Below are 41,638 nucleotides of genomic sequence, written 5' to 3'. Positions count from 1 at the left end.
GAGCGACCGCTGCCTCGCTTTCAAGGACCCTGAGGTGCGGGCGGCAGCTGCGGCAATATTGAAGCGACGCAATATAGGTGCCCTGGTTGTCATCGGAGGTGACGGGTCGTTGACCGGGGCTCACCTGCTGGAGCAGGAAACCGGCGTCGCCGTCATCGGCCTGCCGGGCACCATCGATAACGATATATTCGGCACCGATGACACTATTGGCTTCGACACCGCGGTTAATACCGCACTGGAGGCGATAGACCGCATACGCGATACCGCCACCTCTCACGAGCGTCATTTTCTGGTCGAAGTGATGGGACGGGCCTCCGGATCCATCGCGATTAATGTCGGCATGGCGGCAGGCGCAGAGATGATTCTGGTGCCGGAACAGGCGTTCGATGTGGCAACGATCAGTGAGGAACTGGCCACAAGCCGACGTGCCGGTACCGGCTCCAGCGGTATCATTGTGGTTGCCGAGGGTCCCGAGCCCGGGTTGACCTCCCGCCTGGCCGCCCAGTTGAAGGAGAGAGGCCAGGATCCCCGGGTCTGCATACTGGGTCATATCCAGAGAGGCGGCAGCCCCACCGGTCACGACCGCGTGCTTGCCACCTGCATGGGCGCCATGGCGGTTCGCTACCTGTGCGCCGGATACTCCGATATTATGGTTGGGGTTAAGGATGGCAGTATCGTCGATGTACCTCTTGAGGATGTCATCCGCTTCCGCAAGGGGCTTGAGCCCAGCCTGTTGGATCTTGCCCTGCAGGTACACCGCTGACAGAGGAGGCAACAATGAAGTTGCTGATACGTTTTTTCTTCCAGGGACTTTTGGTACTTCTGCCGGCTATTCTGACCATCTACCTGGTCTGGCTGATCGCGCACACACTCAACGATCTGATATTTTCCATGATCGGTCACTTTCTCGAATCAGTGATCGGACTGGAGCTGCCAGGCTGGCTCGCCTCCATACTCGGTTTTCTGCTGGTGATCAGTCTGATTACCGCCACCGGCATACTGGCCTCCATGTATCTGGGTCGGTTCATGCTGGAATGGTTCGACCAGCTACTGCAGCGGATCCCGCTGGTACGCCTGTTGTACACCTCTCTCAGCGACCTGTTTAAGGCGCTGCTGGGCGATCATCGCGGTTTTGACCGCCCGGTGCTGGTGCAGCTGACCGCAGACCCGGGGGTCCGCGTGGCGGGCTTTGTTACGCGGGACGATCTGTCCCTGTTGGGACTAAACGATGATGTGGCGGTCTACCTGCCCCAGTCATACAACTTTGCCGGCAACCTGATTATCGTCCCTACCGACCGGATAACCCCTATAGACGCCAAGGCCAGCCAGGTCACCACCTTTATTGTCAGCGGCGGCGTGTCCACCAGCAGCGAGCGCAAGCAAAACGGTGTTGTCAGCCCCGATGGTCCGCCACAAACGGATTAGTCCTGCGCTCTTCGCCAAAGGTAGACATGGGACCATGACCGGGAATAAAGCGAACCTCATCGCCCAGCGGGAATAACTTCTCGCGAATCGACCGGATCAGCGTGGCATGGTCACCTCGGGGAAAGTCCGTGCGCCCGATTGAGCCCTGGAACAGCACGTCCCCCACCTGTGCCAGCTGACTGTTGCGGTGGAAAAACACCAGGTGGCCCGGTGTATGGCCCGGACAGAACAGCACTTCCAGCTGTTCCTTACCTACAGTCAGGGTGTCGCCTTCGTCCAGCCAGCGATCCGGCGTAAAGCCCTCAACCTTGCCGAAGCCAAACATGGCACTCTGCTGATCCAGACCATCGATCCAGAAAGCGTCCTCTTTATGCGGCCCGAGGATGGGAACACCCGCCTCACGTGCCAACGGCGCCGTGCCACCCACATGATCCAGGTGTCCGTGAGTCAGCAGGACCTGCGTAAGTTTGACCCCTTCTTCCTCAATCACAGCCTGAATGCGCTCGATATCACCACCGGGATCGATAACGGCCGCCTCCAGTGTCTGTTCACACCAGATCAGGGTGCAGTTCTGCTGGAAAGGAGTCACCGGAATGATGCGGAATTTCATAGCCTGCCCATGGAGAAAGTGAATGAACGCCCCAGTATACGCGGGGCGTTTTTCAAACCCAATCAGACCTTGAAGCGGGAGATCTGCTGCTCAAGGTCATCGGCCAGGCCACGCAGCTGTTCACCCTGAGCGGCTACGCTGTTGGCAGCGGCCACAGTGGCTTCGGATGCCTGGGTGATTGAGAGCAGGTTGTTGTTCATCTCTTCAGAAACCGTGCTCTGCTCTTCTGCCGCGGAAGCCACCTGCAGCCCCATGTCGCGCACAGAGGACATATCTTCAACAATGCGCTTGAGCTCCTGGCCGGCCAGCATCGCTTTTTCGACACTCTCCTTCGCGCGGTCACGGGAGCGGTCCATCACCTCCACGGCACGGGACGCGACCTTGCCAAGACGCGCGTTCATATCGCGAATCTCTTCGGTGGACGCCCTTGTGCGCTGCGCCAGCTGCCGAACTTCGTCAGCCACAACCGCGAAGCCGCGACCCGATTCGCCGGCACGAGCGGCCTCGATGGCGGCGTTGAGTGCCAGCAGGTTGGTCTGTTCGGAGATCGCCTCGATCTGCTCAAGCACTTCACCGATCTGTACGGTATCTCCCTGAAGCTGTCGGATGACACTTGCTGCTTCCTGCACCTCGCCGGCCAGTTCCTGAATCCGGGCCACCGTTTCATCGACATCGTGGCTACCCTCATCAGCCTCATGGTCCGCGTGATCGATGGCAGTAGCCGTTTCTCCGGCACTGCGGGCGACCTCATGAATACTGGCCGCCATCTCATTCATTGCAGTGGAGAGCAGCTCCGACTCCTGCGCCTGACGATCCAGCGAGCGACTGGTCTCTTCAGCGCTGGCAGCCAGCTCCACAGCACTACCTGTCAGCTGAGTGGTGCTGGCGGCAATACTCTGGATCAGCCCCTGGAATCCTTCCAGTGTCTTGTCGATCTGTTTGCCAACCCGACCCAGCTCATCCCGGCTCTGGAGACCGGTACGTGCCGTCAGATCGCCGTCAGCCACCTTGACCATCACCTGACTCACCACATCGAGGGGACCACAGATCGCTCGCGCGACCTGCCAGGCCACGGCAGCCAGAATCACCAGTACGATCAGCAGTTGAACGACAACGTGCAGAATATCGTTGATAAAAGCATCGTTAATATCCTCTACATACAGGCCTGTTGCGATGACCCAGCCCCAGGCCGGAACAGCGCTGGCATAGCTGAGCTTCGCCTGGGGTTCGGGTTCTCCGCTCCTGGGCCACTCATACTCGAAAAAGGCATTGGGCTGACTGCTGTTCAGCAGACCGGCCATCTGCTGGAAAACCGGGACGCCATCGGTGGTGCGGGTCTGTGCCAGCGAGGTGCCGACCAGTGAGCTGTCTGCACCGTGAACCAGAACCCTGGCTTTGGCATCCAGGATGAAGAAATAACCGTCTTCGCCGTAATGCATCCCTTCGATCAACGCTTTGGCGTTCTGCTGCGCCTGGTCGAGACTGATCTCGCCCCGTGTCACCAGCCGCTGCTCTACGTTGAGCAGGGTGCTGACATTTTCAACAACCGCATGCAGCTGCTGCTGACGCTCCGCATAGAGCGAGGCGCGCATATCCAGAAGAGATAAAATCGAGGTTACGCCGAGCGCTATGCCGGCAAGCAGAATAATGGCCCAGAGCTTGGCGCGAACGCCTATGTCAGCCAGTTTCATGGCGAGTTCCTTTCCCCCTGGCAGAGCATGCCAGTTAATATTTGTGTTATGTACCCAAACTACGACGCTGCCAATCTAGCACCAATGGGATTTTCGCACCAAGCGTTTGCCCAGCGCTTTCGCGCTCTTGCCGTGGAACAGATGCTTACCCTCCCTGACTGACTTTGCATGCAGGCGGGCACGCTCGGTGTCGATCTGCGTCCTGACCCTGACCAGCTCATCGAGCCAGAAGTAACGGCGTTGATACTCAAGTCGCTCCGCGAGCATATCCAGATCGTGCAGGTCGCCTAGGTAATCACTCAATTGCTTCAATCTGCGCAGATCGCCGGCTTTTTTATCAGAGCTAAGCAGCAACGACTGGTAATAGACCCGTTTGACCAGCTTGCGCCACTCGTGAAGCACCTCCTCAGAGCCATCACTCCTGGCGTCCTGCCACATCTGGATACACTGGCGAAAGCTTTTCCGTACGGTTTTTTCCAGCTCACGGCACTCCATCCCCGAGCGCAGATCGGCATGGAGCTGCTGTTTAAGGGCGTTGAGCCGCACTTCGATCTCCTGCCAGTCCGGCGGGCGACTGAAGCTGGTAGCCGCTGAGGCATGCAACAGTGAGCTTAACCTCTCGATCAGCCCTTTTTCCCCGGGCACCAGCGCCTGCAGGGTTTCCAGCGCCACATCCGCATCCCGCTGCCCCGACAGATCCGCGGCCAGATCACGGCAGCGGCTGTTGAGTTCCCGGTAGCTCTCCTCCGCAAGCGCCGCACGGACCAGACGCAGAAAGGCGCGTAGCCTTTTCGTGCCCACGCGAACCTGATGAATGGTTTCTGCCGAGCCCAGGGTGTCACGCTGCTCCAGCGCCTGTACCGAGACATCCAAAATATCTTCTGCGGCTTGCGCCACCCGGCGATCCAATGCCGTGCCTTTGCCTTCGCCCTCGCTCACGTCCTTTTTCTTACTCATGATTTCCTGCTCATCCGGCGTATATCCGGCTAACCGCCTTCACGTTCGACACTGACCTCGGGAGCGCCACCCTGAGGTACGCTGACACTCACCACCATCGGCGCACAGCACACCGGACAGTCTTCCGTATATTCCTGCTCAGGTTCAATGCACTCGATCAACAGCCCAATGGTTTCGCCACACCAGGGACACTGGGTATCTATACTTTCCTGCGGGTTCATGGCACCTCCCGGATCTTTTTATGAGTCTGGCAGCGCTGCCGCGCATACCTGGGGGCCATAGGAATTTATAGCAGAAGGCCACAACTTTGCTGCTCATCCTGTAGACAGCCTGTTTATGGGGCCCTAGACTAGCGCTACTTTTATCTTGGTCGGGGTGCCCGGATTCGATTTCTCACGGAATCGCATCACAGGGGCTGAGATTAAACCCGCAGAACCTGATCCGGCTCGAACCGGCGTAGGAAATCGAGATACACCTATGCAACACATCCAGGCTTGGTGTCAGGCCGGCTGTGCGGTTCGTCCGTCACAGAGGAGCCTGACATGACAGATTCAACACCCATCGCCCTCACGATTGCCGGCTCTGACAGCGGCGGCGGTGCCGGTATTCAGGCTGACCTGAAAGCCTTCTCCGCACTCGGCGTTTATGGTGCCTCGGTCATCACCGCACTTACCGCCCAGAACACCCGCGAAGTGCGCGCTATCCACGACGTGCCAGCGGCGTTTATCGCCGACCAGTTGAACACCGTGTTCGACGACCTGGCGGTCAACGCCATCAAGATCGGCATGCTCAGCCGCCCGGAAACCATCCAGACCATCGCCTGTATCCTGAAAGAACGCGCCCTGTCCAATATCGTCCTCGACCCGGTCATGGTGGCGAAAAGCGGCGACAAGCTGCTCGCCGACGAATCGGTCGATGCCCTGCGCAGCGAACTGCTGCCGCTGGCAACTTTGATCACGCCCAACCTGCCGGAAGCCTCGGTACTGCTTGATCTCCCGGAAGCGCAAAATGAACAGCAGATGCGCGAGCAAGCCGGTGCCCTGCTGCGCTTCGGCCCGAGTGCCGTGCTGATCAAGGGCGGTCATCTGGCCGGATCCGCCAGCAACGAGAGCGCAGACCTGCTGCTCGATGCGGCTGCAGAGCGCTGGCTTCCTGCCAGGCGGATCAGCACCCGCAATACCCACGGCACCGGCTGCACCCTGTCATCGGCGATTGCAGCAGGTCTCGCCAAAGGCCTGGCAGTCGGTCAGGCGGTGGATGAAGCCAAGGCCTACATCACCGATGCGATCAAGGCGGCCGACCGCCTGCAGATAGGAAGCGGGCACGGCCCGACCCATCACTTCCACCGTTGGTGGTAAACCGTGGATATCCAGGTAAGCAACGCCAGCCTGCACTGGCAGCATCACTGCGTCTTCAGTCAGCTGAATCTGAGGCTGCCCGGCGGCCAATGGACCAGTATTCTTGGCCAGTCAGGGGTCGGTAAAAGCTCGCTGATCCAGCTGCTCTGCGGCATCGCCGACGAAGCCGATGTACAGGGAGAGATCCGCTGTAGCGATGGCCAGCCATTGACTGGTCGTGTGGCCTGGATGGCACAGGACGATCTGCTGCTGCCCTGGCTGTCGGTACTCGATAACGTGTTGCTCGGTGCCCGGCTGACACAGCGGCGCAGGCCGAAGCCAGAGCAGCTTGAGCGTGCCCGCTACCTGCTGGCCCAGGTGGGTTTGAGCGAGCGCGCCAATGCACTGCCGGCGCAGCTATCCGGCGGACAGCGCCAGCGCGTCGCTTTGGCCCGCACCCTGTTCCAGGACTGCCCGCTGGTCTGCATGGATGAGCCGTTCTCCGCGCTGGATGCGATCAACCGCCTCAAGCTGCAGGATCTCGCCGCCCGCCTGCTATACGACCGTACCGTATTGATGATTACCCACGATCCATTGGAAGCGCTGCGCCTGTCGGATCGGATTCTGGTACTGCGCGGATCGCCGGCAAAACTTTCCACACCGATCACCCCGTCCGGACAGGCACCACGCCAGGTCAGCGACACCGAGGTGCTTAGGCTCCAGGGCGAGCTGCTGGAGATGCTGGCGGGAGAAACCTCATGATCCCCCTGCTGCGGCCGATGATCATCGCACTGGGTCTTACATTGCTCTGGCAATCTATTGTCTGGATCACCGGCGCCCCCAAATTTATCCTGCCCGGCCCCATGCAGGTATTCAGTACCCTGATAGAGCAGGCACCACTGCTGGCCAAGCATGCCAGCATCACCCTGGCCGAGATACTGCTGGGGCTGGTGTTCGGCGTCCTGCTTGGCCTGCTGAGCGCCCTGTCTCTGGCCACCTGGGGTCCATTACGTCGCTGGCTGATGCCGGTACTGGTGATCAGTCAGGCAATTCCCGTGTTCGCCCTGGCGCCGGTGTTGATGCTCTGGCTCGGCTACGGCATGGCCTCAAAGGTCGCCATGGCCACCCTGATCATCTATTTTCCGGTCACCGCCGCCTGCTTCGATGGCCTGCGCCAGACACCCACCGGCTATCTGAAACTGGCACGTACGCTGGGCGCCAGCAAAACTGCCCAACTGCTGCAGATCCAGCTGCCCGCCGCGCTGCCCGCCTTTGCTTCCGGTCTGCGGGTGGCAGCTTCGGTGGCACCGATCGGCGCCGTGGTCGGTGAGTGGGTCGGTTCCTCCACGGGTCTTGGCTACCTTATGCTCAACGCCAACGCCCGCATGCAGGTGGACCTGATGTTTGCCGCCCTGCTGGTACTGGCCCTGATCGCTGTAAGTCTCTATTTCCTGATCGATTTTCTCGCCCGCCGCCTGATGCCCTGGCAGGCGGACTCCCTGAACAAAGCAAACGCCAGCACCGCCGGCTCTCGATAGAGAGCCCCCAATAAATAGTAATGAATAAAAAGAGGACAACATGAAACGTCTGACCACATTGATCGCCGCCTCACTGCTGTCGGCACAGGCCATGGCCGCCGACAAGGTCGAGCTGTTGCTGGACTGGTTCATCAACCCGGACCACGCCCCGCTGATCGTGGCCCAGCAGCAGGGCTACTTCGCCGAACAGGATCTCGAGGTTTCCATGGTGGAACCGGCCGACCCTTCCATGCCGCCCAAGCTGGTTGCCGCCGGCAAGGCCGACCTGGCGCTGACCTACCAGCCGCAGCTGCACGTTATGGTCGATGAAGAGCTGCCGCTGACTCGTATCGGTACGCTGATCGCCACGCCGCTGAACTCTCTGGTGGTACTGGAGGATGGGCCGGTGAAAAGCATCGCCGATCTGAAGGGCCGCAAGGTGGGTTACTCCGTCGGCGGTTATGAGGAAGCACTGATGCGCGCCATGCTCGCCCCGCACGGGTTGTCGCTGGACGATATCGAGATGGTCAACGTGAACTGGTCACTGTCTCCTTCGCTGATCGCCGGCAAGGTGGATGCGGTGATCGGCGCCTACCGTAACTTCGAGCTGAACCAGATGGATCTTGAAGACCACCCGGGCCGGGCCTTCTATATCGAAGAGGAAGGCGTACCGGCCTACGACGAGCTGGTCCTGGTGATCAACAACAAGGATCGCGGCGATGACCGTTTCGCCCGCTTTGTTGCCGCGCTGGAAAAAGCGACCCAGTACATCGTCAATCACCCCGACGACGCCTGGAAATCCTTCGTCAGCTACAAATCGGATGAGCTCGACACCGAGCTGAACCGTCGCGCCTGGGCCGATACCCTGAGCCGCTTCGCGCTACGACCGGCCGCCCTGGATGAGGCCCGTTACCAGCGCGTTGGCGCCTTTATGCAGGAACAGGGGCTCACCAAGAGCAACCCGCCGGTTTCCAGCTACGCGATTGTTCCTTAACCAGGGTCCCCTAAGGAAGCGATATGACCTTTTACGATTACCGGCAGCAAAACCCGGATCAGCCGCTTAGCGAGCAGCTGCGCGACTATGCCTGCGACGACTGGCAGCAGGCAGTCAGACACCCGTTTACCGAGGCGTTGGGCGATGATCGCCTCGATGACGCCGTTTACGCCCGCTACCTGGTGCAGGACTACGCCTTTATCGACACCCTGGTGAACCTGGTGGCGCGTACGATCGCCAATGCACCGGCGATGCCGCCGAAAACGGTGCTGGCCGGCTTCCTCGCGGCACTGACCAGTGACGAAAACACCTACTTCCTGCGCTCGTTCGAGGCACTGGGGCTTTCTGAAGAACGCTATCTGAATCCTGAACTCCATCCGGTTAGCCAGGCGATCATCGATACCCTGAAAGCCTCGGAGCAGAGCTATGAAACCGCGATCATCTGCCTCTGCGTCGCCGAGTGGTCCTACCTGAGTTGGTCCCAAACCCAGGCCGAAAAGCCCCGCGGCAGCCGGTTTTACCTGCAGGAGTGGGTCGATATCCACGTACTGCCCGAGTTTGAGCAGTTCGTCGCCTGGCTACGCGGCCAGGTGGACAGCTTCGCCGACCGCGACAGCGAAACACTGGAGCAGCTTGCTGAGCTGTTCTGCGCCATGGCCAGGCTGGAACACCAGTTCTTCAGCGCCAGCCTGGACCCTGCATCCGTGACCACCGAGGAGGTGCCCCGTGTCTCTGTTTGAATCCCTCAAGGCGAGCTGCAACGAGGAGTGGCGTCAATATATCGAGCACGACTTCGTGCGCCAGCTGGGTAAGGGCACATTGCCCAGGGAATGTTTCCAGCACTACCTGAAGCAGGATTACCTGTTTCTGATCCAGTTCAGCCGCGCCTGGGGCCTGGCAATCTACAAAAGCGACGACCTGGATTCCATGCGTTACGCCCAGGCGGGCCTGAACGCCATGCTCGATACCGAGATCGGCATGCATGTGCAGTATTGCCGTGACTGGGGCATCGATGAGCAAGCGCTGAATCACCTGCCGGAAGCCGCCGCCACCGTCGCCTATACCCGCTACGTGCTCGATACCGGTATGGCCGGTGACCTGCTCGACCTGCATGTGACGCTGGCACCCTGCATTCTCGGCTATGCCGAAATCGCCCAGTGGCTGGCAGCGCAGCCGGACACGGTGCGCGAGGGCAACCCCTACAACGACTGGATCGAAATGTACCTGAGCGAGGAGTACCGCCAGGCGGCGCAAACCGAACTGGAGCTGCTTGAAAAACTCGGTGCCGACCTGCCGGAGCCGCGTCTGCACCAGCTGCAAAACCGCTTCCGTACCGCCACCCGGATGGAGGTCAGCTTCTGGCAGATGGGCCTGGACCTGACCGAGTGACTCCCTGACAACGCCAAGCACTGCGAATAAGGACAACAACGTGACCCAACCGCTTAACTCTCAGCCACTCAATCAAAGCGCCCGCGTCGACGCCGACTCGGTGCAGCCGTTCCCGAAGTCCCGCAAGGTGTATATCGAAGGCAGCCGCCCCGATATCCGCGTGCCGATGCGGGAAATCAGCCTGGATGATACCCCCACCGCCTTTGGCGGCGAGAAGAACGAACCGTTGTATGTCTACGACACCTCCGGCGCCTACACCGACCCGGCCGCAGAGATCGATGTACGCAGGGGACTTGAGCCGCTGCGCGAGCAGTGGATTCTGGAGCGCGACGATACCGAGCTGCTGGACGGCCTGACCAGCGAGTACGGCCGTGCCCGTGCTACCGATCTGCGCCTCGACGAGTTGCGCTTCGAGCTGACCCGCAAACCGCGCCGCGCCCAAAACGGTAAGAATGTGACCCAGCTGCACTACGCACGCCAGGGGATCATCACGCCGGAGATGGAGTTCATCGCCATCCGCGAGAACATGAAGCTGGCCAAGGCACAGGCCGAAGGCAGTATCGCCCAGCAGCATCCTGGCCATAACTTCGGTGCCAACCTGCCGTCCGAGATCACGCCGGAGTTCGTCCGTGACGAGGTCGCCGCCGGCCGTGCCATCATCCCCTGCAACATCAACCACCCGGAACTGGAACCGATGATCATCGGCCGCAACTTCCTGGTGAAGATCAACGGCAATATCGGTAACTCGGCGCTCTCCTCCTCCATCGAAGAGGAAGTGGAGAAGATGACCTGGGGAACCCGCTGGGGCGCCGATACCATCATGGATCTCTCCACCGGCAAGAACATCCATGAAACCCGTGAATGGATCCTGAGGAATTCACCGGTACCGATCGGCACCGTGCCGATCTACCAGGCGCTGGAGAAGGTTAACGGCGTCGCCGAGGATCTGAACTGGGAGGTGTTCCGCGATACCCTGATCGAGCAGGCGGAACAGGGTGTGGACTACTTCACCATCCACGCCGGTGTCCTACTGCGCTACGTACCGCTCACCGCCAAGCGGATGACCGGCATCGTCTCCCGCGGTGGTTCCATCATGGCGAAGTGGTGTCTGGCGCATCACGAGGAGAATTTCCTCTACACCCACTTCGAAGAGATCTGCGAGATCTGCAAAGCCTACGACGTAGCCTTCTCCCTCGGTGACGGCCTGCGTCCGGGATCGGTTTACGATGCCAACGACGAAGCCCAGTTCGCCGAACTGGAAACCCTCGGTGAATTGACCAAGATCGCCTGGAAGCACGATGTGCAGGTGATGATCGAAGGCCCCGGCCACGTGCCGATGCAGATGATCAAGGAAAACATGGACAAGCAGCTCAAGGAGTGTGATGAAGCGCCGTTCTACACCCTGGGCCCGCTGACCACCGATATCGCACCGGGTTACGACCACATCACCTCCGGCATCGGTGCGGCGATGATCGGCTGGTACGGCTGCGCCATGCTCTGTTACGTCACGCCGAAAGAGCACCTGGGCCTGCCCAACAAGGATGACGTCAAGACTGGCATCATCACCTACAAGATCGCCGCCCACGCCGCCGACCTGGCAAAAGGCCATCCGGGTGCGCAGATCCGCGATAACGCCATGTCCAAGGCGCGCTTCGAGTTCCGCTGGGATGACCAGTTCAATATCGGTCTCGACCCGGACACCGCCCGCGCCTACCACGACGAAACCCTGCCGAAGGAGTCCGCCAAGGTGGCGCACTTCTGCTCCATGTGTGGGCCCAAGTTCTGCTCGATGAAAATCTCCCAGGAGGTGCGCGAACTGGACGAAACCCAGGTTGCGGCAATTAACGCCCAGGCCGAACAGGGGATGCAGGAGAAGTCGGAGGAGTTTCGCGACGCGGGGGCGCAGCTCTACTCGAAAGTCTGACGTCCCAAGCTGCAGGCTTTAAAGAACGCATTAAAAATGCCCCGGCCTTTCGGTCCGGGGCATTTTTTTATTTGCGTCTGTGCGGATTAGTGATTTTTTTCCGCCAGCAGGGTTCGGCGTCCCGCCTTGTTCTTGTCGCGCTCATAACGGGCCGCGGACCTGGGTACATCGCCGCCATCGCCGGTTTCCAGCCAGCGCTTGACCCGTACTGCATCGCCCAGGTGCGAGCGTTTGCCAAAGGAGTCCAGGAACACCATGGCGATATCCTCACCCTCGATATGACTGACCATCACCAGACAGCGCCCGGCGGCATCGTTATAGCCGGTCTTGCTGAGCTCGATATCCCAGTCATCGTTGTTGACCAGTCGGTTGGTGTTATAGAACGCCAGCACATGGCGCGGACGACGGAAACGTGCATCCATCTTCGAACTGGTGGTCATTTTGCGGATTGCCGGATACTTACGTGCCGCACGGATCAGCTTCACCAGATCACTGGCGGTGGAGACATTGAAATAGGAGAGTCCGGTGGGTTCGACAAAGCGAGTGCTGTTCATACCCAGCTCCTCCGCTTTCAGGTTCATCGCCCGTACAAAGGCGAAATAACCACCGGGATAAGCGTGTGCCAGCGCGGTAGCGGCGCGGTTTTCCGACGCCATGATCGCCAGCTGGAGCACATCCTCCCGGGGCAGCTCGCTGCCGATGCGGACCCGCGAGATCACGTTCTGCATCTGGATGGAGTCGCGCACCTGGATCGGAATACGCTCATCCATCGGCAGATCAGCCTCCAGCGTTACCAGCGCTGTCATCAGCTTGCTGACCGAGGCGATCGGCACCACTGCGTCAGGATTTTTCTGGTATAGCACCCGCTCGTTATCCAGATCCACCACCAGCGCGTTAACCGACGCCAGTTGCAGATGTGAGGGGTCCGAAGCCTGCCGGGCAAAGACTAGTCCGGAAAACAGGAAAAGGATTAGCGTCAGTGTCAGTCGGATCGAATACAACATGGTTCCGTCTTGCCTACTGGGTCAGCCCTGTGCCTGGGGTTCCTGCCAGCAAACAGGAGCCCACGTATCGCACGAAAGTATAAAGCAAGCCATCACTATCGGACACTCCCCTCGCTGTCGTCCCTGGGCTATGCTTTAAAAAGCTTTACCTCTCAAATGGTTAGCTACGGCCTGATATTGTTGGGCCTGATCTGGCAGCCTTGATATACTCTTAAGCAAAGCCACCTCTGATCCGGCGGGGAAACACATTGAACTCCTTCAATCTGCTTAAATCGATCGCTGACGCGCGCTCCAAACTGCGAAAATCGGAGCAGAAAGTGGCGGATTACGTTCTGGCCAACCCCAATGAAGTGATCCATATGCGCATCGTCGACCTGGCCTCTGAAGCCAGCGTCAGCGAGCCGACCGTCGTACGCTTTTGCCGCGCGCTGAATTACGATGGCTTTCAGGATTTCAAGCTGACCCTGGCACAGGGGCTCGCCAGCAACACCAGTTTCGAGCAGTTCGCGCTCAACTCCACCGATACCGTGATCGAATTCAAGCAGAAGATCTTCGATTCGATGATCGGTAACCTGATCAATATCCGCGAGCAGCTGGACCCGACTACGCTGGAAGAGGCGATCGACGCCCTGGCGAAAGCCCAGCGGGTGGAGTTTTACGGTTTCGGCGCATCGGCCCCCGTCTGTGCCGATGCCCAGCATAAGTTTTATCGCCTGATGGTGTCCGCGGCGGCCTATAACGACCCGCATATGCAGACCATCTCCGCGGTTACCCTCGGCGAGGGCGACGTGGTGGTCGCCATCTCCCAGACCGGGCGCACCAAGGACCTGCTGCACACGGTGAAGCTGGTGCGCGACACCGGCGCCACCGTTATCTCCCTCTGTCCCGGCAACACGCCGCTGGCAGACCTGGCCACCATCCCTATCCATATCGATGTGGAAGAGGACAAGGACCTGAGTACGCTGATGTCATCGCGGATCGTCCACCTGGTGGTGATCGACGTACTCGCCGTGGGCGTGGCGATGAAACTGGGCCCGGGACTGTTCGATCATCTGAAGACGATCAAGCGCAGCCTGCGTAGCCTACGCCAGAACGACAAGCGCCTGCCGATCCGCCGACCGGGCGAATCTGATACCGACTGACAGGGCCCTCCCGCCCTGTCACCTCCCTGCAATACCTGCCCGATAGCATTCCACTGCCCAGCCACTCTGTTTGAAATTTACTCAGGGTTGGGGTAAAACGAGAATGTCGTTTGTCTTCGCGGTTACCAGCGGGGCACTAAACGCCCGGAAGGGAATCCCCTGTTGGTCGCCGCTCGGACTGGTTGATCGGAGCAGGTATTATGCTGAAAGAGCAGGAACTGAACGAAATTCAGACCGAAGTGTTCGATATCCTTGTCAGCTACGATGTCGAGGAGAAAAACCGCCGTAAACAGCACGCATCCAAGCGTCTCCTTGAAGCCCGGCGCGCCATAGAACGCCGCCGCGAGGAGAAGGAACTCTCGCCGTTTATTGATGACGAGTCCTGGTTCGACGACGAAGAAGAGTAGCCGGATACAGAAAGGCCAGCATGTGGATGCTGGCCTTTCGCGTTTTCAGGCCGTCGTCCGACCTGAGTTAAAGACTCAGTCGTCCGGATAGAGGATATTGAGCGGCACAGAGCTGCCGCCATCGACCACCATCGCCGCATGCTCGCGGCGCAGCTGGCGTGGCTCCGCCACACCACAGGAGTGGGCGATTGTCTCGACCTCATGCACCAGGTTGTGGTGGAAGTGGGCAACCCGCTCCGACTTCACCTCGGGCACCAGTCCCTGCTGTAGCTTGGGATCATGGGTCGTCACGCCGGTCGGGCAGGTGTTTTTGTTGCACTGGAGCGCCTGAATGCAGCCCAGTGCGAACATAAAGCCCCGCGCCGTCACGACAAAGTCCGCACCCATGCAGATCGCCGCCGCCACGTCGGTGGGGTTGATCAGTTTGCCCGAGGCGATAATCCGGATGCGATTGCGCAGGCCGTACTGGGTCAGCTTGTTCACCAGCACCGGCAGGCTCTCCTTCAGGGGCAGGCCGACACTGTCGATCAATGGCTGAGGCGCCGCGCCGGTGCCGCCATCGGCACTGTCCAGCGTAATAAAGTCCGGTGCATGGTCACTGCCACGCTTATTGACCGCCTCGCAGAAGTTGTCCAGCCAACTGGTGGTACCCAGTACCATCTTGAAGCCAACCGGCTTGCCCGACACCTCCCGCACGTGATGGATGAAATCCAGCAGATCATCGATGGAGGCGATCTCCGGGTGGCGATTGGGACTGATCGAGGCTTTGCCCTCGGGGATACCGCGAATCTCCGCGATCTCCTTATTGACCTTGTCGCCCGGCAGAATCCCACCCTTGCCTGGCTTGGCACCCTGACTCAGTTTGATCTCGAACATTCTCACCTGGGGAATCGCCGCCGCGCGGATCAACCTGGCATCATCAAGCCCGCCATGTTCATCGCGCAGACCATACTTGGCGGTACCGATCTGGTAGACAATGTCGCAGCCCCCTTCCAGATGGTAAGGCGACAAACCGCCCTCGCCGGTATTCATCCAGCAGCCCGCCTTTTTGGCACCGTTGGACAGCGCCTTTACCGCCGGCCGCGACAGAGCGCCAAAACTCATACCGGAGATATTGAGGAACGAGGGTGCATCGTAGGGTTCACGGCAGTAGGGACCGATACGCATCGACTGGGTCGGCGCCGCATCCTCGGTCAGGGTCGGAAACGGACAGTTGAGAAAGTAGTAGGTACCGGGGCGGCGCAGATCACGACTGGATCCAAAGGCCACGGTGTTGTCGATGTTCTTGGCTGCCCGGTAGACCCAGGAGCGCTGCGCCCGGTTGAACGGCATCTCTTCGCGATCCATGGCGAAGAAATACTGCCTGAAGAACTCGCCCAGCTCCTCGAACAGGTAGCGGAAGCGCCCCAGCAACGGGTAGTTGCGGCGAATGGTATGCACCGTCTGACGCTTGTCGATCTGGTACATTACCACGGCCGTAATCACAGCGCCGAGAATCAGCAGTAGCAGCAGAAGCCCTATGACAGCGATAAAGTCGATCGCCAAAAGCGATATGGTTTCGTTCATAACGTGGATTCCATTCAACCGGTGGGACTCATCCTACCTGATCAGCGCAACCTAGGCACCGACGACAAAACAGAAGAAAACTGATTAAGGCTGAACGCGATGTTTCGCGGCGATAAAGTCCATATGGGGCACATGAATCAGGTCGGCGATGCGGCGAATCACGTGCTCTTCCACATCATGCAGCTCGCCATCTGAGTACGCCACGCGCCAGAGGCTTTCGATCAGGCGGACTTTCTCATCCTGGGAGCAGATCCGGTTGATTTCTGAGGTGAAGCGGAAATAGTCGGTGGACTGCTGATGCTTTTTTTCCGCCCTCTCCAGCAACGCTTCCGCCGCTGCCGGGTCCAGGCCGAAGCTGTCGCGAACCACGGCCAGCAGGGCCTCTCGCTCTTCCGGCTTGCGTTCGTAGTCGGCAGCGATCACCTCCACCATCAGCGCCGCAGCGGTGAGGGCGAGGGTCTCCTGACTATCCTCCGCGCCAGCCGCCATATCTGTATCAAACAGATCCTCCAGCGCAGCTTTGATTTTGCTAAACATACCTAACCTCCAAGTCGCACAAGGTAGACCCGGTTTTGCGACGGAAAGTTCAGAGATCGATGCTGGTCCAGAGAATCAGCCCGTCGCGCTTACACTTTTCCGTCATGAGTCACGTCCCGTTACAGCGACAGGTCGGATTAACCCGGATCAGGCGAGAGTACCCCGCTGCTGTTAAGAGCAGATAAAGAAGAGGCCAGCTCCCCGCCGGCACGACCAACCGGCGGGGAACTGGAGGGTATACCGGCCGACAGAGTGCTATTCGACCGTGACAGACTTGGCCAGGTTACGCGGCTGATCCACATCGGTGCCCTTAAGCACCGCCACATGGTAGGAGAGCAGCTGCAGGGGCAATGTATAGGCGATCGGCTCTAGCAGCGTAGGGATCGACGGCAGACGGATCACCGAAATGCCGTCCTGCTGCTTGATGCTCTGATCCTCACCGGCAAAGACGAACAGCTCGCCACCGCGGGCGCGCACCTCCTGCAGGTTGGCCTTGAGCTTATCCAGCATGGCGTTGTTCGGCGCCACGGTGACCACCGGCATATCCTTATCCACCAGCGCCAGCGGACCGTGCTTGAGCTCACCGGCCGGATAGGCCTCGGCATGGATATAGGAGATCTCCTTCAGCTTCAGCGCGCCCTCCATCGCCACCGGATAGAGGGTGCCACGGCCCAGGAACAGGGCGTTATTTTTCTCGGCAAACGCCGCGGACATCGCTTCGATCTCCGAATCCAGCGCCAGCAGCTGCTGCAGCAACTCGGGCAGCTGCTGCAGTTCCGCCAGAATCTGCTGCTCCTTCTCCGGCGCGAGGCCAGCTCGCCGCCCCAATGCCAGGGTGGTCAGCATCAGCGCCACCAGCTGGGAGGTAAACGCCTTGGTGGATGCCACGCCGATCTCGGGACCTGCATTGGTCATCAGGGACAGATCGGATTCACGTACCAGCGAGCTGCCCGGCACGTTACAGATCGCCAGGGTACCCGCCACCCGGTCTTTCACTTCACGCAGGGCCGCCAGGGTGTCGGCGGTCTCACCGGACTGGGAAAGGGTCAGCAGCAGTGTGCCTTCCGGCATCACCACCGGGCGGTAACGGAACTCACTGGCCACCTCGACGCGGCAGGGAATACCTACCAGCTGTTCGATCCAGTAGCTGGCGATCATGCCGGCGTGGTAGCTCGTACCACAGGCGATAATCTGTACCTGCCGGATCTGGTCGAACAGCGCGCCAGCCTCGCTGCCGAACGCCTGCTCCAGCAGGTGCCCCTTGTTGATACGCCCTTCAAGCACCGCCTTCATTACGGCCGGCTGCTCGTAGATCTCCTTGAGCATGAAATGCTTGAACTCACCCTTCTCGGCACTGCCGGCACCATGTTCAAAACGGCTTACCGGGCGTTCCACCGGCTGGTTGTCGCAATCCCAGACGCTGATTTTCTCCGGCGTCAGGCAGGCGATATCGCCATCCTCCAGGAACATGAAACGGTCGGTGACCGGCAGCAGCGCCAGCTGATCCGAGGCGATAAAGTTCTCACCGATACCGACACCGATCACCAGCGGGCTGCCCTTGCGGGCGGTCAGCAGCTGATCGGGATCATCTTTATGGATAACACCCAGAGCGAAGGCGCCTTCAAGCCGGCCCATAGCGCTGCGCATGGCATCGAGAAGAGCCGCGCCGGAACGCACCTCACGGTCGATCAGGTGCGCCACCACTTCGGTATCGGTTTCGGAACTGAACTGGTAGCCACTCGCGATCAGTTCATCCTTCAGAGTTTCGAAGTTTTCAATAATGCCGTTATGCACCACCGCCAACCGCTCACCGGACATATGCGGATGAGCGTTATGCTCGGCCGGCGCACCGTGGGTGGCCCAGCGGGTATGAGCGATACCCAGGGTGCCCTTCAGCGGATGCTGCTCCAGCCCATCCGCCAGCGCCTGCACCTTGCCGATACGGCGCACCCGCCCGATCTGCCCCTGGTCCCACACCGCCATACCGGCGGAGTCGTAACCGCGATACTCAAGACGCCGCAGTCCTTCCAGCAGAATACCCGATACCTGACGCGCAGCGACGGCGCCGACGATTCCACACATATACTCTGCTCCTCAGCTGCGCTTCTGCGGGCGTTTCCAGCCCTGAATGTTCTTCTGTTTGCTACGGGCCACGGCCAGCTCTTCGTCATCAACGGCCCGGGTAACGGTAGAGCCTGCGGCCACAGTAGCGCCCTGGCCCACGCTGACAGGCGCCACCAGTGCGGTATTCGAGCCGATAAAGGCGCCATCACCGATTTCGGTCAGGGATTTGTTAACGCCATCGTAGTTACAGGTAATCGTGCCCGCCCCCACGTTAACGTCCCTGCCGAGGTGGGCATCGCCGACGTAGCTCAGGTGGTTGATCTTGCTGCCCTCACCCACTATCGCTTTCTTGGTCTCGACAAAATTGCCGACCTTGGTGCGCTCGGCCAGCTCGGTGCCGGGACGCAGACGGGCAAAGGGCCCCACCGTTGCCTCAGCGCTGACAATGGCGCCCTCGACTATGGAGTTGGCCTCGATGCGGGTTCCGGGGCCGATGCGACTGTCGATAATCACGCAGTTGGGACCGATCTGAACATTCTCGGCCAGCTCTACCTCGCCCTGAAACAGGGTATTGATATCGATAAAACAGTCCTGCCCCACGCTCAGTGAGCCGCGGATATCGATACGGGCCGGATCCGCCAGCGTAGCGCCGGCCGCCATCAGCGTCTCAGCCTGAGCCGACTGGTACCAGCGCTCAAGCACCGCCAGCTGAGAGCGGTTGTTGACGCCCTGCACCTCCTGCTCGTGAGCGGGCTGGATCGCATCGATCCGCACGCCGCTCTCCGCCGCCATAGCGATCACGTCGGTCAGGTAATACTCGCCCTGGGCGTTATCGGAGGAGAGCTGCGGCAGCCACTCGTGCAGGTAGCGCGCCGGCAGAGACAGGATACCGGTGTTCACTTCACGCACCGCGCGCTGCGCTTCGCTGGCGTCTTTTTGTTCGACGATGGCGGTAACTTCACCTACGTCATTGCGCAGGATGCGGCCGTAGCCGGTGGGATCGTCCAGCGTTACCGTCAGCAGACCAAGATGGCCACGGGCAGCTATATGGCTCAGCTCGTTCAGGGTCTCGGTGGCGATCAGCGGCACATCGCCGTAAAGCACCAGCACCTGGCTGTCTTCAGCGATATTCGGCATCGCCTGGGCCACCGCATGGCCGGTGCCTAGCTGTTCGGCCTGGAGCGCGAAATTCAGCGCCTGACCAGCAAGCGCTTCACGCACCTTTTCTGCACCGTGACCGATCACCACATGATGCTGCACATCGCCCTCCAGCGCGCGGGCGGCGTCGATCACGTGCTGAACCATCGGTTTGCCACCCAGGGGGTGCATCACCTTCGGCAGGGTGGATTTCATTCGACTGCCCTGGCCCGCTGCCAGAATCACAACATCAATTTTCATTTCGTTTCCTGTGTCATCGGGCCTTGTCCATATGTTTCGGCCCTGTCATCTCGGTTTGACCGCAATTTACAGAATGCTCAGAATCGATCAATAGCTTTTGTCATAGGAAAATTGACAAAATGGATCAGGAAATCTTTGCCCAGCTCGGGCTCGACCCACGTTCCGTTGCCATCTACCGCGCCCTGCTGGCCCTCGGACCCAGTGCCATACGTACTATAGCCGAGCGTGCCGGCGTCAACCGGGGCACCACCTACGAGTGCCTGAAAGCGATGCAACAGCAGGGCGTTGTCACTTACCTGCCGAAAGGCCGGCGGCGCTATTTCAGTGCCCGCGAACCGGAGGTGCTGCTGCAACTTGCCGAGGATAAACAGAAACGGCTGGAACTGGCGATGGGACAGCTCAAGAACCGGATCATTCCCGACCTGCATCACCTTAAGCCGGATTTCAGCGCTGCCAACGTGCAGTTTTTCGAGGGTGATGCCGGTATCGAGCAGGTGCTGCGCGATATTCTCAACCGTGTCGGCGCACAACAGGATCCGGTCTACTCGGTGTTCTCGTCAAAGCCGATCCGTGCGCACCTCTACCGCCCCTTTCCCACGTTTACCGCTCAGCGTATCGCCCGAGGCATCCGTGTGCGCGCTATCGCCATCGGCGATGGTGGTGAAAGTGCTGAGCTTTCAGAGCGTAAATGGATCCGCACCGAAGGCCCGGTGGACGCCGCGTACATCGCCATCTATCCGCCCCGCTGTGCAATCATTTCGCTGGCATCCGATAACTACCCGACAGCAGTGGTGATCGACTCCCGCGAGGTAGCCGCGGCGCAGCAGATTATCTTCGACACTCTCTGGCGGCTGCTCTGAAAAACCTTAAATGGCGTGACGTAGCGATGTAAGCCAAGCACTGGTTTTCGCTCCCAGCACCAGCATGCAGGGGGTCAGCAGCAGCGTCAGGAAGGTCGCAAAAGCGAGCCCGCCGGCGATAGCGCTGGAGAGCTGGGTCCACCACTGGGTTGATGGCGCCCCTATGCCAAGACTGGGCTCCAGCAGGTTCACGTTTACACCCAGTACCATCGGCATCAGTCCCAGCACCGTGGTCAGAGCGGTCAGCAGCACCGGCCTCAGGCGCAGGCAGCCGGTTTCCAGCGCCGCCTCAAACGGCGCATAACCCTCTTTAAGGTGCTGGTTGTAGGTATCGATCAGCACGATGTTGTTATTCACTACGATCCCCGCCAGGGCGATCACGCCCATCCCTACCATGACGATGCCGAAAGACTGCTGGTTCACCAGCAGCCCGATCAATACGCCTGCGGTGGAGAACACGATCGCCGACAGCACCAGCAGGGTCTGGTAAAAGCTGTTGAACTGCACCACCAGGATCAGCGTCATCAGCAGTAGCGCCACCAGGAAGGCAGCAACGAGAAAGGTGGCCGCCTCCTGCTGATCTTCCTGCTCACCTGCCACGTCCAGCTCTACCCCTTGCGGCAGGCCCTCTACGGCTTCCGCCAGGGCCGCAAGACGTTCATCCAGTTGGTAGCCCTCGGCCAGATCCGCCTCCAGGGTCAGCGTACGGGAACCATCGCGATGATTGATCACGCCGGTTTTCTGTGCCGTTTCCATCTGCACAAACAGCGACATCGGCACCTGCCCCCGGCTGGTATTCAGGGTCAGCTGCCGCAGCTGATCCAGGGTGCGTTTATCGCGCGGCAGACGCACGCGAATATCCACCTCGTCATCCGCATCCGCCGGCCTGTAGGTGGTCAGCAGCAGGCCCTGGGTCACCAGCTGGATGGCGTTACCGATACTGGCCACATCGGCGCCGAAGCGTGCCGCCGCCTCCCTATCCACGTTCAGGCGCCACTCGATACCCGGCAGGGTACGGTCATCCTCGATATCGACAAAGCCACCCAGCTGCTGCATCGTCGCGCGCACCTGGTCGACGGCGCGGGAGCTGGCGGCGCTGTCATTGGAGACGAAGTGCAGTTGCACCGGTTTGCCCTCGGTGGGCCCGTTCTCCTGCTTGCGGAACTCCAGTTTGAGACCGGCCAGATCCGCCGTTCTGCGCTGCATATCCTGCAATATGAGATTGGCGGGACGACGCTGTTCCCAGTCGATAAACTGGAACTGCAGCACACCGATCACATCCTCCTGCTGCTGGCTGTCGGCACTGACCTGGGAGCGGGCATAGAGCGCTTCAATCTCCGGCATCCCGGTCAGCCGCTGCTCCACACGCTGCACCAGTTGATCCCGTTCATAGACCGACAGGTCACCGCGGGCGTGTACCAGTACCAATGCGGATTCCGGCTCGGTGTCCGGGAAGAACTCAACACCCTGGTTAAAGCGGGCATAGGTGATGTAGACCAGCGTCATCACCACCAGGCTGGCCAGCAGTGTCAGCGCAGGCCGCTTCAACAGTGCGGCCAGAAACGCTCGATAACGGCGTGACAGGCTATTCTGCCGGGGCGGCCGTGTGGCCCCTGCACCTCCGGCGATACTGCCTAACACCGGCAGGAACACCAGTGCCATCGCCAGCGATGCCAGCAGACAGACGATCACCGTGGCCGGCAGGTATTTCATGAATTCACCGACGATACCGGGCCAGAACAGCAGCGGCAGGAACACCATCAGCGTAGTCGCGGTGGACGCGATAACCGGCCAGGACATACGAATCGCCGCGCGACTCCAGGCGTCAGGCGGATTCAGCCCCTGCTCACGATTGCGATCGGCGAGCTCCGACACCACGATAGCGCCATCCACCAGCATCCCCGCCACCAGGATCAGTGAGAACAGCACGATGATATTCAGCGTGAAGCCAAGCAGCTGGATCATCAGCAGACCGGCCAGAAAGGCGCCGGGGATGGTCAGGCCCACCAGCAACGCGGGCCTGGGCCCCATCGCCAGCAGCATCACCAGCAGCACCAGGATTACCGCTGTCAGCACGTTGTTGAGCAGGTCGGTAAGCAGGTTCTGCACCTCGATCGACTGATCGGTGATGATGGTGATCTCCAGCCCCGGTGGCAGCAAGGGTTGCGCCTCGGCCAACAGCGCTTTGACCTGATCGATAGTCTCAACGATATTGGCCCCGGCCCGTTTCGACACCTCCAGTACCAGTGCCGGCTGGCCGTTAAGCCGGGCGAAACCGGTGGGATCCTTGAAAGTGCGGCGCACACTGGCCACCTCATTGAAGGTCACCACCGAATCGCCATCCACCTTGACCGGCATGCTCATCAGGTCATCCAGATCGCTGATCACCCCGGGCACCTTCAACGTCAGGCGGCCGGAGCCGGTATCGATACTGCCAGCCGCCACCAGGCGGTTGTTACTGCTGACCAGAGAATAGAGAGTGGAGTAATCCACGCCGTAACCGGCCAGCACCTGTGGATCCACGGTAATCTCCAGCAGGTCTTCCCGGTCGCCGCCGATATCCACCTCCAGCACCTCGGGGATAGCCTCGATCCGGTCACGCATCTCGCGGGCGATATAGACCATCCGCTGCGGTGCAATCGGTCCCGACAGCCCCAGGGTCAGGACCGGAAATTCGGAAATGTTGATCTCGTCGACGCTGGGCTCATCCGCTTCGGTGGGTAGGTCGCTTTTCACCGTATCCACCTTGTCGCGCACATCCTGCAGCGCCAGATCAGGGTCAAAGCCGGCATCGAACTCCAGCAGCACCGAGGCATGCCCCTCGGCGGAAAAGGAGGTCATCTCCTTGATCCCCTCAAGCGAGCGCAGCTCCTGCTCCAGCGGTCTCACCAGCAGGCGCTCGGCATCCTCGGGGCTGACCCCATCGAGTGTCACGGAGACATAGATATAGGGAATAGTAACGTCGGGGTTAGCTTCCCGGGGCAGGGTCTGAAACGCCACCAGACCGCCGGCGACAATCAGTATCAGCAGCAGGATCGATGCCCTTGCCCGGTGTATGGCCGCTTCGATCAGCGCTTTCATCGCTCACTACCTGGCTCAAGCTCGACCCCGGAGTCGTCCACCTCAACCGGCCTGACCTCCTGCCCCTCGGCCGCAAAGCCCGCACCCAGCGTAATCAGACGCACCTGCTCATCCAGCCCGGCCACCCATGCCTGGGACATGCCGCCACTGAGCAGGGTCACGGGGCGAAAGTGGACGCGATTGTCGCCATCCAGCACCCGTACTCCCACCTGATTATGATCGTTCAGCGTCAACAGCGCCGCGGAGAGGCGGTGCGCCCGAATGCTGCCGGTTTCAATCGTCATCGATGCGCTGGCACCGGCGATGCGGCGCGCCTCGGGGTTTTTCACGATCGCTTCGATCTGGTAGCTGCGGGTCTCTTCATCGGCGCTGAAAGCGATAAAACTCAGCTCGCCCTCAAGCCGGGTGCCATCGAGCAGACGCACCCTGACCGGCTGGCCAAGGGAAAGCGCCGCCACATCCTGCTGCGCCACCCAGGCCCGCACCTTGAGGGTATCGATATCAACCAGGCGGCCCCAGCTATCAGCGAGGCTCAGGTAATCACCGGGATCCACATCGAGACGGTCGATAACGCCGTCAAAAGGCGCTTCGGGCCGGGTACGGGACAGCCCCAGGCGCGCCTCCTCAACGGCCAGACGCGCATCGGCCACCTCGCTGCCAAGCCTGAGTACGTCGCGGCGTGTACTGCCGCCCGCAGCGATCAGGCGCCGGTTGGCTTCAAGATCCTGCTGTTTGTAATGAAGATCCGCTTCAGCCTGAGCCAGCTGCGCCTTGCGCGCGTCCTGGTCCAGCTCAAGCAGCAACTGGCCTTTTGTAACCCGCTGCCCCTTGGCAACCGGCACTGCCAGCACGCGAGCAGCCACCTCGGCACGAAGATCCACCGAATAGTGCGGCTCAACCTGGCCCTGGATCTCCAATGTTTGGGTATAGGGAAGCGCCTGACTTTGCATGATCTGCACAGATATCAGGTCGGCGGGTTCGGCCTCGGGCTGCGGCGGCGGCATCTCGCGAGCGGCTTTAATATCGAAGCGAAGGACCCACACCAGTGCGGCGATCGCGATAATGGCGTAGGTGAGTAATCTGAGCAGTTTCCCTTTGGCTGGCACGGCGACAATTCCCTGACCCGGTAACGAACGGAGAGCTTCAGGTGCAGATTACCTCAACTGGGTAATCCCTTTCATGTGCAGGGGAAACTTTAAAGGGAGGGAAATATAAAAAAGGCAGCCGAAGCTGCCTTTCCTGGTCGCTGCAAGGGGCTTATTTGCCGGTCTTGCGACGAATCTGCTGCAGTGTGCGGAGCTGCGCGGCAGCTTCCGCCAGCTGAGCGGCGGCCCGGGAGTATTCGAACTCGCCGGACTTGTCAGCCATTGCATGCTCTGCGTGTTTCTTGGCCTCGATAGCGGAAGCCTCACTCAGATCAGCGGCGTGGGCAGCAGTATCTGCCAGTACCGTAATCTTGTGCGGCTGCACTTCAAGGAAACCACCGGACACGTAGAACACGTCTTCTTCACCGCCCTGCTTGCGCAGCTCGACAGGGCCTGGTTTCAGTTCCGTCAGAAGCGGAGCGTGACCCGGGAAAATACCCAGGTCACCCAGGCTACCTGTTGCGGAGACGAATTCGATCAGACCAGAGAAGATCTCTTCCTCGGCACTCACGATATCGCAATGAACAGTCATAGCCATCTTGGTTACCTCTTAAAGGTTTCTGCCGGAACCGCTTACAGGCTCTTAGCTTTCTCTACCGCTTCGTCGATAGTACCGACCATGTAGAACGCCTGCTCCGGCAGCTCGTCGTACTGACCTTCGAGGATGCCCTTGAAGCCGGTAATGGTGTCTTTCAGCGATACGTATTTACCCGGAGAACCGGTGAATACTTCTGCTACGAAGAACGGCTGAGACAGGAAGCGCTGGATCTTACGCGCACGGGATACGATCTGCTTGTCTTCTTCAGACAGCTCGTCCATACCCAGGATCGCGATGATATCCTTCAGCTCCTTGTAGCGCTGCAGGGTAGACTGCACGCCACGAGCGATCTCGTAGTGTTCCTGACCGATAACCAGCGGATCCAACTGACGAGAGGTGGAATCCAGCGGGTCGATCGCCGGGTAGATACCCAGCTCCGCGATCTGACGAGACAGTACAACGGTCGCGTCAAGGTGGGAGAAGGTGGTCGCCGGAGACGGGTCGGTCAAGTCATCCGCCGGTACGTATACCGCCTGGATAGACGTGATGGAACCGGTCTTGGTGGAGGTGATACGCTCCTGCAGAACGCCCATCTCTTCCGCCAGGGTCGGCTGGTAACCTACCGCAGAAGGCATACGACCCAGCAGTGCAGATACCTCGGTACCCGCCAGGGTGTAACGGTAGATGTTGTCGACGAACAGCAGTACGTCACGACCTTCATCACGGAACTTCTCAGCCATGGTCAGGCCGGTCAGGGCTACACGCAGACGGTTGCCAGGCGGCTCGTTCATCTGACCGTAGACCATCGCTACCTTGGACTGATCGAACTGCTCGACGTTAACAACGCCGGCTTCCTGCATCTCGTGGTAGAAGTCGTTACCCTCACGAGTACGCTCACCTACACCTGCGAATACAGACAGACCGGAGTGCTGACGGGCGATGTTGTTGATCAGCTCCATCATGTTTACGGTCTTACCTACACCGGCACCACCGAACAGACCAACCTTACCACCCTTGGCGAACGGGCAAACCAGGTCGATAACCTTGATGCCGGTTTCCAGCAGTTCGTTGGAAGAAGCCTGATCAGCGTAAGACGGCGCTTTACGGTGAATAGGATAACGCTCCTGTTCACCGATCGGGCCACACTCGTCGATCGGGTTACCCAGTACGTCCATGATACGGCCCAGAGTTTCGGTACCTACGGGTACGGAAACCGGTGCGCCAGTATTGGACACTTCCAGACCACGGGCTACGCCCTCGGTCTGACCCATTGCAATGCCTCGTACGACACCGTCGCCCAGCTGCTGCTGAACTTCCAGTGTCAGGCCGGTTTTATCGACGACCAGTGCGTCGTAAACCTTCGGTACATTGTCACGCGGGAATTCCACGTCGACGACCGCACCGATAATCTGAACAATACGTCCGCTACTCATGTTCGGATCCTCTTAACATTTAAACCTGTTCACTGCATCAAACAGCAGCAGCACCACCGACGATCTCGGAGATTTCCTGAGTGATCGCCGCCTGACGGGCTTTGTTGTAAACCAATTGCAGCTCATCGATCAGGTTGCCGGCGTTATCTGTTGCGTTCTTCATCGCCAGCATACGTGCTGCCTGTTCACAGGCGTTATTCTCAACCACTGCCTGGTAAACCAGAGACTCGATATAGCGCTTGAGCAGGCCATTCAGCAGCTCTTTCGCTTCCGGTTCATACAGATAGTCCCAGTGGTGGCTGAGCTTCTCTTCGTCTTCACCTGCCTGAAGCGGCAACAGCTGCTCGACAGCGGGCTTCTGGGTCATCGTGTTCACGAAATCATTCGACACGACGTACAGCTTATCCAGCTTGCCTTCGTCAAAACTGTCCAGCATCACCTTCACGGAGCCCAGCAGCTGGCCCAGCTCGGGTGCATCACCCAGGCCGCCTTTCGCCGCCACGACGTTGCCGCCGTAGTTCCGGAAGAAGCTGATTGCCTTGGAGCCCAGTGCGCAGATATCGATCTCGACGTTCTGCTCTTTGAACTCCTTCATCTTTGCAATGGCTGCCTTGAACATGTTGACGTTCAGGCCGCCACAGAGGCCGCGGTCAGAAGCGACGATAATGAAACCGACGCGCTTGACCTCACGCTCCTGCATGTAGAGGTGACGGTATTCAGGATTGGCCTTGGCCAGATGCTGAACCACACCACGGATGCTTTGGGCGTACGGACGTGAAGACTGCATGCGATCCTGGGCCTTGCGCATTTTCGACGCAGCAACCATTTCCATGGCGCTGGTGATCTTGCGCGTGCTGCCGATGCTCGCGATTTGCGTCTTAATCTCTTTTCCGACTGCCATAGTTCCGCCTATTAAACTTGTCTTAGTTCAGGCCGGTCAGAGACCGGCCCCGGCTCACAAAGGAGCACTTACCAAGTTTGGGTAGACTTGAACTTTTCGATGCCGGCTTTGAAGGACGCAGCGATTTCGTCGTTGTAATCGCCCTTCTCGTTGACCTTCGCCATCAGATCAGCGTGTTCGCTGTTGAAGTAGGAGATCAGAGCCGCTTCGAAAGCACCGATTTTGTCCAGTTCCACGTCTTTCAGGAAACCTTCGTTCGCCGCGTACAGGCTCAGGCCCATCTCAGCGACGGACATCGGCGAGTACTGCTTCTGCTTCATCAGCTCGGTAACAGCCTGACCGTGCTCGAGCTGAGCGCGGGTAGCTTCATCGAGGTCGGAAGCGAACTGAGCGAAGGCTGCCAGTTCACGGTACTGTGCCAGTGCCAGACGTACACCACCACCAAGCTTCTTGATGATCTTGGTCTGGGCGGAACCACCAACTCGGGATACGGAGAGACCCGCGTTGATCGCCGGACGCACACCGGAGTTGAACAGGCTGGTTTCCAGGAAGATCTGACCATCGGTAATGGAGATTACGTTGGTCGGAACGAACGCGGAAACGTCACCACCCTGGGTTTCGATGATCGGCAGCGCGGTCAGAGAACCGGTCTTGCCTTTCACTTCACCCTTGGTGAACTCTTCTACGTAGTCGGCGTTAACACGCGCGGCACGCTCGAGCAGACGGGAGTGCAGGTAGAAAACGTCACCCGGGTAGGCTTCACGGCCCGGCGGACGACGCAGCAGCAGGGAGATCTGACGATACGCCCAGGCCTGCTTGGTCAGGTCATCATAGATGATCAGAGCATCTTCACCGCGGTCACGGAAGTATTCACCCATGGTCGCACCGGCGTACGGAGCCAGATACTGCATCGCTGCAGGATCAGCCGCACCAGCTGCGATCACGATGGTGTGGTCCATGGCGCCATGTTCTTCGAGCTTGCGCACGACGTTGGCGATAGTGGACTGCTTCTGACCGATGGCAACGTAGATACACTTGATGCCAGTGTTTTTCTGGTTGATGATCGCGTCAATCGCGATCGCGGTCTTACCGATCTGACGGTCACCGATGATCAGCTCACGCTGACCACGGCCAACCGGGACCATGGCGTCGATCGCTTTCAGACCGATCTGGACCGGCTGATCAACCGACTGACGGGCGATAACGCCCGGTGCTACTTTTTCTACAGCGTCGGTCAACTGTGTTTCGACCGGACCCTTGCCGTCGATCGGGTTACCCAGCGCGTCAACGACGCGACCGAGCAGTTCCGGACCAACCGGTACTTCAAGGATACGACCGGTACAACGGGCAGTCATGCCCTCGACCAGAGTCTGGTAGTCGCCCAGTACTACGGCGCCAACAGAGTCACGCTCCAGGTTCAGTGCCATACCGTAGACACCGCCCGGGAATTCGATCATTTCACCGTACATTACGTCGGCGAGACCGTGGATCAGGATGATACCGTCGGAAACGCTGACGATTGTGCCCTCGTTACGGGCTTCAGAAGACACATCAAGCTTCTCGATGCGCTTCTTGAGAATCTCGCTGATCTCAGATGGATTCAGTTGCTGCATTGTTATTCCTCACACTCAGGAATTCATCGCTTCGGCCAGTTTCGCCAGTCGTGCACGAACAGAACCGTCGATCACAAGGTCATCAGAGCGAATGACTACGCCGCCAAGGATGGACTTGTCCACCTGGGAGGTCAGTTTCACTTCGCGACCCAACTTGGTGCTGAGCGCCTGAGCCAGTTTCTGCTGCTGAGCGTCGTCCAGCGCGAAGGCGGTGGTCAGGTCGACATCGACCGACTTTTCCTGTGCCGCCTTGAGCTGTTCAAACTGCAGAGAAATCTCCGGTAGCAGCGCGAGACGCTGATTTTCCGCCAGCAGGAACGCGAAGTTCTTGCCGGCGTCATCCATCTGCTCTTCGCAGACGGAGATCAGCACCTCGGCTTTCTGACCGGATGTCAGCGCCGGGTTGTTCAGCACCTGGGCCATGGCGCTGTCCTTGACCACCAGAGCGGCGGTGGACAGCATCGTAGACCACTGATCGAGGCTACCCTTGTCGCGCGCGTACTCGAACGCGGCTTTGGTGTAGGGCCGAGCGACTGTATTGAGTTCAGCCATCGTTAACCTCGCTTAAAGCTCCGCGGCCAGTTTCTCAACCAGCTGTGCGTGCGCTTTCTCGTCAACAGAGGCTTCCAGGATCTTTTCAGCACCGGCAATTGCCAGCGTAGCCACCTGAGCGCGGAGTGCTTCCTTCGCCCGGTTAACTTCCTGATCGATTTCAGCCTGGGCAGACGCTTTTACGCGATCAGCTTCTTCGCGTGCCTGCTCTTTGGCTTCTTCGACGATCTGGTTAGCCCGCTTGTTGGCCTGTTCAATGATGGCGGCTGCCTCTTCCTTGCTTTTACGCATGTCTGCGGCGGCTTTTTCTTGAGCCAGTCGCAGGTCGCGCTCTGCACGGTCGGCCGCATCAAGACCTTCGGCAATCTTCTTCTTACGCTCTGCCAGGGCGCCGGTAATCGGCGGCCAGACGTATTTCATGCAAAATACGACGAAGAGGAAGAATGCAATGGCCTGACCAATGATGGTGAGATTGATATTCACGCCATTACCTCTCGCGGTTGTTATGTAAGTAGTAGGTACCCGACATTGGGTAAAACGCCATTTCTACTTAATTAAGCAACAGCGAACAGGACGTACAGACCCAGACCAACACCGATCATCGGGATCGCGTCGACCAGACCCATTACGATGAAGAACTGGGTGCGCAGCAGCGGTACCAGCTCCGGCTGACGCGCAGCGCCTTCCAGGAACTTACCACCGAGGATACCGATGCCAATAGCAGCACCGATTGCAGCCAGACCCATCATCAGAGCAGCAGCGATATACAGCAGTTCAGCCATTTTTTTTCTCCAGCAATTTTCAAGGTTTAAGTTGAAGTTTAAGGTTTAAAACGAACTCGGTTTCTATCTATCCGTCACTACGCTTAGTGATGATCGTGGGCCATCGCCAGGTACACGATTGTCAGTACCATGAAAATGAACGCCTGCAGCGTAATAACCAGGATGTGGAAGATCGCCCAGGGCACGGACAGGATCCACTGCGCCCAGAAAGGCAGCAGAGCGATCAGGATGAAGATCATTTCGCCGGCGTACATGTTACCGAACAGTCGCAGGGCGAGAGAGACCGGCTTGGCCAGCAGGCCTACCAGCTCAAGGAACAGGTTGAACGGCGCGAAGATCTTCGGCAGCGGCTGGAACGCCAGCTCACCGATGAAGCCGCCGATGCCCTTCATTTTGATGCTGTAGTAAACGATCAGGAACAGCACGCTGATCGCCATGCCGCCGGTGGCATTTACGTCGGTGGTCGGAACCACTTTCATGTAGCTGATACCCATTTCAGCGGCCACGAACGGAATCCAGTCGACCGGCACCAGGTCCATCAGGTTCATCAGGAAGACCCAGACGAAGATGGTCAGCGCCAGCGGTGCGATCACGGCATTTTTATGGTTAAAAATGCTTTTCACGTTGTCGTCGACGAACTCGATGATCGATTCAACAAAGTTCTGCGCGCCACCCGGCACGTCAGAGGTTACCTGTTTGGCAACCTTGTTGAAGAACCATACGAAAAGCACACCCAGCGCCACGGACCAAAACATGGTATCCACGTTGATCGCCCAGAAGCCCATTTCTGCAGCTTCGGCAGCACCGTGTGCGAATCCCCAACCGTTCTCCGGGTGGTTACCGAAGGTCAGGTTGGTCAAATGGTGCGATATATATTCTGAGGATGTAACTGTTCCACTCGCCATTCTCAGTCTCTCATAGTCAAAGTTTCAGGAAACGGTTATTCAGCCTCCACTGCAGCATCCACCCAGATAGTTGCAGCAGTATGAAGGTGAGAAATAGGGAAAATGGGCTCAGCGGATCGATCAGCACGAAGGTCGCGCTGAACAGGCCTGCGGCCAAAACCATTTTCCCTATTTCACTGGCATAGAGACTGATCACGACCTGCTGAGCAGTCTCGGCCGGTCGCTTGCTATAGAGAACCCGCCAGGTGAAATAGAGATTGGGCAGCAGGTACAGCATACCACCAAGCAACGCCGAGTAAGCCTCGACCGGGCCCTTGATGAGACAGGCTGCTGCCACCGCGACGAGCAAACCGCTCTGGATCAGATAAACCTTGAGAAACGCCTGCCTACTGCGTTTTTGCAACCGTCCGCTGCGTACCGCCGGCTGGATATCCGGTTGCCCCTTCGGCTCTGATCTGTTCAAAAGCCACCCTATTTCGGACGCAAAGTCCCCTTCAAATAGCGGCAAGATTATAGGGTTTAAGGGGGCAGCACTCAATAAAAGCTTGGAGTTTTTGCACTAATGTCTTAACGAACGGCACTAAAGCGGGGCGCCGGGCCAGTCAGACCCGGCTTAAATGACCGCTTATCGCAACAGATTGAGGATCGCGTCGAGCTCTTCCTCGGAGGTGAAACTCAGGCTGATCTTGCCCTTGCCCTTGTCATTGGATTTGACCTCAACGGGTACGGCAAAGCGCCGGGACAACTCGCTGGAGAGGGATTTGCAGCGCTCGCTCGGTTCAGGTTTCGGCCGCGGCAGGTTGCGACCTTCGAGGATCTTGCGCACAAGTGCCTCGGTTTGGCGCACAGACAGCCCCTTACCGACGACTTCCTTACCTGCTTCGATCTGGTGTTCTTCGCTCAGTGGCAGCAGGGCTCGGGCGTGGCCCATCTCAAGATCGCCGTGCTCTAGCAGGGTCTTCACCTCTGCGGTGAGATTCATCAGGCGCAGCAGGTTGGTGATGGTGGAGCGGGATTTGCCGACCGCATCGGCCACCTGCTGCTGGGTCAGTTCGAACTCGGTCTGCAGACGGTGCAGTGCGATCGCCTCTTCCATCGGGTTGAGATTTTCCCGCTGGATATTCTCGATCAGGGCCATGGCGATGGCCGCTTCGTCCGGCACATCACGGATCACGACCGGAATAGTGTCGAGCCCGGCCATCTGGGCCGCGCGCCAGCGACGCTCACCGGCGATAATCTCATACATCTCGCTATCCACGGGACGGATAACGATCGGTTGCATGACGCCCTGCAGCTTGATGGATGCCGCCAAATCTTCAAGCGCTTCGGGATCGAGGTCACGACGGGGCTGATAACGACCGCGCTGAATACGGTCAACCGGCATCGCCATCAATTCGCCGGGGACAGCTTCCTGACCGGAGGCGGCAGACTCTGCCACCTGATCAACGGATACCTGTTCCGCTTCCGGGCTTACACTCGACAGCAGGGCATCCAGACCACGCCCCAGTCCACGCTTTTTGACAGCCATGTTCAGTCTTCCTGTTCAGTCGCCACGCTCTCGGTGGGCTGCTCCTGCTCGGTACGGCGGATCAGCTCACCGGCCAGTGCCAGGTAAGCCAGAGCTCCGCGTGAATTCTTGTCATACTGCAGTGCCGGCATACCGTGGCTCGGCGCCTCGGCCAGCCGCACATTGCGCGGGATGACGGTGCGGTAAACCTTTTCGCCGAAGTACTCGACCAGATGATCGGAGACGTCCTTGGTCAGACTCATGCGCGGGTCGAACATGGTGCGCAATATGCCTTCGATCTTCAGCTTGGGGTTGAGCCGCTGGTTGATCTTGTCGATGGTGCCGACCAGTGCACTGATCCCTTCCAGTGCGTAGTACTCGCACTGCATCGGAATGATCACACCGTCGGATGCCGCCAGGGCATTGACCGTCAGCAGGTTCAGCGATGGCGGGTTGTCGATCAGAATGAAATCGTAACGCTCCATCACCGGCATCAGCGCCATCTTCAGGCGAAATTCACGCCGCGGCAGTTGCAGCAGCTCTACCTCGGCTGCGGTCAGATCGCCGTTGGCACCAATGAGATCGTATTTTACCGGCAGACCGGAAAGGATCGCCTCTTCGGCGCTGGCCTGGTCGGTCAGCAGCTCGTAAACCGAAGTTTCGAGCTGATGCTTGTCGGCACCGCTCCCCATGGTCGCGTTGCCCTGGGGATCCAGGTCGATCATCAGCACACGCTTGCGGGTTGCCGCCAGCGATGCGGCCAGATTAACCGCCGTCGTCGTCTTGCCGACACCACCTTTCTGGTTGGTGATCGTGAGGATCTTCGCCACGCTCAGGCTCTCCCTAGTTCATCAGGGGCAGCAGTGTTGACCGAAGATTCGGGAATGCCCCCCAGGATCAGCAGATGCCGCTCGCCATCCGTAGCCGGCAGGTTGAGCCTGTGGCTGGACTTCAACTGGAAACCCGGCGGCAGCTGTTCAAGTTCCGCTTCAGGATACAGTCCTTTCATGGCAAGAAAAACACCCTGCTCCGAACGCAGATGTGCGGTCCACTTGAGCATATCGGAGAGCGATGCGAAAGCACGGGAGACGATCTGATCGTAAGGCCCCTCTTCACACTGCTCCACCCGTCCATGAATAACGTGCAGATTGCTGATGCCCAGCTCCATCTTCACCTGGTTCTGAAAACGGGTTTTCTTGCCGTTGCTGTCCAGCGTGGTGACATCGAGTTCGGGACGCATGATCGCCAGCGGTATCCCTGGCAGCCCAGGTCCACTGCCCACATCGATCAGTCGCCCGCCGCGGATCCAGGGCAGGATACTGAGACTGTCGGTCAGGTGTCGGGTGATCATCTCGCGGGGATCACGCACAGCGGTCAGGTTATAGGCCTTGTTCCACTTCACCAGTAGCGCCAGGTAGGCAAGCAAAAGGTCAACCTGAGCATCGGTGGCGGTAACACCGATCGCTTTAAGCTGGGATTCAAGCGTGGCTCTGTATTCCTGCATCAACCGGCTACCTTCTGCTGTAACTGACGTTTTTTCAGATAAACCAGCAGCAGCGATATTGCCGCCGGTGTCATGCCCTGAATCCTTGATGCCTGAGCCAGGGTTTCCGGCTGATGCTGTTTCAGCTTGTCTTTCAGTTCGTTGGAGAGACCTCCTACGACGTCGTAGTCAAAGTCCGCCGGCAGCGGGGTGTTTTCCTGTCGCTGCATCTGGGCGATCTCATCCTTCTGGCGATCGATATAACCGGAATACTTCAGCTGGATCTCCACCTGTTCGGCGGCCTGCTCATGATCCACCGGTGTTCCCTTGAGATCGGCCACATCGGCATAGCCCATTTCCGGGCGCTTGATCAGATCCGCCAGGCTGTATTCGCGGTTCATCGGCGAGGTGAGCTTATCGGCGATTCGATCCGCTTCCGCACTGCCCGGCTGAATCCAGGTTTCTTTCAAACGCTGGGCTTCCTGCTCGATCGCTTCGCGCTTGTTGCAGAATGCAGCCCAGCGCTCTTCACCGACGATACCCAGCTTGCGGCCCTGCTCGGTCAGGCGCAGATCCGCGTTGTCTTCACGCAGCAGCAGGCGATATTCCGCCCGGCTGGTGAACATGCGGTAGGGTTCGGAGGTTCCATGGGTGATCAGATCGTCAATCATGACGCCGATGTAGGCTTCATCGCGACGCGGATACCAGCCCTCCTGCCCCAGCGCCTGTGCGGCCGCATTGATACCTGCAAGCAGTCCCTGTGCACCCGCTTCCTCGTAGCCGGTGGTGCCATTGATCTGGCCGGCGAAGAACAAGCCGCTGATCGCTTTGGTTTCCAGCGTGTGCTTCAGATCCTGAGGGTTGAAGTAATCGTACTCGATGGCGTAACCCGGACGGGTGATGTGCGCATTTTCAAAACCACGCATGGAGCGCACCAGCTCAAGCTGGATATCAAACGGCAGACTGGTGGAGATACCGTTTGGGTAAAGCTCGTGTGTGGTCAGGCCTTCCGGCTCGACAAAAATCTGGTGCTGGTCCTTGTCCGCAAAGCGGTGGATCTTGTCTTCGATGGAGGGGCAGTACCTTGGCCCCACACCACCGATCACACCGGTAAACATGGGCGAGCGATCAAGCCCCGAACGGATAATGTCATGGGTTTGCGCATTGGTATGGGTGATGTAGCAGTTGATCTGCTGCGGATGCTCATCACGGCTGCCCATGAACGACATGACCGGTGTCGGTGTATCGCCCGGCTGCACCTGCATCACCGAAAAATCGACGCTGCGGGCATCGATACGTGGCGGGGTGCCGGTTTTCAGGCGTTCAACCCTCAAAGGCAGCTCCCGTAAACGTTCAGCCAGACGCAGCGCTGGTGGATCACCGGCGCGACCACCGGAGTGCTGTTCCATACCGATATGGATTACGCCACCCAGAAAGGTACCGGCGGTCAGGATCACCTGGCTGGAACGGAAGCGGATACCACTTTGCGTGACCACACCGCCAACCCTGTCGCTATCGATAATCAGGTCATCAGCGGCCTGCTGAAAGATCTGCAGGTTAGGCTGGTTTTCCAGGATGTCACGGATCGCCGCTTTATAGAGTACCCGGTCAGCCTGTGCCCGTGTGGCCCGTACCGCAGGCCCCTTGCGTGCATTCAATACGCGAAACTGGATACCACCGCGGTCAGTTGCCCGTGCCATGGCTCCATCCAGTGCATCTATCTCCTTGACCAGATGGCTCTTCCCTATTCCCCCAATGGCCGGGTTACAGGACATCTGTCCCAGGGTTTCGATGTTATGGGTCAGCAACAGGGTACGTGCCCCTTTGCGTGCAGAGGCCAGAGCGGCTTCTGTACCGGCATGTCCGCCGCCAATAACGATCACGTCAAAGTGGTCGGGATAGTCCACTTCAGCACCTCACAGGATTTGGGGTTACACAGCTCAAGAGAGTGAGCCGCGAGAAAAGGAGCGGAATTATAGCGGTTTAAGACTGAGGAAGGAATGATCAAAAATTGTACAGCGTGTTTTCGAGCCGTTTCTCTTTAGGTATTTAAAGAAATATATCTTTTAAATAAAGAGAAGATTGTTGTGGTTACTACTAATAGCCCGGCTGTTTTCTCTGGGTAAGACGAATTTACTTTTATAAATCATAGATATACAGAGATAGCAGCACTGTATAGCACCTGAGGTGTAGTTGGCCACAGCCTCTGGACGCTTTGTTGATAAAAACGGGAGTTTTGCACAGGGTAATTCCATGAACAGATCATTCACGGCTTGTTCCCCCGATTCTATACACACTACTCACAAGTTTATGTGAACAACTTGATTGTTAAGAGCCTTGTTGACCGGTGATGGCATAGTATCAGAAGAAATTGTGTGTAAGTCCAGCAAAGGTAAAAAGTGGTTCCTGAGGTACTGTTGAAAACCTAGGGACAATGTTTTTAGTAACAGGCTGCTAACGCTGAACGGCTTCTGTGAATAGTTTTATCTGTGAGTATGTGTGCTTATCAAATAAAATATATTTATCAGATACTTAAACACACATTAACGAACTGTTTTTTGTGAATAACCTGTAAGTAACAGCGAATTCAAACATCGTAAACACTGCGCAAATATATCCACACCCCCAGGAATGTCAGCAGGTGTGGATTAAACAGAGGCTGATAATCCACCAAACGGTGGAAAAGTTTTTTGCTAAAGTTATCCACATAGCGCAAATTAAGGTGTGAAAGATGACCGGCGACCTGTTCGGTTCGTTAAATCGTATCGATATAGAAACAGATGCTGTGCTTATTAAAGCCTACGCAGCAGCGCATACGGATTGGGTGCTAACCGAGTTGCGCGGAATTTTGCGACAGGCGCCGCTGCGCAGCATGCGCGTACCCGGCGGTCATTCGATGTCGGTTCGGACCAGCAGCTGTGGTGAATATGGCTGGGTTACGGATGAAACTGGCTACCGCTACGTCAGGCAGGATCCAGTGACGGGTCTGCCCTGGCCGGCGATGCCGAAAAGTATGCTCGAACTGGCACAACGCGGGGCCCTGGATACTGGCTTCGCGGGTTTTGCGCCTGACTCCTGCCTGATTAACTGTTATCGGCCAGGTGCCAGGATGGGACTGCATCAGGACAGGGACGAGTGCGACTTTAGCCAGCCGATCCTTTCACTTTCGTTCGGCTTACCGGCGACCTTTCTGTTTGGCGGTCAGAGGCGCAGGGATCCGGTGAAGCGTTTTCCACTGGAACATGGCGATCTTCTGGTGTGGGGCGGGGTCTCACGAATGGTTTATCACGGTGTTGCCCCTCTTGCGCGGGCAACTCACCCGCAACTCGGCGAGCTGAGGCTCAACCTGACCTTCCGGCGGGCAGGTTAGCGAGCCGTGCCGGCTGCTCAGTTGGGGGCCGGCCGCCAGCCGGCTACCGCTGCGCGAGTGCTCGTCAGTTCAGATACTGTTCGATATCCACTTCATCGATCTGTTCTGGCTTCAGGTAGCGCTGCGCGTACACCTTGTAGATCCCCTCACTGAGGAAGAGATCAAACAGATCTGGATCTATATGCTGATCCTTTTTGAAGAAACTCAGAATACGGATAGATTCCGACAGGGTTTTCGCTTTTTTGTAGGGGCGGTCGGAGGCGGTCAACGCTTCGAAGATATCGGCGATGGCCATAATGCGTGCCGGAATCGACAGATCGTCGCGGGTCAGTTGCCTCGGGTAGCCGGTTCCTATCAGGGTTTCGTGGTGGGCCCCGGCAATCTCCGGTACGCGCTTCAGGTTGGGGGGGAACGGCATCTGTTCGAGGATGGCGATAGTCTGGATGATATGCTCGTTGATCTTGAAGCGCTCTTCGGCAGTCAGGGTGCCCCGACTCACGCTGAGGTTATGCAGCTCTCCCTGATTATACAGATACTCGGGTATCTCCATCTTGAAGCCGAATTTATCGTCCAGCGCGTTACTGGGGGGGCGCTCGATGAGATGCTCGGGCCTGTCGCTGAGCAGGTTTTCCTCGCAGGGCAGCGGATTTGAGCTGTCTGGATAGCGCAGCAGCTCTTCATGGGACAGGCCGATACGGTTATCAAAATATCTGAGCCAGGTCTGGGCGCCGATCTGGCGAATCCGCTCGATTTTATCATCGCTGAGAAATTCTCCTCCTTCGTTACAGCTGGCGATAAACGCGAAATCGTCCTGCAGCTGCTGTTTGCGCGCTTCGAAGCGGGCTTTTGCGCCAGCTGGATCCTCTCCCTCTATATGGATCGCCTTTAAGTGCTCTAACTGGGCATCACGCAGCAGCACTTCGAACCGGGTTCGGATTTCGTGAATCCTGTTGTTGATGGTCTCCAGCTTGGTGGCTTTGTCCACCACGTGTTCAGGTGTGGTCACCTTGCCACAGTCGTGCAGCCAGGCGGCGATCTTGAACTCGCGCCACTCTTCGTCGCTATTGAAACTGAACTCTGCGAAGGGGGCGTCGTTGCTATTGCTGGCGGCTTCACAGAGCATCGTTGCTATTTCTGGCACGCGCTCACAGTGGCCGCCGGTGTAGGGGCTCTTGGCGTCGATAGCACCCGCGATCATCTCTATCATCGCATCCATCATTTTCCTCTGTGCCTGCACCAGATCCAGGTTTTCCATGGCAACGGCGGCCTGGGTCGCCAGCGCTTCCACGAAGGGGATGTGTTTTTCGCTGAAACTGTGCACGTCTCGACTTAATGGATCTACAGCGTTGATCAGCACAACGATCCCTCGAAGATTGGTATCCGAGAGCAGCATCGGGACGACGAGAACAGACTTGAGCGGCTCGCCGGAGGCGAGTCGGAGTTCTGGCCAATGCTCGGACTTCAGCCTGGGATCATCTGCCTCGCTGACCCGCTTGATCGCCTGGTCATGAAAGGCGGCGCTCAGCAGGCCCGGGCTATTCGACGTATCAGGGTCGATCGCCCCGGGCCAGCCCTCGGACAGGTTACGCTGCGCAATGGGGTTTAACAGCCCGTCTTCCGACCTGGAAAACACCAACGCCGCCTGGCTGGGGGCGAGATCATTCATGCCGTCGAGTGTCATTTCCAGTAGTAGCGCCCGCTGCTGCAGGCGGCCCAGAGAGATGCCGTTCTCCACTAGTCGGGCCATCTTCTGCTGGGCGTCGGTGAGGTTATCCAGCATGGTATGAGCGAAGAATATGGAGAGCACCAGAGCAACGCCCAGCGCCACGGTTGACGCGGAGAACAGCATGCCAGCCATGGCGAACAGAGCGAAACCCAGCGCCAGCATCAGGGCGGAGAAGATCCCAAGAAACCCCAGCATCCAGACCGGGCGGTATTTAAGTATGGCGCCGAGCCAGGTTTCCGACTTGGGTACGAACCACACCAGTATCAGGCCAACGACCAGCACGATCCCCATCTCGGCCAGGGGAAGCCAGCTGGGGCGTTTAAGCAGAGTGCCGTCAAACAGGGATTCAATCAGTTGCGCCTGGATCTCTATCCCCGGTACCTGTTCACCCAGGGCGGTGAAACGCATATCTGACAGGCCGGCCCCGGTGAGCCCGATGATCACCAGCTTGCTTTGCAACAGCGCGGGGTCGAAATTGCCACTCATCAGATCCACAACGGAAAGATAGTGGTACTGCGTCGTTTTGAGCGGAGCATAGTGGAGCCACACATCACTGTTCGGCTGGGTCTCTACATCGAGATCGGCGACGCCGGCACTCTGGATACCCCAATCGGAAGCGGTGACCCGAATCGCACTGGAGCCGGTGGCGACGCGAAACATCTCCAGAGCCAGGCCGGGAACCAGAGAATCGTTTACCGCGGAGATCAGAGGAATGCGACGTATAGCACCGGCCTGGGCGGGAACACTCAGCAGTGCCTGGCCTGCCGCGGCGGCCTGAAACTGAGGTCGGCTGGCCAATACCCAGGGATAATTTTCCACGAATGGAAGTGGATCACTGCCGGTGATTTCAGGCTTTGCGCTGAGCAGGTGATTGGTGTTGGTATAGGCTTCGAAACTGAAGCCGGCGGCCCCGAGGACCGAAGGAGTGCTGCTGAGCGCCATCTCCAGCTGAAAGTCGCTGGAGGGCATGAGTTCAAGCTCTTTGATCAGGTATTTGTGCTCGGGTGCCAGACGTTCGGTCAAGCGCACGAGAGAGTTCTGGTCCTCTTCCGGCATGTAAAAATCGAGGCCGATGGCAGCGGGCTGGTATAGGTCGATCTGACCAATCATCTTGGCCAGCACGTCCCGCGGCCAGGGCCACTGGCCAAACTCGTGGAGACTTTTTTCATCGATAGCCACGATCGTGGCTGGCTGGGACTGGGGTTGCCGCGGCAGGATTTTCTGGTAGCTGTCAAACATCCACAGCTGCACACCCTGAATCGGGGCACGGATGAGTTCAACGCCGGAGGTAATTGCTTTTGGCAGCCGCTCTTTAATTGGTATCGGGAGCGCATGAATGGTCTCCAGAAGCAGTATGGCGAGCAGCAGCAGCGCCGCCAGCGGACGGCCCCCGGTAAACACCACCAGACGACGCAGGACTGAACGCTTGTTTGTGAGATATCTCAACATGCTGCGTACGCCCCGGTTAGAGTTCGCTGGCCTAGCGAACGATTATCTCAACGCGGCGGTTATCGGGTTCGGCCACATTGTCGCCGGTTTGCACCGCCAGCTCTCGCTCGCCCCGTCCCGCCGCTTCGAGCAGATCCAGAGAGATCCCCTCACGGCCTAGGATGTCGACTACCGTTTCAGCTCGCTGCTTTGACAGCCGGTCGTTGGCTTCGATGGAGCCGACGCTGTCGGTATGGCCAACCACCCTGATCTCTGGTGCCGGCCGATTGGCCAGGTCCGTTAACATCGCCTGTATCACAGCCGCGGAGTCGGGCGTCAGCTCTGTGGCCGA

The 41,638-nt window shown here is 58.7% G+C and carries 39 protein-coding genes and 1 riboswitch (2 of these 40 running past the window's edge); of the genes, 13 read left to right on the top strand and 26 right to left on the bottom strand.

Going from position 1 to position 41,638, the window contains the following annotated elements; translation table 11 throughout:
- Window positions 1–763 carry the 3' portion of a 6-phosphofructokinase gene (gene pfkA / locus ACQUQP_RS02140; RefSeq protein ID WP_432697175.1) on the top strand. It extends 242 nt beyond the left edge of the window, so 763 of the gene's 1,005 nt are visible here — the last part of the coding sequence; the start codon falls outside the window, past its left edge; the stop codon is at window positions 761–763.
- A 14-nt stretch (window positions 764–777) separates the two neighbouring features.
- Window positions 778–1,425: a DUF502 domain-containing protein gene (locus ACQUQP_RS02135; RefSeq protein WP_432697174.1), complete on the top strand. Its 648-nt coding sequence runs from the start codon at window positions 778–780 to the stop codon at window positions 1,423–1,425.
- Here the strand turns inward: ACQUQP_RS02135 and ACQUQP_RS02130 are convergent.
- From ACQUQP_RS02130 to ACQUQP_RS02115, 4 genes are all read right to left on the bottom strand, one after another.
- Window positions 1,394–2,035, bottom strand: a complete 642-nt coding sequence (locus ACQUQP_RS02130; RefSeq protein WP_432697173.1) for an MBL fold metallo-hydrolase — start codon at window positions 2,033–2,035, stop codon at window positions 1,394–1,396. The two genes, ACQUQP_RS02135 and ACQUQP_RS02130, sit on opposite strands and share 32 nt — an antisense overlap.
- Window positions 2,036–2,097: 62 nt before the next feature.
- The gene (locus tag ACQUQP_RS02125) at window positions 2,098–3,726 is read right to left on the bottom strand and encodes a methyl-accepting chemotaxis protein (RefSeq protein ID WP_432697172.1); all 1,629 of its coding nucleotides are present in this window, start codon (window positions 3,724–3,726) and stop codon (window positions 2,098–2,100) included.
- 75 nt (window positions 3,727–3,801) lie between these two features.
- Entirely contained in the window at window positions 3,802–4,683 is an 882-nt protein-coding gene (locus tag ACQUQP_RS02120; RefSeq protein ID WP_432697171.1) for a CHAD domain-containing protein, read from the bottom strand.
- A 29-nt stretch (window positions 4,684–4,712) separates the two neighbouring features.
- Window positions 4,713–4,904 carry a CPXCG motif-containing cysteine-rich protein gene (locus ACQUQP_RS02115; RefSeq protein WP_432697170.1) on the bottom strand — a complete coding sequence of 64 codons (192 nt, stop codon included), beginning with the start codon at window positions 4,902–4,904 and terminating at the stop codon, window positions 4,713–4,715.
- Window positions 4,905–5,044: 140 nt separating this feature from the next.
- Window positions 5,045–5,163: riboswitch (TPP riboswitch) on the top strand.
- Between the two features lie 62 nt (window positions 5,164–5,225).
- Here ACQUQP_RS02115 and thiD point away from each other — a divergent pair.
- The 7 genes from thiD to thiC are packed head-to-tail and all read left to right on the top strand — an operon-like array spanning window position 5,226 to window position 11,844.
- The gene (gene thiD, locus ACQUQP_RS02110; RefSeq protein WP_432697169.1) at window positions 5,226–6,041 is read left to right on the top strand and encodes a bifunctional hydroxymethylpyrimidine kinase/phosphomethylpyrimidine kinase; all 816 of its coding nucleotides are present in this window, start codon (window positions 5,226–5,228) and stop codon (window positions 6,039–6,041) included.
- A 3-nt stretch (window positions 6,042–6,044) separates the two neighbouring features.
- Window positions 6,045–6,782, top strand: a complete 738-nt coding sequence (locus tag ACQUQP_RS02105; RefSeq protein ID WP_432697168.1) for an ABC transporter ATP-binding protein — start codon at window positions 6,045–6,047, stop codon at window positions 6,780–6,782.
- A complete protein-coding gene (locus ACQUQP_RS02100) occupies window positions 6,779–7,558 on the top strand; it encodes an ABC transporter permease (RefSeq protein WP_432697167.1) in 780 nt (259 codons plus the stop codon). Before ACQUQP_RS02105 ends, ACQUQP_RS02100 begins: the two co-directional genes overlap by 4 nt.
- 40 nt (window positions 7,559–7,598) lie before the next feature.
- Complete coding sequence (locus tag ACQUQP_RS02095; RefSeq protein WP_432697166.1) at window positions 7,599–8,531, top strand: ABC transporter substrate-binding protein; 933 nt, start codon at window positions 7,599–7,601, stop codon at window positions 8,529–8,531.
- A gap of 23 nt (window positions 8,532–8,554) precedes the next feature.
- A complete protein-coding gene (locus tag ACQUQP_RS02090; RefSeq protein ID WP_432697165.1) occupies window positions 8,555–9,271 on the top strand; it encodes a TenA family protein in 717 nt (238 codons plus the stop codon).
- Window positions 9,258–9,920, top strand: a complete 663-nt coding sequence (gene tenA / locus ACQUQP_RS02085; RefSeq protein ID WP_432697164.1) for a thiaminase II — start codon at window positions 9,258–9,260, stop codon at window positions 9,918–9,920. Before ACQUQP_RS02090 ends, tenA begins: the two co-directional genes overlap by 14 nt.
- Window positions 9,921–9,960: 40 nt before the next feature.
- A complete protein-coding gene (gene thiC, locus ACQUQP_RS02080; RefSeq protein WP_432697163.1) occupies window positions 9,961–11,844 on the top strand; it encodes a phosphomethylpyrimidine synthase ThiC in 1,884 nt (627 codons plus the stop codon).
- Between the two features lie 86 nt (window positions 11,845–11,930).
- On the opposite strand, the gene pbpG is transcribed toward thiC, so the two are convergent.
- Window positions 11,931–12,848, bottom strand: a complete 918-nt coding sequence (gene pbpG / locus ACQUQP_RS02075) for a D-alanyl-D-alanine endopeptidase (protein WP_432697162.1) — start codon at window positions 12,846–12,848, stop codon at window positions 11,931–11,933.
- A 248-nt stretch (window positions 12,849–13,096) separates the two neighbouring features.
- On the opposite strand from pbpG, the gene hexR reads away from it, so the two are divergent.
- Together hexR and ACQUQP_RS02065 are read left to right on the top strand one after the other, a co-directional pair.
- Window positions 13,097–13,990 carry a transcriptional regulator HexR gene (gene hexR / locus ACQUQP_RS02070; protein WP_432697161.1) on the top strand — a complete coding sequence of 298 codons (894 nt, stop codon included), beginning with the start codon at window positions 13,097–13,099 and terminating at the stop codon, window positions 13,988–13,990.
- A 200-nt stretch (window positions 13,991–14,190) separates the two neighbouring features.
- Entirely contained in the window at window positions 14,191–14,397 is a 207-nt protein-coding gene (locus ACQUQP_RS02065) for a PA3496 family putative envelope integrity protein (RefSeq protein ID WP_432697160.1), read from the top strand.
- A 75-nt stretch (window positions 14,398–14,472) separates the two neighbouring features.
- On the opposite strand, the gene ACQUQP_RS02060 is transcribed toward ACQUQP_RS02065, so the two are convergent.
- From ACQUQP_RS02060 to glmU, 4 genes are all read right to left on the bottom strand, one after another.
- Window positions 14,473–15,963 (bottom strand): FMN-binding glutamate synthase family protein, encoded by a 1,491-nt coding sequence (locus tag ACQUQP_RS02060; RefSeq protein WP_432697159.1) that lies wholly within the window; start codon window positions 15,961–15,963, stop codon window positions 14,473–14,475.
- Window positions 15,964–16,047: 84 nt separating this feature from the next.
- Window positions 16,048–16,500 carry a TerB family tellurite resistance protein gene (locus tag ACQUQP_RS02055; RefSeq protein WP_432697158.1) on the bottom strand — a complete coding sequence of 151 codons (453 nt, stop codon included), beginning with the start codon at window positions 16,498–16,500 and terminating at the stop codon, window positions 16,048–16,050.
- Between the two features lie 255 nt (window positions 16,501–16,755).
- Complete coding sequence (gene glmS / locus ACQUQP_RS02050; RefSeq protein ID WP_432697157.1) at window positions 16,756–18,582, bottom strand: glutamine--fructose-6-phosphate transaminase (isomerizing); 1,827 nt, start codon at window positions 18,580–18,582, stop codon at window positions 16,756–16,758.
- Between the two features lie 12 nt (window positions 18,583–18,594).
- Window positions 18,595–19,962 carry a bifunctional UDP-N-acetylglucosamine diphosphorylase/glucosamine-1-phosphate N-acetyltransferase GlmU gene (glmU, locus tag ACQUQP_RS02045; RefSeq protein ID WP_432697156.1) on the bottom strand — a complete coding sequence of 456 codons (1,368 nt, stop codon included), beginning with the start codon at window positions 19,960–19,962 and terminating at the stop codon, window positions 18,595–18,597.
- A 119-nt stretch (window positions 19,963–20,081) separates the two neighbouring features.
- On the opposite strand from glmU, the gene ACQUQP_RS02040 reads away from it, so the two are divergent.
- The gene (locus ACQUQP_RS02040) at window positions 20,082–20,822 is read left to right on the top strand and encodes a TrmB family transcriptional regulator (RefSeq protein WP_432697155.1); all 741 of its coding nucleotides are present in this window, start codon (window positions 20,082–20,084) and stop codon (window positions 20,820–20,822) included.
- 6 nt (window positions 20,823–20,828) lie between these two features.
- Here ACQUQP_RS02040 and ACQUQP_RS02035 read toward each other — a convergent pair whose 3' ends face one another.
- The 15 genes from ACQUQP_RS02035 to mnmG all read right to left on the bottom strand — a co-directional run bounded on the left by ACQUQP_RS02035 (window position 20,829) and on the right by mnmG (window position 36,669).
- Window positions 20,829–23,903: an efflux RND transporter permease subunit gene (locus ACQUQP_RS02035; protein WP_432697154.1), complete on the bottom strand. Its 3,075-nt coding sequence runs from the start codon at window positions 23,901–23,903 to the stop codon at window positions 20,829–20,831.
- A complete protein-coding gene (locus tag ACQUQP_RS02030; RefSeq protein ID WP_432697153.1) occupies window positions 23,900–25,009 on the bottom strand; it encodes an efflux RND transporter periplasmic adaptor subunit in 1,110 nt (369 codons plus the stop codon). The genes ACQUQP_RS02035 and ACQUQP_RS02030 overlap by 4 nt, the downstream gene beginning before the upstream one ends.
- A 151-nt stretch (window positions 25,010–25,160) precedes the next feature.
- Entirely contained in the window at window positions 25,161–25,586 is a 426-nt protein-coding gene (locus tag ACQUQP_RS02025) for a F0F1 ATP synthase subunit epsilon (protein WP_432697152.1), read from the bottom strand.
- A gap of 35 nt (window positions 25,587–25,621) precedes the next feature.
- Entirely contained in the window at window positions 25,622–27,019 is a 1,398-nt protein-coding gene (atpD, locus tag ACQUQP_RS02020) for a F0F1 ATP synthase subunit beta (RefSeq protein ID WP_432697151.1), read from the bottom strand.
- A gap of 37 nt (window positions 27,020–27,056) precedes the next feature.
- A complete protein-coding gene (gene atpG, locus ACQUQP_RS02015) occupies window positions 27,057–27,920 on the bottom strand; it encodes a F0F1 ATP synthase subunit gamma (RefSeq protein ID WP_432697150.1) in 864 nt (287 codons plus the stop codon).
- 68 nt (window positions 27,921–27,988) lie between these two features.
- Complete coding sequence (atpA, locus tag ACQUQP_RS02010) at window positions 27,989–29,533, bottom strand: F0F1 ATP synthase subunit alpha (protein WP_432697149.1); 1,545 nt, start codon at window positions 29,531–29,533, stop codon at window positions 27,989–27,991.
- Between the two features lie 15 nt (window positions 29,534–29,548).
- Window positions 29,549–30,085, bottom strand: a complete 537-nt coding sequence (locus ACQUQP_RS02005; RefSeq protein WP_432697148.1) for a F0F1 ATP synthase subunit delta — start codon at window positions 30,083–30,085, stop codon at window positions 29,549–29,551.
- A gap of 12 nt (window positions 30,086–30,097) precedes the next feature.
- Window positions 30,098–30,568 (bottom strand): F0F1 ATP synthase subunit B, encoded by a 471-nt coding sequence (locus tag ACQUQP_RS02000; RefSeq protein WP_432697147.1) that lies wholly within the window; start codon window positions 30,566–30,568, stop codon window positions 30,098–30,100.
- 71 nt (window positions 30,569–30,639) lie between these two features.
- Window positions 30,640–30,867 (bottom strand): F0F1 ATP synthase subunit C, encoded by a 228-nt coding sequence (atpE, locus tag ACQUQP_RS01995; RefSeq protein ID WP_027853452.1) that lies wholly within the window; start codon window positions 30,865–30,867, stop codon window positions 30,640–30,642.
- Between the two features lie 83 nt (window positions 30,868–30,950).
- The gene (atpB, locus tag ACQUQP_RS01990; RefSeq protein WP_432697146.1) at window positions 30,951–31,772 is read right to left on the bottom strand and encodes a F0F1 ATP synthase subunit A; all 822 of its coding nucleotides are present in this window, start codon (window positions 31,770–31,772) and stop codon (window positions 30,951–30,953) included.
- A 16-nt stretch (window positions 31,773–31,788) separates the two neighbouring features.
- Window positions 31,789–32,175 (bottom strand): ATP synthase subunit I, encoded by a 387-nt coding sequence (locus ACQUQP_RS01985; protein ID WP_432697145.1) that lies wholly within the window; start codon window positions 32,173–32,175, stop codon window positions 31,789–31,791.
- 222 nt (window positions 32,176–32,397) lie between these two features.
- Window positions 32,398–33,300 carry a ParB/RepB/Spo0J family partition protein gene (locus tag ACQUQP_RS01980; RefSeq protein WP_432697144.1) on the bottom strand — a complete coding sequence of 301 codons (903 nt, stop codon included), beginning with the start codon at window positions 33,298–33,300 and terminating at the stop codon, window positions 32,398–32,400.
- 2 nt (window positions 33,301–33,302) lie between these two features.
- Complete coding sequence (locus tag ACQUQP_RS01975) at window positions 33,303–34,109, bottom strand: ParA family protein (RefSeq protein WP_432697143.1); 807 nt, start codon at window positions 34,107–34,109, stop codon at window positions 33,303–33,305.
- A gap of 2 nt (window positions 34,110–34,111) precedes the next feature.
- Complete coding sequence (gene rsmG / locus ACQUQP_RS01970) at window positions 34,112–34,783, bottom strand: 16S rRNA (guanine(527)-N(7))-methyltransferase RsmG (RefSeq protein WP_432697142.1); 672 nt, start codon at window positions 34,781–34,783, stop codon at window positions 34,112–34,114.
- On the bottom strand, window positions 34,783–36,669 hold the full coding sequence (gene mnmG, locus ACQUQP_RS01965) for a tRNA uridine-5-carboxymethylaminomethyl(34) synthesis enzyme MnmG (protein ID WP_432697141.1): 1,887 nt from the start codon (window positions 36,667–36,669) through the stop codon (window positions 34,783–34,785). The genes rsmG and mnmG overlap by 1 nt, the downstream gene beginning before the upstream one ends.
- Before the next feature lie 824 nt (window positions 36,670–37,493).
- Between mnmG and alkB the strand changes: the two genes are divergently transcribed.
- Window positions 37,494–38,132, top strand: coding sequence for a DNA oxidative demethylase AlkB (gene alkB, locus ACQUQP_RS01960; RefSeq protein WP_432697140.1), 639 nt, complete (start codon window positions 37,494–37,496; stop codon window positions 38,130–38,132).
- A 64-nt stretch (window positions 38,133–38,196) separates the two neighbouring features.
- Here alkB and ACQUQP_RS01955 read toward each other — a convergent pair whose 3' ends face one another.
- Window positions 38,197–41,307, bottom strand: a complete 3,111-nt coding sequence (locus ACQUQP_RS01955) for an HD domain-containing phosphohydrolase (RefSeq protein WP_432697139.1) — start codon at window positions 41,305–41,307, stop codon at window positions 38,197–38,199.
- 31 nt (window positions 41,308–41,338) lie between these two features.
- A protein-coding gene (locus tag ACQUQP_RS01950; protein WP_432697138.1) for an OmpA family protein crosses the window boundary here: on the bottom strand, window positions 41,339–41,638 show its end. The gene runs 408 nt beyond the window's last position; only the last 300 of its 708 coding nucleotides appear in the window; the start codon falls outside the window, past its right edge — the gene reads right to left on this strand; it ends in the stop codon at window positions 41,339–41,341.

Source organism: Marinobacterium sp. YM272 (assembly GCF_050908845.1).
Lineage (GTDB): Bacteria > Pseudomonadota > Gammaproteobacteria > Pseudomonadales > Balneatricaceae > Marinobacterium_D.
This window is presented reverse-complemented; position numbering and strand designations above follow the sequence as displayed.

Bases quoted from the DNA above. Each gene is read 5' to 3' on its own strand.
- ACQUQP_RS02135 (WP_432697174.1), top strand. From the start codon at position 778: ATGAAGTTGCTGATACGTTTTTTCTTCCAGGGACTTTTGGTACTTCTG.
- ACQUQP_RS02130 (WP_432697173.1), bottom strand. From the start codon at position 2,035: ATGAAATTCCGCATCATTCCGGTGACTCCTTTCCAGCAGAACTGCACC.
- ACQUQP_RS02125 (WP_432697172.1), bottom strand. From the start codon at position 3,726: ATGAAACTGGCTGACATAGGCGTTCGCGCCAAGCTCTGGGCCATTATT.
- ACQUQP_RS02120 (WP_432697171.1), bottom strand. From the start codon at position 4,683: ATGAGTAAGAAAAAGGACGTGAGCGAGGGCGAAGGCAAAGGCACGGCA.
- ACQUQP_RS02115 (WP_432697170.1), bottom strand. From the start codon at position 4,904: ATGAACCCGCAGGAAAGTATAGATACCCAGTGTCCCTGGTGTGGCGAA.
- thiD (WP_432697169.1), top strand. From the start codon at position 5,226: ATGACAGATTCAACACCCATCGCCCTCACGATTGCCGGCTCTGACAGC.
- ACQUQP_RS02100 (WP_432697167.1), top strand. From the start codon at position 6,779: ATGATCCCCCTGCTGCGGCCGATGATCATCGCACTGGGTCTTACATTG.
- ACQUQP_RS02095 (WP_432697166.1), top strand. From the start codon at position 7,599: ATGAAACGTCTGACCACATTGATCGCCGCCTCACTGCTGTCGGCACAG.
- ACQUQP_RS02090 (WP_432697165.1), top strand. From the start codon at position 8,555: ATGACCTTTTACGATTACCGGCAGCAAAACCCGGATCAGCCGCTTAGC.
- pbpG (WP_432697162.1), bottom strand. From the start codon at position 12,848: ATGTTGTATTCGATCCGACTGACACTGACGCTAATCCTTTTCCTGTTT.
- ACQUQP_RS02065 (WP_432697160.1), top strand. From the start codon at position 14,191: ATGCTGAAAGAGCAGGAACTGAACGAAATTCAGACCGAAGTGTTCGAT.
- ACQUQP_RS02060 (WP_432697159.1), bottom strand. From the start codon at position 15,963: ATGAACGAAACCATATCGCTTTTGGCGATCGACTTTATCGCTGTCATA.
- ACQUQP_RS02055 (WP_432697158.1), bottom strand. From the start codon at position 16,500: ATGTTTAGCAAAATCAAAGCTGCGCTGGAGGATCTGTTTGATACAGAT.
- glmS (WP_432697157.1), bottom strand. From the start codon at position 18,582: ATGTGTGGAATCGTCGGCGCCGTCGCTGCGCGTCAGGTATCGGGTATT.
- glmU (WP_432697156.1), bottom strand. From the start codon at position 19,962: ATGAAAATTGATGTTGTGATTCTGGCAGCGGGCCAGGGCAGTCGAATG.
- ACQUQP_RS02040 (WP_432697155.1), top strand. From the start codon at position 20,082: ATGGATCAGGAAATCTTTGCCCAGCTCGGGCTCGACCCACGTTCCGTT.
- ACQUQP_RS02035 (WP_432697154.1), bottom strand. From the start codon at position 23,903: ATGAAAGCGCTGATCGAAGCGGCCATACACCGGGCAAGGGCATCGATC.
- ACQUQP_RS02025 (WP_432697152.1), bottom strand. From the start codon at position 25,586: ATGGCTATGACTGTTCATTGCGATATCGTGAGTGCCGAGGAAGAGATC.
- atpD (WP_432697151.1), bottom strand. From the start codon at position 27,019: ATGAGTAGCGGACGTATTGTTCAGATTATCGGTGCGGTCGTCGACGTG.
- atpG (WP_432697150.1), bottom strand. From the start codon at position 27,920: ATGGCAGTCGGAAAAGAGATTAAGACGCAAATCGCGAGCATCGGCAGC.
- atpA (WP_432697149.1), bottom strand. From the start codon at position 29,533: ATGCAGCAACTGAATCCATCTGAGATCAGCGAGATTCTCAAGAAGCGC.
- ACQUQP_RS02005 (WP_432697148.1), bottom strand. From the start codon at position 30,085: ATGGCTGAACTCAATACAGTCGCTCGGCCCTACACCAAAGCCGCGTTC.
- atpE (WP_027853452.1), bottom strand. From the start codon at position 30,867: ATGGCTGAACTGCTGTATATCGCTGCTGCTCTGATGATGGGTCTGGCT.
- atpB (WP_432697146.1), bottom strand. From the start codon at position 31,772: ATGGCGAGTGGAACAGTTACATCCTCAGAATATATATCGCACCATTTG.
- ACQUQP_RS01980 (WP_432697144.1), bottom strand. From the start codon at position 33,300: ATGGCTGTCAAAAAGCGTGGACTGGGGCGTGGTCTGGATGCCCTGCTG.
- rsmG (WP_432697142.1), bottom strand. From the start codon at position 34,783: ATGCAGGAATACAGAGCCACGCTTGAATCCCAGCTTAAAGCGATCGGT.
- alkB (WP_432697140.1), top strand. From the start codon at position 37,494: ATGACCGGCGACCTGTTCGGTTCGTTAAATCGTATCGATATAGAAACA.
- ACQUQP_RS01955 (WP_432697139.1), bottom strand. From the start codon at position 41,307: ATGTTGAGATATCTCACAAACAAGCGTTCAGTCCTGCGTCGTCTGGTG.